57 protein-coding genes and 1 tRNA gene (1 of these 58 only partly in view) are annotated in these 55,095 nt (G+C 68.9%); 22 read left to right on the top strand and 36 right to left on the bottom strand.

Features of this window, described 5'->3' with window-relative positions; translation table 11 throughout:
- The 3 genes in view from BSB02_RS31835 to BSB02_RS31830 are tightly spaced (each overlapping or abutting the next) and all read left to right on the top strand, a layout consistent with a single transcriptional unit that may run on beyond the window.
- Window positions 1–969: the 3' portion of an aldehyde dehydrogenase family protein gene (locus BSB02_RS31835; protein WP_084964640.1), read on the top strand. The gene continues 456 nt to the left of window position 1, outside the view; the window shows 969 of its 1,425 coding nt (coding positions 457–1,425); the start codon falls outside the window, past its left edge; its stop codon occupies window positions 967–969.
- Complete coding sequence (locus tag BSB02_RS40795) at window positions 959–1,132, top strand: hypothetical protein (protein ID WP_158088786.1); 174 nt, start codon at window positions 959–961, stop codon at window positions 1,130–1,132. Before BSB02_RS31835 ends, BSB02_RS40795 begins: the two co-directional genes overlap by 11 nt.
- On the top strand, window positions 1,129–1,974 hold the full coding sequence (locus BSB02_RS31830; RefSeq protein ID WP_084964638.1) for an aldehyde dehydrogenase family protein: 846 nt from the start codon (window positions 1,129–1,131) through the stop codon (window positions 1,972–1,974). Before BSB02_RS40795 ends, BSB02_RS31830 begins: the two co-directional genes overlap by 4 nt.
- Here the strand turns inward: BSB02_RS31830 and BSB02_RS31825 are convergent.
- Both BSB02_RS31825 and BSB02_RS31820 read right to left on the bottom strand, forming a co-directional pair.
- Window positions 1,971–3,419, bottom strand: a complete 1,449-nt coding sequence (locus tag BSB02_RS31825) for an amidase (protein WP_084964636.1) — start codon at window positions 3,417–3,419, stop codon at window positions 1,971–1,973. The two genes, BSB02_RS31830 and BSB02_RS31825, sit on opposite strands and share 4 nt — an antisense overlap.
- A gap of 32 nt (window positions 3,420–3,451) precedes the next feature.
- Window positions 3,452–3,778, bottom strand: coding sequence for an ArsR/SmtB family transcription factor (locus BSB02_RS31820; RefSeq protein WP_084964634.1), 327 nt, complete (start codon window positions 3,776–3,778; stop codon window positions 3,452–3,454).
- 85 nt (window positions 3,779–3,863) lie between these two features.
- On the opposite strand from BSB02_RS31820, the gene BSB02_RS31815 reads away from it, so the two are divergent.
- Window positions 3,864–5,015, top strand: coding sequence for an MFS transporter (locus BSB02_RS31815; protein ID WP_084964632.1), 1,152 nt, complete (start codon window positions 3,864–3,866; stop codon window positions 5,013–5,015).
- Between the two features lie 14 nt (window positions 5,016–5,029).
- Complete coding sequence (locus tag BSB02_RS31810) at window positions 5,030–5,419, top strand: hypothetical protein (protein ID WP_143591396.1); 390 nt, start codon at window positions 5,030–5,032, stop codon at window positions 5,417–5,419.
- Here BSB02_RS31810 and BSB02_RS31805 read toward each other — a convergent pair.
- A complete protein-coding gene (locus tag BSB02_RS31805; protein ID WP_084964628.1) occupies window positions 5,376–6,203 on the bottom strand; it encodes an undecaprenyl-diphosphate phosphatase in 828 nt (275 codons plus the stop codon). The genes BSB02_RS31810 and BSB02_RS31805 overlap by 44 nt on opposite strands.
- Window positions 6,204–6,304: 101 nt before the next feature.
- Between BSB02_RS31805 and BSB02_RS31800 the strand changes: the two genes are divergently transcribed.
- The 3 genes from BSB02_RS31800 (at window position 6,305) to lipB (ending at window position 7,699) form a co-directional block, all read left to right on the top strand.
- A complete protein-coding gene (locus BSB02_RS31800) occupies window positions 6,305–6,814 on the top strand; it encodes an HAD domain-containing protein (protein WP_084964677.1) in 510 nt (169 codons plus the stop codon).
- Window positions 6,815–6,880: 66 nt separating this feature from the next.
- Window positions 6,881–7,051 carry a PspC domain-containing protein gene (locus BSB02_RS31795; protein ID WP_084964626.1) on the top strand — a complete coding sequence of 57 codons (171 nt, stop codon included), beginning with the start codon at window positions 6,881–6,883 and terminating at the stop codon, window positions 7,049–7,051.
- A gap of 9 nt (window positions 7,052–7,060) precedes the next feature.
- Window positions 7,061–7,699, top strand: coding sequence for a lipoyl(octanoyl) transferase LipB (gene lipB, locus BSB02_RS31790; RefSeq protein WP_084964624.1), 639 nt, complete (start codon window positions 7,061–7,063; stop codon window positions 7,697–7,699).
- A 22-nt stretch (window positions 7,700–7,721) separates the two neighbouring features.
- Here the strand turns inward: lipB and BSB02_RS31785 are convergent, their stop codons facing one another.
- The 3 genes from BSB02_RS31785 to BSB02_RS31775 form a co-directional block, all read right to left on the bottom strand.
- Entirely contained in the window at window positions 7,722–9,239 is a 1,518-nt protein-coding gene (locus BSB02_RS31785; protein WP_084964622.1) for an amino acid permease, read from the bottom strand.
- 12 nt (window positions 9,240–9,251) lie between these two features.
- Complete coding sequence (locus tag BSB02_RS31780) at window positions 9,252–10,139, bottom strand: choline/ethanolamine kinase family protein (protein WP_084964620.1); 888 nt, start codon at window positions 10,137–10,139, stop codon at window positions 9,252–9,254.
- A gap of 165 nt (window positions 10,140–10,304) precedes the next feature.
- Window positions 10,305–10,847, bottom strand: coding sequence for a type 1 glutamine amidotransferase domain-containing protein (locus BSB02_RS31775; protein WP_420855899.1), 543 nt, complete (start codon window positions 10,845–10,847; stop codon window positions 10,305–10,307).
- Window positions 10,848–11,076: 229 nt separating this feature from the next.
- Between BSB02_RS31775 and BSB02_RS31770 the strand changes: the two genes are divergently transcribed.
- The 5 genes from BSB02_RS31770 (at window position 11,077) to BSB02_RS31750 (ending at window position 16,883) form a co-directional block, all read left to right on the top strand.
- On the top strand, window positions 11,077–12,897 hold the full coding sequence (locus tag BSB02_RS31770; protein WP_084964617.1) for an ABC transporter substrate-binding protein: 1,821 nt from the start codon (window positions 11,077–11,079) through the stop codon (window positions 12,895–12,897).
- Entirely contained in the window at window positions 12,898–13,947 is a 1,050-nt protein-coding gene (locus tag BSB02_RS31765) for an ABC transporter permease (RefSeq protein WP_084964615.1), read from the top strand.
- Between the two features lie 67 nt (window positions 13,948–14,014).
- Window positions 14,015–14,896 (top strand): ABC transporter permease, encoded by an 882-nt coding sequence (locus BSB02_RS31760; RefSeq protein ID WP_084964613.1) that lies wholly within the window; start codon window positions 14,015–14,017, stop codon window positions 14,894–14,896.
- On the top strand, window positions 14,896–15,909 hold the full coding sequence (locus BSB02_RS31755; RefSeq protein ID WP_084964611.1) for an ABC transporter ATP-binding protein: 1,014 nt from the start codon (window positions 14,896–14,898) through the stop codon (window positions 15,907–15,909). Before BSB02_RS31760 ends, BSB02_RS31755 begins: the two co-directional genes overlap by 1 nt.
- A gap of 5 nt (window positions 15,910–15,914) precedes the next feature.
- On the top strand, window positions 15,915–16,883 hold the full coding sequence (locus BSB02_RS31750; RefSeq protein ID WP_420855900.1) for an ABC transporter ATP-binding protein: 969 nt from the start codon (window positions 15,915–15,917) through the stop codon (window positions 16,881–16,883).
- A gap of 81 nt (window positions 16,884–16,964) precedes the next feature.
- On the opposite strand, the gene BSB02_RS31745 is transcribed toward BSB02_RS31750, so the two are convergent.
- Window positions 16,965–17,858 carry a TauD/TfdA dioxygenase family protein gene (locus tag BSB02_RS31745; RefSeq protein ID WP_206185000.1) on the bottom strand — a complete coding sequence of 298 codons (894 nt, stop codon included), beginning with the start codon at window positions 17,856–17,858 and terminating at the stop codon, window positions 16,965–16,967.
- A 126-nt stretch (window positions 17,859–17,984) separates the two neighbouring features.
- On the opposite strand from BSB02_RS31745, the gene BSB02_RS43185 reads away from it, so the two are divergent.
- Together BSB02_RS43185 and BSB02_RS31735 are read left to right on the top strand one after the other, a co-directional pair.
- Window positions 17,985–20,960: an ATP-binding protein gene (locus tag BSB02_RS43185; protein ID WP_084964675.1), complete on the top strand. Its 2,976-nt coding sequence runs from the start codon at window positions 17,985–17,987 to the stop codon at window positions 20,958–20,960.
- A 38-nt stretch (window positions 20,961–20,998) separates the two neighbouring features.
- Entirely contained in the window at window positions 20,999–22,153 is a 1,155-nt protein-coding gene (locus tag BSB02_RS31735) for an FAD-dependent monooxygenase (RefSeq protein WP_084964606.1), read from the top strand.
- On the opposite strand, the gene BSB02_RS31730 is transcribed toward BSB02_RS31735, so the two are convergent.
- Window positions 22,117–22,914: an SDR family NAD(P)-dependent oxidoreductase gene (locus tag BSB02_RS31730; protein WP_084964604.1), complete on the bottom strand. Its 798-nt coding sequence runs from the start codon at window positions 22,912–22,914 to the stop codon at window positions 22,117–22,119. The genes BSB02_RS31735 and BSB02_RS31730 overlap by 37 nt on opposite strands.
- Before the next feature lie 90 nt (window positions 22,915–23,004).
- Entirely contained in the window at window positions 23,005–23,640 is a 636-nt protein-coding gene (locus tag BSB02_RS31725; RefSeq protein ID WP_084964602.1) for a maleylpyruvate isomerase N-terminal domain-containing protein, read from the bottom strand.
- Window positions 23,641–23,702: 62 nt separating this feature from the next.
- Between BSB02_RS31725 and BSB02_RS31720 the strand changes: the two genes are divergently transcribed.
- The gene (locus BSB02_RS31720) at window positions 23,703–24,506 is read left to right on the top strand and encodes an SDR family NAD(P)-dependent oxidoreductase (protein WP_240506811.1); all 804 of its coding nucleotides are present in this window, start codon (window positions 23,703–23,705) and stop codon (window positions 24,504–24,506) included.
- Between the two features lie 16 nt (window positions 24,507–24,522).
- On the opposite strand, the gene BSB02_RS31715 is transcribed toward BSB02_RS31720, so the two are convergent.
- The 3 genes from BSB02_RS31715 to BSB02_RS31705 form a co-directional block, all read right to left on the bottom strand.
- Window positions 24,523–25,458: a ribose-phosphate diphosphokinase gene (locus BSB02_RS31715; protein WP_084964670.1), complete on the bottom strand. Its 936-nt coding sequence runs from the start codon at window positions 25,456–25,458 to the stop codon at window positions 24,523–24,525.
- 26 nt (window positions 25,459–25,484) lie between these two features.
- Window positions 25,485–26,153, bottom strand: coding sequence for a hypothetical protein (locus tag BSB02_RS31710; RefSeq protein WP_143591394.1), 669 nt, complete (start codon window positions 26,151–26,153; stop codon window positions 25,485–25,487).
- Between the two features lie 145 nt (window positions 26,154–26,298).
- Complete coding sequence (locus tag BSB02_RS31705) at window positions 26,299–28,041, bottom strand: bifunctional metallophosphatase/5'-nucleotidase (RefSeq protein WP_084964598.1); 1,743 nt, start codon at window positions 28,039–28,041, stop codon at window positions 26,299–26,301.
- A 108-nt stretch (window positions 28,042–28,149) separates the two neighbouring features.
- Between BSB02_RS31705 and mshD the strand changes: the two genes are divergently transcribed.
- Entirely contained in the window at window positions 28,150–29,094 is a 945-nt protein-coding gene (gene mshD / locus BSB02_RS31700) for a mycothiol synthase (protein WP_240506810.1), read from the top strand.
- Here mshD and BSB02_RS31695 read toward each other — a convergent pair.
- From BSB02_RS31695 to dcd, 3 genes are all read right to left on the bottom strand, one after another.
- The gene (locus tag BSB02_RS31695; RefSeq protein WP_084964594.1) at window positions 29,076–30,107 is read right to left on the bottom strand and encodes an inorganic phosphate transporter; all 1,032 of its coding nucleotides are present in this window, start codon (window positions 30,105–30,107) and stop codon (window positions 29,076–29,078) included. The genes mshD and BSB02_RS31695 overlap by 19 nt on opposite strands.
- Window positions 30,108–30,725: a DUF47 domain-containing protein gene (locus tag BSB02_RS31690; RefSeq protein WP_084964592.1), complete on the bottom strand. Its 618-nt coding sequence runs from the start codon at window positions 30,723–30,725 to the stop codon at window positions 30,108–30,110.
- A 429-nt stretch (window positions 30,726–31,154) separates the two neighbouring features.
- Entirely contained in the window at window positions 31,155–31,730 is a 576-nt protein-coding gene (gene dcd, locus BSB02_RS31685; RefSeq protein ID WP_084964668.1) for a dCTP deaminase, read from the bottom strand.
- Window positions 31,731–31,815: 85 nt separating this feature from the next.
- On the opposite strand from dcd, the gene BSB02_RS31680 reads away from it, so the two are divergent.
- Window positions 31,816–31,886: transfer RNA gene (locus BSB02_RS31680), tRNA-Gly, on the top strand.
- Between the two features lie 83 nt (window positions 31,887–31,969).
- Here the strand turns inward: BSB02_RS31680 and BSB02_RS31675 are convergent.
- The 8 genes from BSB02_RS31675 to BSB02_RS31645 form a co-directional block, all read right to left on the bottom strand.
- Window positions 31,970–33,097 (bottom strand): tyrosine-type recombinase/integrase, encoded by a 1,128-nt coding sequence (locus BSB02_RS31675; RefSeq protein ID WP_143591392.1) that lies wholly within the window; start codon window positions 33,095–33,097, stop codon window positions 31,970–31,972.
- Window positions 33,094–33,318: a helix-turn-helix domain-containing protein gene (locus tag BSB02_RS31670; RefSeq protein WP_084964590.1), complete on the bottom strand. Its 225-nt coding sequence runs from the start codon at window positions 33,316–33,318 to the stop codon at window positions 33,094–33,096. The genes BSB02_RS31675 and BSB02_RS31670 overlap by 4 nt, the downstream gene beginning before the upstream one ends.
- Entirely contained in the window at window positions 33,315–34,922 is a 1,608-nt protein-coding gene (locus BSB02_RS31665; RefSeq protein WP_084964588.1) for a replication initiator, read from the bottom strand. The genes BSB02_RS31670 and BSB02_RS31665 overlap by 4 nt, the downstream gene beginning before the upstream one ends.
- Entirely contained in the window at window positions 34,919–35,074 is a 156-nt protein-coding gene (locus BSB02_RS40790; protein ID WP_158088785.1) for a hypothetical protein, read from the bottom strand. Before BSB02_RS40790 ends, BSB02_RS31665 begins: the two co-directional genes overlap by 4 nt.
- On the bottom strand, window positions 35,071–36,492 hold the full coding sequence (locus tag BSB02_RS31660; RefSeq protein ID WP_084964586.1) for an FtsK/SpoIIIE domain-containing protein: 1,422 nt from the start codon (window positions 36,490–36,492) through the stop codon (window positions 35,071–35,073). Before BSB02_RS31660 ends, BSB02_RS40790 begins: the two co-directional genes overlap by 4 nt.
- 88 nt (window positions 36,493–36,580) lie before the next feature.
- Window positions 36,581–36,889: a hypothetical protein gene (locus BSB02_RS31655; RefSeq protein WP_084964585.1), complete on the bottom strand. Its 309-nt coding sequence runs from the start codon at window positions 36,887–36,889 to the stop codon at window positions 36,581–36,583.
- The gene (locus BSB02_RS31650) at window positions 36,886–37,149 is read right to left on the bottom strand and encodes a hypothetical protein (RefSeq protein WP_143591390.1); all 264 of its coding nucleotides are present in this window, start codon (window positions 37,147–37,149) and stop codon (window positions 36,886–36,888) included. Before BSB02_RS31650 ends, BSB02_RS31655 begins: the two co-directional genes overlap by 4 nt.
- On the bottom strand, window positions 37,146–37,571 hold the full coding sequence (locus BSB02_RS31645) for a plasmid replication, integration and excision activator (RefSeq protein WP_084964581.1): 426 nt from the start codon (window positions 37,569–37,571) through the stop codon (window positions 37,146–37,148). Before BSB02_RS31645 ends, BSB02_RS31650 begins: the two co-directional genes overlap by 4 nt.
- A gap of 189 nt (window positions 37,572–37,760) precedes the next feature.
- Here BSB02_RS31645 and BSB02_RS40785 point away from each other — a divergent pair, with 189 nt between their 5' ends.
- Complete coding sequence (locus BSB02_RS40785) at window positions 37,761–37,904, top strand: hypothetical protein (RefSeq protein ID WP_158088784.1); 144 nt, start codon at window positions 37,761–37,763, stop codon at window positions 37,902–37,904.
- A gap of 5 nt (window positions 37,905–37,909) precedes the next feature.
- On the opposite strand, the gene BSB02_RS31635 is transcribed toward BSB02_RS40785, so the two are convergent.
- From BSB02_RS31635 to BSB02_RS31605, 7 genes are all read right to left on the bottom strand, one after another.
- Window positions 37,910–38,728 (bottom strand): protein phosphatase 2C domain-containing protein, encoded by an 819-nt coding sequence (locus tag BSB02_RS31635; protein WP_084964577.1) that lies wholly within the window; start codon window positions 38,726–38,728, stop codon window positions 37,910–37,912.
- A gap of 3 nt (window positions 38,729–38,731) precedes the next feature.
- Window positions 38,732–39,571, bottom strand: a complete 840-nt coding sequence (locus BSB02_RS31630; RefSeq protein WP_084964575.1) for a sigma-70 RNA polymerase sigma factor region 4 domain-containing protein — start codon at window positions 39,569–39,571, stop codon at window positions 38,732–38,734.
- A 146-nt stretch (window positions 39,572–39,717) separates the two neighbouring features.
- On the bottom strand, window positions 39,718–39,996 hold the full coding sequence (locus BSB02_RS31625) for a hypothetical protein (RefSeq protein ID WP_084964573.1): 279 nt from the start codon (window positions 39,994–39,996) through the stop codon (window positions 39,718–39,720).
- On the bottom strand, window positions 39,990–40,397 hold the full coding sequence (locus BSB02_RS31620; protein ID WP_084964571.1) for an ATP-binding protein: 408 nt from the start codon (window positions 40,395–40,397) through the stop codon (window positions 39,990–39,992). Before BSB02_RS31620 ends, BSB02_RS31625 begins: the two co-directional genes overlap by 7 nt.
- Window positions 40,398–40,488: 91 nt before the next feature.
- Window positions 40,489–41,331 (bottom strand): helix-turn-helix domain-containing protein, encoded by an 843-nt coding sequence (locus BSB02_RS31615; RefSeq protein ID WP_084964569.1) that lies wholly within the window; start codon window positions 41,329–41,331, stop codon window positions 40,489–40,491.
- Between the two features lie 222 nt (window positions 41,332–41,553).
- A complete protein-coding gene (locus tag BSB02_RS31610) occupies window positions 41,554–42,852 on the bottom strand; it encodes a DNA methyltransferase (RefSeq protein WP_143591388.1) in 1,299 nt (432 codons plus the stop codon).
- Window positions 42,853–43,020: 168 nt separating this feature from the next.
- The gene (locus BSB02_RS31605) at window positions 43,021–45,606 is read right to left on the bottom strand and encodes an ATP-binding protein (protein WP_084964667.1); all 2,586 of its coding nucleotides are present in this window, start codon (window positions 45,604–45,606) and stop codon (window positions 43,021–43,023) included.
- Between the two features lie 1,283 nt (window positions 45,607–46,889).
- On the opposite strand from BSB02_RS31605, the gene BSB02_RS31600 reads away from it, so the two are divergent.
- Both BSB02_RS31600 and BSB02_RS31595 read left to right on the top strand, forming a co-directional pair.
- Window positions 46,890–47,120, top strand: a complete 231-nt coding sequence (locus tag BSB02_RS31600; RefSeq protein ID WP_084964567.1) for a DUF433 domain-containing protein — start codon at window positions 46,890–46,892, stop codon at window positions 47,118–47,120.
- Window positions 47,117–47,485 (top strand): DUF5615 family PIN-like protein, encoded by a 369-nt coding sequence (locus BSB02_RS31595; protein ID WP_084964566.1) that lies wholly within the window; start codon window positions 47,117–47,119, stop codon window positions 47,483–47,485. The genes BSB02_RS31600 and BSB02_RS31595 overlap by 4 nt, the downstream gene beginning before the upstream one ends.
- A gap of 211 nt (window positions 47,486–47,696) precedes the next feature.
- Here the strand turns inward: BSB02_RS31595 and BSB02_RS31590 are convergent, their stop codons facing one another.
- The 5 genes from BSB02_RS31590 to BSB02_RS31570 form a co-directional block, all read right to left on the bottom strand.
- Window positions 47,697–48,146 carry a type II toxin-antitoxin system VapC family toxin gene (locus BSB02_RS31590; RefSeq protein WP_158088783.1) on the bottom strand — a complete coding sequence of 150 codons (450 nt, stop codon included), beginning with the start codon at window positions 48,144–48,146 and terminating at the stop codon, window positions 47,697–47,699.
- Window positions 48,139–48,351, bottom strand: coding sequence for a hypothetical protein (locus BSB02_RS31585; RefSeq protein WP_143591387.1), 213 nt, complete (start codon window positions 48,349–48,351; stop codon window positions 48,139–48,141). The genes BSB02_RS31590 and BSB02_RS31585 overlap by 8 nt, the downstream gene beginning before the upstream one ends.
- Window positions 48,352–48,687: 336 nt before the next feature.
- Window positions 48,688–49,911, bottom strand: coding sequence for a tetratricopeptide repeat protein (locus BSB02_RS31580; protein ID WP_158088782.1), 1,224 nt, complete (start codon window positions 49,909–49,911; stop codon window positions 48,688–48,690).
- Window positions 49,908–51,158, bottom strand: coding sequence for an ATP-binding protein (locus BSB02_RS31575; protein WP_240506808.1), 1,251 nt, complete (start codon window positions 51,156–51,158; stop codon window positions 49,908–49,910). Before BSB02_RS31575 ends, BSB02_RS31580 begins: the two co-directional genes overlap by 4 nt.
- A gap of 739 nt (window positions 51,159–51,897) precedes the next feature.
- Window positions 51,898–52,758, bottom strand: coding sequence for a LysR family transcriptional regulator (locus tag BSB02_RS31570; protein ID WP_084964561.1), 861 nt, complete (start codon window positions 52,756–52,758; stop codon window positions 51,898–51,900).
- Between the two features lie 307 nt (window positions 52,759–53,065).
- On the opposite strand from BSB02_RS31570, the gene BSB02_RS31565 reads away from it, so the two are divergent.
- Window positions 53,066–53,611 (top strand): dihydrofolate reductase family protein, encoded by a 546-nt coding sequence (locus BSB02_RS31565; RefSeq protein ID WP_084964560.1) that lies wholly within the window; start codon window positions 53,066–53,068, stop codon window positions 53,609–53,611.
- 462 nt (window positions 53,612–54,073) lie between these two features.
- Here the strand turns inward: BSB02_RS31565 and BSB02_RS31560 are convergent, their stop codons facing one another.
- Window positions 54,074–54,700 carry a hypothetical protein gene (locus BSB02_RS31560; RefSeq protein ID WP_084964559.1) on the bottom strand — a complete coding sequence of 209 codons (627 nt, stop codon included), beginning with the start codon at window positions 54,698–54,700 and terminating at the stop codon, window positions 54,074–54,076.
- Between the last annotated feature and the right edge of the window lie 395 nt (window positions 54,701–55,095).

Genomic DNA, 55,095 nt, shown 5'->3' with positions numbered 1-55,095 from the left:
GTCATCCCGTGGAACTTCCCGCTGCTCATGCTGGCCTGGAAGATCGCCCCGGCCCTGGCCTGCGGCAACACGGTGGTGCTCAAGCCAGCCGAGACGACGCCGCTGACCGCGCTGGCCTTCGCGGAGATCTGCCAGCAGGCCGACCTGCCGCCGGGCGTGGTCAACATCGTGACCGGCGCGGGCGACACCGGCGCGGCCGTGGTCGCCCACCCCGACGTGGACAAGGTGGCCTTCACCGGCTCCACCGAGGTCGGGCGCGTCATCGCCCGCACGGTGGCGGGGACGAACAAGAAGCTCACGCTGGAGCTCGGCGGCAAGGCCGCGAACATCGTCTTCGAGGACGCGCCGATCGACCAGGCCGTCGAGGGCATCGTCAACGGCATCTTCTTCAACCAGGGCCACGTCTGCTGCGCGGGCTCGCGGCTGCTGGTGCAGGAGTCGATCCAGGAGGAGCTGCTGGACTCGCTCAGGCGCCGCATGGCCACCCTGCGCGTGGGCGACCCGCTGGACAAGAACACCGACATCGGCGCGATCAACTCCGCCGAGCAGCTGGCCAAGATCCGCGACCTGTCCGCGGCCGGGGAGAGCGAGGGCGCCGAGCGCTGGTCGCCCGCGTGCGAGCTGCCGCAGCGCGGCTTCTGGTTCCCGCCGACGCTGTTCACCGGCGTGGCCCAGTCCCACAGGATCGCCCGCGAGGAGATCTTCGGCCCGGTCCTGTCGGTGCTGACCTTCCGCACCCCCGCCGAGGCGGTGGAGAAGGCCAACAACACCCCCTACGGCCTGTCGGCGGGCGTCTGGACCGAGAAGGGCTCGCGCATCCTGTGGATGGCCGACCGGCTGCGCGCCGGCGTGGTCTGGGCCAACACCTTCAACAAGTTCGACCCGGCCTCGCCGTTCGGCGGGTACAAGGAGTCGGGATACGGCCGCGAGGGCGGGAAGATCGGGCTGGAGGCCTACCTTGACGTGTGATTACTCCAAGCGACGCAGGAGGCGGGCGCAGGCCGCCCGTGGCAAGGCGCTGGCGCGGGCGGGCCGCCCGGTCCGCACCGGCTCCTACGCCCACCGGTGCGGGGTCAGCCGCTGCGGGCACATCTTCGAGCCCGTCCTGCCGATCCAGGAGCCGCGGCGATGAGCAGGCTGTCCGTCCGCAAGACCTACAAGTTGTTCATCGGCGGGGCCTTCCCCCGGTCCGAGAGCGGGAGGTCCTACGTCGTGACCTCGCCCAAGGGCGACTTCCTCGCCAACGCCGCCAGGGCCTCGCGCAAGGACGTCCGCGACGCGGTCTCCGCCGCGCGCAAGGCCTTCCCCGGCTGGTCGGGGGCGACGCCGTACAACAGGGGGCAGATCCTCTACCGGATCGCCGAGATGCTGGAGGGGCGGCGCGCGCAGTTCGCCGAGGAGGTGGGCGGCGGGAAGAAGCCCGCGCTGGAGGCCGTGGACGCCGCCGTCGACAGGCTCGTCTGGTACGCCGGGTGGGCCGACAAGATCGCCTCGGTGTACGGCACGCCGAACCCTGTGGCCGGGCCGTACCTCAACCTGTCCACCCCCGAGCCGACCGGCGTCGTCGGCGTCGTCGCACCGGCCGACCCGCTGCTCGGCCTGATCTCGGTGGTCGCGCCCGTGATCGTCACGGGCAACACGTGCGTCGTGGTCGCGGCCGAGCGGGCGCCGCTCCCGGCGATCACGCTGGGGGAGGTGCTGGCCACCTCCGACCTGCCGGGCGGGGTGGTGAACATCCTCACCGGTCACCAGGCCGAGCTGGCCCCCTGGCTGGCCTCCCACATGGACGTCAACGGGCTCGACCTGACCGGCGTGACCGATCCCGAGCTGGCGCTGGCCTGCGAGCAGGCGGCGGCCGAGAACCTCAAGCGCGTGCTGCGGCCCGTCACGCCCGACTGGAGCGCCGAGCCGGGGATCGAGCGGATGACCCGGTTCCTGGAGACCAAGACCGTCTGGCACCCGGCCGGGATCTAGCCGTAGCCCGGCGCGTGCCGTGGCCACGGGCGGGCGGACTCCAGCTGGGCGGCCAGGCCGAGCAGCTGGGGTTCGCCGCCCGGCGGGGCGACGAGCTGCACGCCGATGGGCAGGCCGGTGGAGTGGGTGGCGAACGGCACGGTGATCGCGGGCCAGCCGCACATGTTCCACGGGCCGGTCGCCGGGGCGAAGCGGACGTTCAGCGCGAGGTTGCGGAGCAGGCCGCGGCTGCCCCAGCGGCGTGCCGGGGGCGGGAGCAGGGCGACGGTCGGCGTGGCGACGACGTCGGCGTCGCCGAACCACGTCTCCGCCGCGCCGTCGCGCCAGCGGGCCCGGCCGCGCGAGCCGTCCAGCTTGAGCCGGTTGAGCAGCCATCCGGCGCGGGCCATGGACCGGGTGCGCGGCTCCAGCAGCCTGCGGTCCAGCCCGGCGGCGTCGTCGGCGGCGCAGGCCAGCCAGGCGGCCACCGTCGCCGGGCCGAGCCAGACGGGGAGCCGCCGCCCGTGCTCGACGGCGGTGTGCCCGGCCATGCGCAGCGTGTCGACGGCGGCGCGCACCGCGGCCTGGAACTCGGCGTCGACATGCAGGCCGGGCGGCAGCGGCTGGGGCGCCGCGGCCACCCGCAGGTCGAACGGCTCCGGGCTGGCCGGGCGCTCGCGGGGCGCACGGAAGGCGTAGTCGTCGGACTCGTCCCAGACCGAGCGCAGGGGGCGGGGCGCGGGTTCGGTGCGCCTGCCGTACTGCCAGGACTCGGCCAGATCGGGGTCGGCGGCGATCACCGACAGCGCGAGCGCGAGGTCGGCCACGGTGGTGGCGATCGGGCCGTTCTCCGACAGGCCGCGCCAGGCGTGGGCGGGCGGCGGGACCAGCCTCGGGCCGGGCTTGATGGCGAGCACGCCGCACGCGGCGGCGGGGATGCGCAGCGAGCCCATGCCGTCGTTGCCGACGGCGATCGGCGCCATCCCGGCGGCCACGGCCGCGGCGGAGCCGCTGGAGGACCCGCCCGCGGTGCGCTCGGGCTGCCACGGGTTGCGCACCGTCCCGTAGACGCTGTCGCCGACGCCGACCAGGCACAGCTCGGGAACGTTCGTCAGGCCCAGGACGACGGCGCCCGCGGCGCGCAGCCGGGCGACCACGGGATGGTCCTCGCGGGCGGGTTCCCCGGCGCCGGCGCGCGAGCCGTTGCGCGGCGCCTCACCCGCGACCTCCAGGTTGTCCTTCACCGCCACCGGCACCCCGGCCAGCGGCAGGTCCTCCAGGTCCGCGCGTTTCTGTACGGCACGCGCCTCGTCGAGCGCCTGCTCCCTGACCCGGCGGAACGCGCCGATCCGGCCGTCGCGCTCGGCGACGGCGTCGAGGTGGTCCTGGACGACCGCGACGGCCGACACCTCGCCCCGCCGTACCGCCTCGGCGATCTCGACGGCCGATCTTCCAGCCCATGACATGTCCCGATTTTGGACCTTGATCGGGCGTTCGCCTAGCCTTGCGGGCCCGTCCTCTCCAGCGCGTCCAGAACGGACTCCAGCAGGCCGGGGAACCGCTTCTCCAGGTCCTCGCGGCGCAGGCGGATGAACTTGCGCCGCCCCTCCTGCCGGGTCAGCGTGAGCCCGGACTCCCGCAGGATCCGGTAGTGGTGCGACATCGTCGACTTGTGGAGCCCGACCTCGGACCCGAGGCCGGTGCAGGTGAGCTCGCCCTCCCTGGAGAGCCGGTCGACGATCTCCAGGCGCACGGGGTCGGCCAGGGCGCGGAGCACCTCCGCGAGCTGGATCTCCTCGGTGGCCGGGTGCGGCAACAGGCTCATGCCCTCACTCTACGACGGTTTGAGGGTTTGACAACAATCCAACTTTGAGCCAGTTTGATGAGCGTCCAACTTTTTGGAGGATCGCGTGAACCGGCCGCTGTACCCGCTCGCCCTCGGCAACTTCGCCGTCGGCACCGGAATGTTCGTCACCGCCGGGCTCGTCCAGCCCATCGCCCACGACCTGGACGTCTCCCCGGCCGTCGCCGGGCAGATCATGACCGTCTTCGCCCTGTCGTACGCCGTGCTGTCGCCCGTCCTGGCCGCTCTGACCGCCCGCCTGTCGCGCAAACGTGTCCTGCTGATCGGCCTGGCGGTCTTCGTGGCGGGCAACGTCCTCACCGCCCTGGCCCCGGCCTTGGAGCTCGTGCTGGCCACCCGGGTGATCACCGCGGTCGGCGCGTCGATGTTCACGCCGACCGCCTCGGCCGTGGCCAGCGCTCTTGCCACGCAGGAACGCCGCGGCCGGGCACTGGCGCTGGTGATGGGCGGGCTGACCGTGTCGACCGCGATCGGCGTGCCGCTCGGCACGCTCATCGGCGCCGCCGACTGGCGCGCCACGCTGTGGACGGTCGCCGGGCTCGGCGTGATCGGCTTCCTCGGCGTCGCCCTGGTGGTGCCGGACCTGCGGCTGCCCGCCTCCGGCCGCATCAGGGACCGCTTCGCGCCGCTGGCCGACCCGGGCCTGCTCGCCGTGCTCGTCACCCAGCTGCTGGCCTTCGCGGCCTTCTTCTCCGCCTACACCTACCTCGACTCCCTGCTCGACGTGCCCTTCGTGGCGGTGCTGTGGGCCTTCGGCGTCGGCGGCGTGGCCGGCAACCACTTCGGCGGCCGGCTCACCGACGCCTACGGCCCGCGCCTGATGGTCTTTCTCGCGCTCGGCTCGGCCACGGTGCTCATGGCGCTCATCCCGGTGGCCAACCTCGCCCTGCCCGTCGCGCTGGTCTGGGCGTTCCTGTGGGGCGGCCTGGGCTGGCTGATCGGCCCGTCCCAGCAGCTCAGGACCGTCGCCGCCGCGCCCGGCGACGTGCCCGTGGCGCTGGGCCTGCTGTCGTCGGCGCAGTACGTCGGCATGTTCGTGGCCGGCCTGTCCGGCGGCCTGGCCCTGGAGTGGTACGGCAGAGCGGGCGTGACGACGTTCGCCGTCGTGGCAGGCGCGGCGACCGTGCTGTTCACGCTGGCGACCTACCGCAGGCCGGCAACGCAGACCAAAGTCGCTGCCGCCGGCCGGCGCGCCTGAGCCACAATGCCCACGTGGACGCCTCCGTTGACGCAGACCCCCGAGACGAGCCCGCCCCGTTCTGGACCGTGGTGGGGCTGACCACCCTCTCGGCGGTCGCGGTGATCGCCCTGAGCCGGGTGGCGGGCGCGTCGAACTGGAAGTTCCTGCTGCTCGGCCCGATCGCGCTGGTCGTCTACGAGGTCGTCGTCCACGAGGTGTGGTGGAAGCGCTGGTGGGGCGCGATCCCCGGGGCGGCCGTCGGGGCCGCCGTCTACTTCGAGGGCGCCCAGGCGCTGGCGGACCTGGTCGGCCGGGCCTGGGCGGAGCCGGTCGCCTACGTCGCGGCCTGGGCCGCCTTCGCGGCGGTCTTCTGCCTGGCTAGCCGTTGGCCGGCAGCCAGCCCAGGGTCACGGCCAGGATGATGAACGCGCCCAGCGCCACCCGGTAGATCACGAAGCCGGTGAACCTGTGGGTGCTGATGTACTTCAGGAACCACGACACCGCCAGGTAGCCCACCACGAACGAGATCGCCGTGGCCAGGATCGTGGGCCCCCAGTCGGGCGAGCCCTCCTCGCCGATCTTGCGCAGCTCGAAGACCCCCGCGCCCAGCACGGCCGGGATGGCCAGCAGGAAGGAGTAGCGCGCGGCCTCCTCCCGGCGGTAGTCCAGCAGCAGGCCGGCGGTGATGGTGCCGCCGGAGCGGGACACGCCGGGGATCAGCGCCAGCGACTGGGCCAGGCCGCACACCACCGCGTGGACCGGGCTGAGGTGCTTCTCCAGCGTCAGCTTGTTGCGTGCCGTACGGTCGGCGAACCACAGGATCAGCGCGAAGACGATCAGCGTGGTGCCGACCAGGCGCAGGTCGCGGAAGACGGTCTCGATCTGGTCCTTGAACGCCAGGCCCAGCGTCACGATGGGCAGGGTGCCGAGGATGATGTACCAGCCCATGCGGGCGGCGGGGGCGCCGCGCAGCTCCGGCCGCCACAGCGCCCTCGTCCAGGTCGAGACGATCTCCCAGATCTGCCGGCGGAAGTAGATGAGCACCGCCGCCTCGGTGCCGAGCTGGATGACCGCCGTGAACGCCGCCCCGGGGTCCTCCCAGCCGAAGAAGGCCGACAGCACGCGGATGTGGGCGCTGGAGGAGATCGGCAGGAACTCCGTCAGCCCCTGGATGAGTCCGAGGACCACCGCTTCCAACCAGCTCACGCGCGCGCACCTTTCTGACGGGAGACTGACGGGGAGACCCAGCAAAGGCTAACGGACCACGGGAGTGTACGGCGTGCGGAGAAGCTGGAAGAATGCGCGCCATGCACGGGCGCCCCCTGGTGCTCGTCGACGTCGATGGCGTGCTCAACCCGCTGGCGGCGCGGCCCGGATTCAGGCGCTACCAATGCGCCATCCGCGACGAGACCTACACGGTCCGCCTCAACGAGGCACACGGGACCTGGCTGATGGAGCTCGCCCTGTCGGCGCGGGCGGAGCTGGTGTGGGCGACCACCTGGGAGGAGGCCGCCAACGAGTGGATCGCGCCGCGCATCGGCCTGCCGCCCCTGCCGGTCATCCCGATGGCTCCCGACCTGCCGTGCGAGCTGGGCGAGATGTTCAAGACCCCGCATGTGGCCGAGTACGTGGCCGGGCGGCCGTTCGTGTGGTTCGACGACCAGGTCTTCGAGGAGGACGAGAAGTACCTCGGGGCCCGCCGGGGAATCGGCCCCTTCCTGCTGATCAATGTCGATCCCAGGCTCGGGCTGACCAGGGAGCACATCGAGTGCGCCCGGGAATGGCTGACCCTGTCAGGGTTTTCTCAGGGTCGGTAACTGGAACGCGGATCTCGGGGCAGTCCGTTTTCCAGGTGAAAGCCGAATCCACTGGGAGGCATAGCGATGCACCGCTCCAGCAAACACAAGATCTTCGGCGGCGTCTGCGGCGGGATCGCCGAGTCGCTGGGCTGGTCGCCCACGCTCGTCCGCATCCTGTGGCTGGTCGCCTCCGCCCTGCCGTTCGTCGGCATCCCCCTGTACATCGTGCTCTGGATCATCCTGCCGCTGCGCTAGCCTCGAAGCATGAGGCAACGGCCCCTGTCGGTGATGCGCGACGAGCTGGTCGACTATGAGCCGGCGATGGAGCGCATGAAGGAGCTGGTCGGCGAGCGCCAGCGCGAGGAGCGGCCCGACACGCTGTGGCTGCTCAGCCATCCGCCGGTCTTCACCATCGGCCGGCGCACTCCCATCGAGCACCTGCCCGACCCCTCGCGCGGCGTGCCGGTGGTGGAGACCACCCGTGGCGGGCAGCTCACCTACCACGGCCCCGGCCAGCTGGTCGGATATCTGATCGTCAAGCTCGACGAGGGCGAGGGCATCGTCGACTACGTGCGCGAGGTCGAGCTGCGCCTGGTCGAGGCGCTGGGCAAGCTGGGCCTGCCCTGCGAGCGCCGCGACACCCCGCCCGGCTCGGAGCTGCTCACGGGCGTGTGGACCGTCGAGACCGGCCGCAAGATCGTCTCGATCGGGATGCGGCAGAGCCGGGGGGTCACCAGCCACGGCTTCGCGCTCAACGTCGACGGCGACCTCGAGCCGTGGAAGTGGGCCGTGGCCTGCGGGATGCCCGACGTCGACATGACCTCGATCAAGCGCGAGCTCGGGCGCGCCTCGATGGACGAGACCGTCGCCGCCGTGATCGAGGCTTTCGAGGGGTACGGCTGAGCCGTACCCCTCGCGAGCGGGGTCAGGCGACCGGCACCTCGTCGACCGTGCGGCGCGGGCCGGTGAACCACTTCTTGGCCGACAGGTTCCACCACAGCGCGATGCCGAGGAGCACCACGCCCAGCAGGATCGGCGCGTAGTTGACCGACGTCCAGGTGAAGTCGGGGTTGCCGGGGATGCCGGCGGGTGACAGCGGCATGATGAAGTAGATCGAGATCACGACGATCTCGACGCACGCGATCCAGCACAGCACGCGGTACTTCGACCCCAGCGTCCACGGACCCGGCACGAACCGGTCACCCATCCGCAGGCGCAGCCAGATCGGGATGAGGAACGCCACGTAGAGGCCGATCACGGCGATCGAGACCACCGCGTAGAACGCCACCGGGGTGCCGAGTCCGGGAGGGGCGTAGAGCGCGGGCAGCGTGATCAGGCCGGCCACGGCGCACCCGGCGATGATCGCGTTGACGGGCGTCCGGTTGCGGTCGACCTTCGACCACAGCCGCCAGCCGGGTACGGCGCCGTCGCGCGAGAAGGCGTAGGTCATCCGCGACATCGAGGTCACGCAGCTCATGCCGCAGAAGAACTGGCCGATCGTGGAGATCGCGAAGACCGCGGTGGCCAGGTTCGCCGGGAGCGCGGTGTCGAAGATCGCGCCCACGAAGCCGAACTGCTTGTTGATCTCCTCCACGTTCGTGGCGGCGAACAGGAACGACAGCAGCAGGATCCAGCCGCCGACCGCCGAGTAGAAGATCGACTGCCACAGGCCCTTGGCCGCCGACCGGGCCGCGCCCTGCGTCTCCTCCGACACGTGGGCGCAGGCGTCGAAGCCGGTGATCGTGTACTGCGTGAGCAGGAAGCCCAGCGGCAGCACGTAGAACCAGAACACGCCGTCGTCGAAGCCGGAGTTGTTGATCGTCTCGGTGAACACGAAGCCGAGCGTCTGGTGCTCGCTGGGAGCGAAGACCAGGATCGCGACGACGATCGCCGCGCCGGCCACGTGCCACCAGACCGAGACGTTCTGCAGCAGTGAGATCAGCCGGTGGCTGAAGATGTTGATCAGCGCGTGGAGGATGAGGATTACCACGAACAGCAGGAACGCCTGGGTGAGCGTGCCCTCCCAGGCCCCGCCGGTGAGCCTGTTGAGCGTGATGTTGAGGAAGGTCGCGCAGCCGTAGTCGACCGAGGCGGTGACCGCCACGAGGCCGATGAGGTTGAGCCAGCCGGTGAACCAGCCGTGGACGGGCCTGCCCAGCTTGGCGGCCCACCAGTAGATGCCGCCCGCGGTCGGGTACGCCGAGACCAGCTCCGACATGCAGAAACCGATGATCAGAATGAAGATCGAGATGATCGGCCAGCCCCACGAGATCGCGATCGGCCCGCCGTTGTTCCACGCCTGGCCGAAGGTGGTGAAGCAGCCGGCCAGGATGGAGATGATGGAGAAGGAGATGGCGAAGTTGGAGAAGCCGCTCCACGTTCTGGCCAGCTCCTGCTTGTAGCCGAGCTCGGCGAGCCGCTTGGCGTCCTCGTCGACGGTCATGGGTGGTGCTCCTTACCTGGGGGGTTTCCGGACGGCGTCGATCAGCCGCCCGAAGGCTGGGTCGTCGAGGGCGCGTACGGCTTGCGCGAGCTTGTCGGCCGCCTCGGCCTCGTAGTCGAAGTCCGCCCTGGTGGTCAGCAGCCCGGAGTGGACCGAGAACCACAGCGTCCACGTCACGTTCGACATGATCGCGAAGAGCCGGACCCGCGCGACGTCGATGCCGTACGCCCTGGCCAGCCTCGCCGTCTGGTCAGGGTCGAAGTCGGCCTCGGCGGCGATGTCGCCGAGCTCGAAGGCCGGGTCGTTGTTGCCGGACAGCTGGTAGTCGACGATGCGGACGCCGGAGGGGGTGGTGATGAAGTTCTCCGGCAGCAGGTCGTTGTGGCAGGGGACGGCAGGCACGGCGGGCATGGCCCGCTCGATGTCGGCCACCGCGGGCAGGACGTCCTTGAAGCCGGGCGGCATGGGGAGGTCGTGCTCCCGGCAGATGGCGATGAACTGCCGCAGCTTGTCGAAGATCGAGAAGTCGTTGACGAACCGCGGCCCGGCGTGCAGCGTCCGGCACGCCTTCGCGACGCCCTCGATGTCGTCCGCCACGCCCTTGGCGTCGAGCGTGACGCCGTCGATGTACTCCAGCAGGAGCGCGCCGGCCTCCGGCCACAGGTGCACGATCCGCGCGCCCACCCCGGCCCGCGCCGCCCGGACCGTGTTGGCGATCTCCTGGTCGATCGGGATCCCGAGCCCGGCGGCCGAGACCGCCGGGTCCAGCACCCGTAACAGCCACCTCCGGCCGTCCTCGGCCTCCACGCGGGCGATCCGGTGGCTCAGTCCACCCTTGATCGGCACAGCGGTGACGGGTTGTCCGGCCCAGGAGGCCACCAGGTCGATCGCGTCAGGCATGCGGGACTCCTTTTGGCCTATATTTAGACCATTCCCGGCGTGCCCGCTAGAGGGTCACTCCACCGTTTCGATCACGCGACGTCGTCGACCTCTGCCGAAGCCCGGCCTCGCCGGCCCCGTCCACCCGCTGTCTACCCGCTGTCTACCCGCTGCGCCGCTGACCGCTCAGGCGCCGAAGGCGTCGAGGGCGGCCTGGCAGAACGCCTTGAGGTCGTCCGGCTTGCGCGAGGTCACCAGCGTGTTCGGCCCCGAGGTGTCCACCACGACCTCCTGATCCACCCACGTCGCCCCGGCGTTGCGCAGGTCCGTCCGCAGGCTCGGCCAGGACGTGAGCGTACGGCCGCGCACGACGTCGGCCTCGATCAGCGTCCACGGCGCGTGGCAGATGGCGGCCACGGGCTTGCCGGAGTCGAAGAACTCCCGCACGAAGCGCACCGCCTGCGGGACCGTGCGCAGGAAGTCGGGGTTGGCGACGCCGCCGGGCAGCACCAGCCCGTCGAACTCGGCCGGGGAGGTGCTGTCCACCGTCGCGTCGACGGCGAAGTGGTCGCCCTTGTCGAGGTGGTTGAACGCCTGGATCCGGCCCTGCTCGGTCGAGACCAGCAGGGGGGTGCCGCCGGCCTGCTTGACGGCCTTCCACGGCTCGATGAGCTCGACCTGCTCGACGCCCTCGGGGGCGACGAGGAACGCGATTGTCTTGCCGTCCATAGTCATGCCGCTCCCCTGCCCGGGGATCGCCGCCCCATGCCGCGCCACACCGGCCGCCTCGCCGTACCGGAACGGGTCATGCGCGGCACGCGGTCGCCCTATCGGGGTGAAAAATAACACCGCGCCATGCAACGGGAATGAAACAATTTTCCGCCACTCGTTGACACGTGGTCTCCCTAGGGTGTGCCTTCTTCTACAACAGGTAACCCCGCCTGAAGGTGAGGCACACATGACGAAATGGCTCGCGCGCCTGTCGGCGCTCGGGGTGGCGTTTTTACTGGTGGGACAGGGACAGACCGCCCTGGCCCAGAATCCCCAGCAGGCGGGGAAGAAGATCGTCCGGATCGGCTCCATCCAGTCCGTGGACTCGCTGAACCCCTTCAAGGCGGTGCGGCTGATCTCCGGGCAGATCCAGCGGTGGACCTACATGTTCCTCACCACGCCGGATCCCAAGACCCTGGAGCCGAGCCCGGACCTGGCCGAGTCCTGGAGCACCTCGGAGGACGGCCTCACGTGGACCTTCAAGATCCGTGAAGCCAAGTGGTCGGACGGCAAGCCGGTCACCGCGCACGACGCCGCCTGGACCTTCAACAAGATCATGACGGACGACGCGGCCAAGGCGGGCAACGGCCCGGCCGTGGAGAACTTCGAGTCCGTCACCGCCACCGACGACCGGACGCTGGTCATCAAGACCAAGGCGCCGCAGGCGTCGATGCTGGACAACCCCATCCCGATCGTGCCCAAGCACGTGTGGGAGACCAAGGACGTCGGGACCTACGAGGCGGAGGACAACCCGCCCACCAACGGCCCCTACATCCCGTTCGAGCAGAAGAAGGACCAGTACGTCAAGCTCAAGGCCAACCCCAACTACTGGCGCGGCGAGCCCAACGTCCACGAGCTGCAGGTCATCTTCTACGAGAACCCCGAGGCCGCCGTCGCCGGCCTGAAGAAGGGCGACATCGACCTCATCGGCCGCCTGGCCGCGCCCCAGTGGGAGGCCGGCGCGGGCGACCCGAACATCGTGCAGTGGAACACCCCCGGCCGCCGCGCCGCCTACCTGCAGATCAACCACGGCGCCACGACCAGCGACGACAAGCCCGTCGGCGACGGACACCCCGCGCTGAAGGACGTCAAGGTGCGCCAGGCGCTCCACTACGCCATCGACAAGCAGAAGCTCGTCGAGGAGGTGCAGAACGGCCTGGCGGTGGCCGCCAACGGCTCGATCGTCCCGCCCATGTACAAGGACTTCTTCTGGGAGGCGACCGGCGAGGAGAAGGTCACCTTCGACCTGGCCAAGGCCAACCAGATCCTGGACGAGGCGGGCTACAAGAAGGGCCCCGACGGCGTCCGCACGATGCCCGACGGCAAGCGCAAGCTGGAGTTCCGCTTCAGCATCCACACCGACACCCCGACCGAGGACAAGCTCGCCCAGTTCCTCACCGGGTGGTTCAAGGAGATCGGCATCACGCTGACCACGAGGAAGCTCGACTCCAACAAGTTCACCGAGGAGACCGGCAGCACGGCCCTGTTCGACATCGCGATCAGCGGCTGGTCGGTCAACCCCGACCCCGAGGAGGTGCTGGCCACCCACCTGTGCAGCAGGCGGCCCACCCCGACCGGCGAGGGCGGCGGCACCGAGTCGTTCTGGTGCAACAAGGAGTACGAGGACCTCTACCAGCAGCAGCTGAAGGAGCTCGACCGCGCCAAGCGCGCCGAGCTCATCAAGCAGATGCAGCGCAACCTCTACGTCAACGCGCCGGTCATCGCGATCTACTACCCGAACAACCTGGAGCTGTACCGCAAGGACCGGATCACCAGCATCACCCCGGTGCCCGAGGGCAGGCCGGGCGAGGGCATCCTGTACGGCGGCGTCAGCGGCTGGCCGATGTACTCCATGGACGCCAAGCCCGTCGAGGCCGCCTCCTCGGCCGCCGGCGGCGGCGCCAACACGGGGGTCATCATCGGCGTGATCGCCGCCGTGGTCGTGCTGGCCGGCGGCGGCCTCCTGCTGGCCAGGCGGCGCAAGACCGCCGCGGAAGACCGCGAGTAGATGACCGCCCCGATCGACACCCCGATCGAGACCGGGCCCGCCGCCGTCGAGGAGACGGCGGCGGGCCCGCGGGGGCTGCTGCGGTACGCGGTCACCAAGCTGGGCGGGGCGCTGCTCAGCATCGGCATGGTGATCGTCGCGACGTTCTTCGTCTTCCGCCTCATCCCCGGCGACCCGGTCATCGCCTACACCAGGGACGTGCCGCTCAGCCCCGACCAGATCGCGCTGCTGCGCAAGCAGATGGGGCTGGACCAGCCGCTGCCGCAGCAGTTCCTCGACTTCGTGGTCAAGACCCTGCAGTTCGACCTGGGCACCTCCTATGAGTACCGCAGGCCGGTCGCCGAGCTCATCGGCGAGCGCTTCGGCCCGACGCTGCTGCTGACCGGGGTGGGCCTGGTCATCGCCGTCAGCCTCGGCCTGTGGCAGGGCACCCGGGCCGCCTGGAACCACGGCGGCCGGTTCGACCGCCTGTCCACCGGCGTGTCGCTGGTGCTGTGGTCGGTGCCGACGTTCTGGCTCGGCCTGCTGCTGCTCATGGTGTTCGGCGCCGGGATCGGCCCGATCCCCGGCATGTTCCCCACGCGCGGCATGGAGAGCGTGGACGCGCCCGACGGCTTCGCCTACGTGCTGGACGTCGCCCACCACATGGTGCTGCCCTGCCTGACCCTGGTCGCCGTGGTCTACGCGCAGTACCTGCTGGTCATGCGCTCCTCCCTGCTGGACGAGATCGGTCAGGACTACGTGACCACCGCGCGGGCCAAGGGCCTGCGCGACGATCTGGTACGGCGGCGCCACGCCGTGCCCAACGCGCTCCTGCCCACCGTCACGCTCGTCTTCATCCACATCGGCTTCGTGGTGGGCGGCGCGGTGTCGGTGGAGACGGTCTACTCCTGGCCCGGCCTGGGGCTGCTGTTCTACGAGGCCATCAAGGGGCCCGACTTCGCGGTCATGCAGGGGACGTTCCTGGTGGTGTGCGTCGCGGTGATCGTCATGAACACGCTGGCCGACGTGGCCTATCACATCCTCGACCCCCGGGTGAGGTCGACGTGAGCGAGCTTGTCGAGCTCACCAGTGAGCACAGCACCGCTGCGGTCATGAGGCCGACGAAGGAGGCCGCATGACCGCGATCGCGTGGACCCGGCGGCGCCGGGCGCTCGGACGCTTCTGGGAGCAGTACAGCCGGCAGCGGGCCGGGGTCGTGGGCGCGGTCATCCTGGTCGTGGCCGTCGTCGTGGCGCTGGCCACGCCGCTGGTCAGCGACCCGGACATCATGGACGTCACCAAGGCCACCGGCGAGAAGATGGCCCCGCCGAGCCTGGAGTTCCCGCTCGGCACCGACGAGTCCGGCCGGTCCATCCTCGGGATGATCATGTGGGGCTCCCGGGTCTCGCTGCTCATCGGCTTCATGTCGGCGCTGCTCAGCATGGTCATCGGCACGGTCGTGGGCATCGCGGCCGGTCACTTCCGCGGCTGGGTCTCCGCCGTGCTCATGCGGATCACCGACTGGTTCCTGGTGCTGCCCTCGCTCGTGCTGGCCCTGGTCCTGTCGGCCATCCTGGGCGGCGGCACCTCCACGATCATCCTGGCCATCGGGATCACCTCCTGGGCCGGCACGGCCCGGCTCATCCGGGCGCAGACGCTGGCCGTGGAGGCCAGGCCGTACATCGAGAGGTCCAAGGCGCTGGGCGCCGGGCACTGGCACATCATGAGCCGCCACGTGCTGCCCAACGTGGCGCCGCTCGTGCTCGCGAACACCACGCTCCAGGTCGCCAGCGCCATCGTGGCCGAGTCGACGCTGGCCTTCCTCGGCGCGGACTCCGGCCAGGCGTCCTGGGGCGGGCTGCTGCGCGGCTCGTACGACTGGGGCGCGGCCACGAAGGGCGCCTGGTGGTACATCCTGCCGCCGGGCGTCTGCATCGTCGCGGTCGTGCTGGCCTTCACGCTGGTGGGCCGGGCGCTGGAGGCCGTGCTCAACCCACGACTGCGGGGGAACGCCTGATGACGCTGCTCGAACTGCACGACGTCTCGGTCACCTACCGGATCGCGGCCGGCGAGGTGCCCGCCGTACGGAACGTGGACCTGGCCCTGGCCGCGGGCGAAGCCCTCGGGATCGCGGGGGAGTCGGGATCCGGCAAGTCGACGCTGGCCATGGCGCTGCTGCGGCTGCTTCCCCGCGGCGCGCGCGTCGACGGCCGGATCCTCCTCGACGGCGAGGACGTGCTGACCATGAAGTGGGGACGGCTGCGCGCGGTCCGCTGGGCCTCGGCGTCGATCGTCTTCCAGGGGGCGCAGCACGCGCTCAACCCGGTGCGGCGCATCGGCGACCAGATCGCCGAGCCGCTGCTGGTGCACGGGCTGGCCAAGAACCCCGGCAAGCGGGTGGCCGAGCTGCTGGGGCAGGTGGGCCTGCCCGCGTGGCGGGCGCGGTCGTACCCGCACGAGCTGTCGGGCGGCCAGCGGCAGCGGGTCATGATCGCGATGGCGCTGGCGTGCGAGCCGCGGCTCATCATCGCCGACGAGCCGACGACCGCGCTGGACGTCATGGTGCAGGCCCAGGTGCTGTCGTTGATCAAGAAGCTGATGGCCGAGCACGGCATCTCGATGATCATGATTTCTCATGATTTGTCGGTCCTGGCGGACATGTGCGACCGGCTGGCCGTCATGTACGCCGGGCGCCTCGTCGAGGTCGGCCCCTCGCGGGAGGTCTTCCACGACGCCAAGCACCCCTACAGCCGGGCGCTCGCCGCCGCGTTCCCCACGGTCGGCGACCCCGCCTCGCGCATGGCCCCCCGCGGCCTCGGCGGCGATCCGCCCGACCCCATGGCCCTGCCGACGGGCTGCCCCTTCCACCCCCGCTGCCCGGTGGCGCTGCCGGAGTGCTCGTCGGCGGCGGTCGAGCTGTGGCCGGCGGGGCCGGGCCGTACGGCGGCCTGCGTCCACGTGCTGGAGGACCCTCCGGCCGCCGCGGTACCCGATGAGGCGAGGGTCGCCGTCGACAAGGAGGCATCGTGACCGAGGTGGCGACAGCGCGCAAAACCCTCCTGGAGGCCACCGACCTGCGCGTGGAGTTCCCCAGCCGGGGCCGGAGGGCCAAAGCCGTCGACGGGGTGAACATCGCGGTCGGCGAGGGCGAGATCGTGGCGCTCGTGGGCGAGTCCGGCTGCGGCAAGACCACGCTCGCCCGCACCCTCCTCGGCCTGGAGCGTCCCACCGCCGGCCGGGTCATGTACGGCGGAGCCCCCCTGAGCTACACCTCCAGGGCGCTCAAGGCCTACCGGAGGGAGGTCCAGCTCGTCCTGCAGGACCCCACGGGTTCGCTGAACCCCCGGCACACCGTCTACGAGGCCGTCGCCGAGGGGCCGCGCATCCACGGCCTGCCCGACGAGGAGCGGATCGTCGCCGAGGCGCTGAGCCACGCCGGCCTGCGCCCCGCCGAGCGGTACTTCCTGCGCTACCCCCACGAGCTGTCGGGCGGCCAGCGCCAGCGGGTGGTCATCGCCGGCGCGCTGGCGCTCCAGCCCCGCATCCTCGTCGCCGACGAGCCGGTCGCCTCCCTCGACGCCTCGGTGCGCGGGGAGATCCTCGCCCTGCTGCTGCGCCTGCGCGAGGAGCTGGGCCTGGCCGCCCTGGTCGTCACCCACGACCTGGGACTGGCCTGGAACATCGCCGACCGCGTCGCGGTGATGTACCTCGGCCGCATCGTCGAGTCCGGCCCCGTCGAGCAGGTCCTCAAGGAGCCGCGCCACCCCTACACGCAGGCGCTCCTGTCGGTCCTGCCCGAGTCGCCGGAGCGCGTGGTGCTGGCCGGCGAGCCGCCCGACCCGACCCGCGTCCCCGGCGGGTGCCGCTTCCACCCGCGCTGCCAGGTGCTGGCCTCGGGGCTGGCGGACGAGGCGGACGTGGGGCACCGGTGCCGGGATGAGGCGCTCGCGGTGCTGCCGGCCGTACCGGACGCCCAGGCGGCCTGCCACTACGCGAACAGGTGAAAGGGGGCGCGGTCCGCACCCCATCGGACCGCGCCCCCGCGGGCCGGCCCCGGCCGCCGCCAGGACGGGGCAGGCCGGAACTCAGGCGGCCAGGGGCGAGTACTCCGCCGCCTCGCCGCCCGCCAGGATCACGCTGCGCCCGCCGTCGACGCCGACCGGGACGTCGCCCGCCACGGTGACGCGGTGCAGCCTGCGCGGCCCGGCGAAGTCGTGCACCACCCGGTGCTGGGTGGCGCGGTTGTCCCAGACCGCGACGTCGCCCGGGGCCCAGCGCCACCGCACGGTGTTCTCCACCTGGGTGACGTGGTCCTGGACGAGCCGGATCAGCGAGTCGGACAGCGCACGCGGATAGCCCGCGATCCGCCGGGCGAAGTCGCCGAGCAGGATGGAACGCTCCCCGGTCTCCGGGTGGACGCGCACGACCGGGTGCTCGGTCTCGTAGACGGTGGAGGCGAAGACCTCGGCGTGCCTGCGGGCCTGCTCCGGGTCGTCCGAGGTCGCGATCCTGGCGTAGTCGAACTGGTTGGTGTGGACCGCGCGCAGCCCGTCGAGCAGCGTGCGCAGCGCTTCGGGGAGCGTCTCGTAGGCGGTCACGGTGTTGGCCCACAGGGTGTCGCCCCCGGCGGGCGGCAGCTCGATCGCCCGCAGGACCGAGGCGAGCGGGGGCCGTTCGACGAAGGTGACGTCGGTGTGCCAGCGGTCGACCTTCTGGCCCGACCGGTAGTCGAGGTCGAGGATGTGCCCGTCGAGCGAGGGCAGCGTCGGGTGGCCGGTGGTGAGCTCGCCGAGCAGCCCGGCGAAGGCGATCTGGCTCTGCTCGTCGAGGTGGTCCTGGCCGCGGAAGAAGACGACCTTGTGGGCGAGGAGGGCCTGGCGGATCCGCGCGACGACGTCGGCGGGCAGGTCGCCGCCCAGCCGTACGCCGGAGATCTCGGCGCCTATGCGCCCGGCGACCGGAGTGATGGTGAGGGACATGGATTTCGCCTTTCCGTTGAGGTGGGGACGGGGACAACGGAAGGGCGACATCGGACGGTGAGAAGCGCCATGGCCCTATTCTCCTTAAAACAAGTAGGAAATGCAAGGAATGCGAGAATGGAGGGCATGCGATTCGGCGTCCTCGGTCCCCTCGAGGTCTGGGCGGACACGGGCGAGGAGATCGCCGTCGCCGGTCCGCGGCCCCGGGCGCTGCTCGTGCTGCTCCTGCTGGAGGCGGGCCGCGTGGTCGGCGTCGACCGGCTCGTCGACGGCCAGTACGGCCAGGCCCCGCCCGCCAACGCGGCCAACGCGATCCAGGCGCAGGTCTCGCGGCTGCGCCGTACCCTCCCCGGGCTGATCGAGCACCACCCCACCGGCTACCGCCTCGCGGTCGACCCCGGCGACGTCGACGCGCACCGGTTCGAGCGCCTGGCCGCGGAGGGGCGGCGGCTGCTGTCGGACGGAGACCTCGAAAAGGCGGCAGCCACGCTGAAGGAGGCCCTGGCGCTGTGGCGCGGCCCCGCGCTGGCCGACCTGCCCGCGGCCGGGGCACAGGCCACGCGGCTGGAGGAGTTGCGGCTGACGGCGCTGGAGGACCTGGTCGAGGCCGAACTCGCCCTTCCGCGGGGCACCTCGGTGGCCGAACTGCGCCGCCTGGCCGAGGCCCACCCGCTGCGCGAGCGGCTGGCCGGGCAGCTGATGCGCGCGCTCCACGCGGCCGGCTGCCAGGCCGAGGCGCTGGCCGTCTACGAGCGGGTCAGGAAGACCCTGGCCGAGGAGCTGGGCGCCGACCCCTCGCCGGAGCTGGCCGAGATCCACCTGGCGGTCCTGCGCGCCGAGCAGCCACGCAGGCGCGGCGTGGCCGCCCCGCTGACCAGCTTCGTCGGACGCGAACGCGAGCTGGCCGGGCTCGGCGGCGACCGGCCGGCCACGCGGCTGGTCACGGTCGTGGGCCCGGGCGGCGTCGGCAAGACCCGCCTGGCCGTCGAGGCCGCCCGGCGGCACCCCGACGCCTGCTTCGTCGACCTGGCGCCGGTCACCGACCACGTCGCGCACGCCGTCCTCGCCGCGCTGGGCGTCCGCCAGACCGGCCTGGGGGCCGCCGACCCGGTCGGCCGCCTGGTCACCGCCATCGGCGACCGCGACCTGCTGCTCGTGCTGGACAACTGCGAGCACGTCGTCGCCTCCGCCGCCGCCCTGGCCCGCGAGCTGCTCGCCGAGTGCCCGCGGCTGCGCGTGCTCGCCACCAGCCGCGAACCCCTGGACGTCACCGGCGAGACGCTGGTGCCGCTGCCGCCGCTGGCCGTGCCCCCGCCCGACGTCTCCCCGGCCGCCGCCCTGGACTATCCCGCCGTCCGCCTCTTCGCCGACCGGGCCCGTGCCGTACGGCAGGGCTTCCGGCTCGACGAGTCCACGGCCGGGCCGGTGGCGCGCATCTGCGCCGCGCTGGAGGGCCTGCCGCTGGCGATCGAGCTGGCCGCGGCCCGGCTGCGCACGTTCGGCGTCGAGGAGATCGCCGCCCGGCTGGCCGAGCACGGCCGCTTCGCGCTGCTCTCGCGCGGCGACCGCACGGCCGCCGCCCGGCACCAGACGCTGCGCGCGGTCGTGGAGTGGAGCTGGGACCTGCTCACCCCGCAGGAACGGGAGCTGGCCAGGCGGTTCTCGGTGTTCGCCGGCGGCGCGTCGCTGGAGGCGGTCGAGGCGATCTGCGGCGGGCCGCCGGACGGGCTGGTCGACAAGTCGCTGGTCATGTTCGACGGCGAGCGCTACCGCATGCTGGAGACCGTCCGGCTGTTCTGCGCCGAGCGCCTGACCGGCGACGTGCGGGCCGCCCACGCCCGCTACTACCTGCGGCTCGCCCAGCGGGCCGAGCCGCACCTGCGCCGCGCCGAGCAGCTGGCGTGGCTGGCTCGGCTGTCGGCCGAGCACGCCAACCTCATGGCCGCCCTCCGGCACGACCCCGAGACCGGGCAGCGGATGGTCGCGGCGCTGGCGGCGTACTGGTGGCTGAGCGGGCGGCGCAGCGAAGCCGGGGAGGCGGCGGCCGGGCTGCTGGAGCCGCTGCCGGGGCTGGAGGAGGAGTACGTGGCCTGCGTGCTCCACGCCGTGCCACGCGCGGCGCCCGAGCACTGGGAGCGGGCGACCGAGATCATGCGGGCGATGGACCGGCCGCTGCGCCACCCCTTCCTCGTCGCGCTGTGGGGGATGGTCGCCGGCCCCACGGGGTTCGACGGCGACACGATGGTCGGCGGCGACCCGTGGAGCAGGGCGCTGGCCGGACTGGGCGAGAGCCTGCTCATGGCCGTGGGCGGGCGGCCGGGCGAGGCGGAACCCGAGCTGGAGGAGGTTCTGGGCCGCTTCCGCGAGCTGGGCGAGCGGTGGGGGATCTCCCAGGCGCTCGACGCGCTCGCGCTGATCGCGAGCTGGCGCGGGGACTGGCGGCGGGCCCGCGAGCTGCATGATGAGGCGTTGCGGCTGCTGGAGGAGCTCGGCGCGGCGGAGGAGTGCGTCGACGTGCTCACGCGCCGGGCCGAGGCGCTGATCCGCGAGGGTGACCTGGACGCGGCACGGGCCGACCTGGCGCGGGCCGAGGGGTACGCCAGGAAGGCGGGCCGGACCGGCGTCGCGCATCCGGGATCCGGCGAGCTGGCCCGGCTGTCGGGCGACCTGGACGGGGCACGCGCTCGCCTGGAGCTCGCGCTGCGCTCCTGGCAGGGCGGCGGCTTCGGCGCCGAGGGCGTCCGGGCGCGGATTCTCACGGCTCTGGGACGGCTGGCCCAGGCGTCCGGGGACCTGGACAGGGCGCGGGCGCGGCACCGGGAGGCGGCGGCCGCCGTCCGCGGGTCGCCGCTGCTGGCCGACGTTGCCGACGCCGTGGAGGGGCTGGCGGGAGCCGTACCGCCGCAGGAGGCGGCAGTGCTGCTCGGCGCGGCCGTCGCGCTGCGCGGGACCACGGTGGCGGGAGACCGGGACGTGGCGCGGACCGTGGAGGAGGCCAGAGCCGCCCTCGGTGTGGAGGCGTTCGCGGCGCTGTATGCACGGGGAGCCGCGATGGGCCGGGAGGAGGCGCTGACAGCGGTGGACGCGGCTGTCAGCCGATAGTCGACGGGCTGTCAGCGTGCTCCCCGATCGTCGAGGGCATGGACATCCTCATCTCCGGCGCCGGCATCGCCGGTCCCGCCCTCGCGCTCTGGCTCGCCCGCTCCGGCCACCGCGTCACGGTCGTGGAGAAGGCCCCCGCGCTGCGCCCCGGCGGCCAGGCGGTCGACTTCAAGGGCGCCACCCACCTGACCGTCCTGGAGCGCATGGGCATCCTGGAGGAGGTACGGCGGCGCCAGACCGGAGGCACCGACCACCGCATCATCGACGCCGACGGCAGGACGCTCGCGGTCGTCCCGCGCGAATTCACCGGCGGCGACGTCGAGATCCTCCGCGGCGACCTCTCGGCCCTGCTGTACGAGCGCACGAAGGACGGCTGCGAGTACGTCTTCGGCGACTCCATCGCCTCGCTGACCGAGACGCCCTCCGGCGTGCACGTCACGTTCGAGTACGGCACGCCCAGGACCTTCGACCTCGTCGTGGGCGCCGACGGCATCCACTCCCAGGTCAGGCGGCTCGCCTTCGGCCCGGAACGCGACTACGTGCGGCACCTGGGGTACTACTATGCCCTCGCCGACATCGGTGGCGTGGGGTCCGGCTCGGTCATGTACACCGAGCCGGGCAGGACGGTCGCCGTCGAGGGGTCCCATGGGCCTGCCCTGCTCATCTTCGCCTCACCCGAGCTCGACTACGACCGCGACGACGCCGAGCAGCACAAGCGGATCATCGCCGACGCCTACCGCGGCGCCGGCTGGCGGGTGCCGGAGCTGATCGCCCGGCTGCCGCGGGCGCGGAACGTCTACCTCGACTCCATCAGCCAGGTCCGCATGGACCGCTACGCCAGGGGGCGTGTGGTGCTGATCGGCGACGCCGCCTACGGCAACACGCTCGCCGGGTTCGGCACCGGGCTGGCCGTCGTCGCCGCCTACGTGCTGGCCGGAGAGCTGTGCCGGGCCGATTATCGCACCGCCTTCGAACGCTACGAGAGGCTCTTCCACCCCTACGCGAGGTCCGCCAGGAGCGGCAACGCCGGATCCTTCCTCGCGCCGCCGACGCGGGGAAGGATCCGGATGCGCAACTGGATGTTCAAGCGGCGGCTGCTGTTCGGGGCACTGATGAAGCTGACCGACAAGCTCGCCACCGACATCGACCTGCCCGACTACACCTCCTTCAGCTGGCCCGCGTCGACCACGTAGTCCGCCCCGACGATGCCGGCCGATCGCGGCGAGACCAGCAGCGCCACCACGTCGGCCACCTCCTGGGGGTCGATCAGGCGGCCGGTGAGGAGCCTCATCATCTCCGGCGCCACGCGGTCCATCACGGCGTCGCGGTCCGCGCCCGTCGCGGCGGCCAGGACGTCGGCCGCGCCGCCTTCCTCGGTCCACCAGGCCGTCCGCACCGGCCCGGGGGTGACCGTGTTGACCCGGACGCCCTGCGGGCCGTACTCCTCCGCCAGCGACTTGGTCAGGGCGGTGAGTCCCGCCTTGGCGGCGGTGTAGTCGACGTTCATCGGCGCGGGCATCCTGGCCATGGTGGTGGACACGTTGACGATCGCCCCGCCGCCCCGCTCCAGCATGAGCGGGATGGCCGCCCGGATGGCCCGCACCGGCGCCAGCAGGTTGAACTCGACCATCCGGCGCCAGTCCTCGTCGGTGGGCGTCAGGAAGCCGAAGCGCGGCAGCGTGACGCCCGGCGGCCGGCCGCCCGCGTTGTTCACCAGGATGTCCAGGCCGCCGAACCGCTCGGCCGCGTGCCGTACCGCCCGGGCCGGGGCCTCGGGGTCCATCAGGTCGGCGGGCACGTGCACCGCGCCCGCCTCCTCCACGCCGGCGCCGGCCGAGCGGGAGACCGCCACGACCTTCGCGCCCTCGGCCGCCAGTGTGCGCACCACGGCCAGGCCGATGCCCTTGGAGCCGCCGGTCACCACGGCCACCTTGCCGTCAAGTCCCATATCCATGACCACGAACGTATTCGCAGCTCACCAGGCCTGACCGGCGGCGATCGGACGGGTAATTCCGGCGGATTCCGGACCCGGAATCCCGGTCCGTCAGAAGGCGCTGATCGTGGCGGGCGCCCGTTCGGTACGGCTCAGCGCGCGGATCACCGCGGTCGGGCCGTGCTTGTGCACCGCGAGCCGCGCCAGCAGGTCGACCACGGGGTCGATGATGTCGCCCGGCAGCTCGGGGGTCGGGATGCCGACGCTGGCCGCCAGGTCGTCGGAGTGCACGACGATCTCCATCATGCGGGTGAGGAGGAAGTCGTCGAGCGTGAGCGCCCACTCCGTCCACGGCAGGTAGACGACGTGGTCCTCCGGCTGGGCCGGGAGTGCCTGCTTGAGGCCGTCGAGCACCTCCTGCGCCCGGGCCACCAGCGCCGCCGGGCCGTCCGCCGCCGCGGCCTCGCCGCCCTTGCGGATGCTGACGTTCGACTCGTGGCTGAGGCCCGCGTTGACCCACGCCGAGCGGGCGTAGTGCTCGCTGAGGGGGATCGGGGCGCCGTCGTGGCCGTCCTCCAGCGCCTGGGGCACGCGGAACACCTGCTGGGCCAGGTGACCGGCCAGGCCGCCGACGGTGAACTCCGTCAGCGCGCTGGGCTTGCCCCACGCGGCGGCCACCGCCGGATCGCGCAGCAACGACACCGCCGAGGACGCGGCGAGCAGATACGACTCCCTGACGTTGCCCATGCGTACCCTTTCTTCGGATTCATGCCCGTGCAAAGACTAACCCGCCGCCCTTGGAGGAACCGTTGACGAAGGCACGTGTGGCCCTGGTGACCGGCGCGAACCACGGCATCGGCGCCGCCACGGCCGTGACCCTCGCCGCCCGCGGAGCGAAGGTTTTTCTCACTTACAAGCGCCTGGAGCCGCTGGCTCATCCCGCTTTCCCCGAGGAGTACGACAGGGCACGCGCGTCGGGGGCCGAGGAGGTGGCGGAGGAGATCGTCAAGGCGGGCGGCACGGCCGTGGCCGCCGAGGCGGACCTGGCCGACCCCGCCGGCGCCCGCGAGCTGTTCGACCGGGCCGAGGAGGCGCTCGGACCGGTGGAGATCCTGGTCAACAACGCCAGCGGATGGGTGCAGGACACCTTCCTGCCGGACGCGGCCGACGACCTCGGGCGTCCGATGCGCCGTGTGTCGGCCGACACGTTCGACCGGCAGTTCGCGGTCGACGCCCGCGCGCCCGCGCTGCTGATCGCCGAGTTCGCGCGGCGCCACGTGGAGCGGGGCGCCACGTGGGGCCGCATCATCGGGCTCACCTCGGGCGGCCCGCAGGGCTTCCCGACCGAGGTCTCCTACGGCGCCGCGAAGGCGGCCCAGGAGAACTACACCATGGCGGCGGCACACGAGCTCGGCCGCTACGGCATCACGGCCAACATGGTGTATCCCCCGGTGACGGACACGGGCTGGCTCACCGACGAGGCGCGGGAGACGCTGACCGGGATCAGCCCGCTGCGGCACATCGGCCGCCCGGAGGACGTCGCCGAGGTCATCGCCTTCCTCGCCTCCGACGCCGCCGGATGCGTCACCGGCAACGTGATCCGCCTCCATTAGGTGGTGAACAGGGCGCTTAGGTGGTGAACAGGGCGCTGACCGACTCGCCGTCGTGGATGCGGCGCATGGCCTCCGCGAGCGCGGGCGCGACGGACAGCACGGTGAGCTTGTCGCCGGCCACCGGCACGGGCACCGTGTTGGTGCAGACGATCTCCTGGACGTCCGGCTCGCCGGCCAGGCGCTCCACCGCGCCGTGCGCGAACAGGCCGTGCGTGCAGGCGATCCGGTAGGACCGGGCGCCGCGTTCCCGCAGCCGTGCGAGCAGCTCGATCACCGTTGAGCCCTTGGCGATCTCGTCGTCGAGGACGATCACGTCCTTGCCCGCCACGTCGCCGATCACCGTGCCGATGACCACCCGGTCGTCGCTGAAGCGCTGCTTGGCCCCGACGGCGACCTCGACGCCGAGCAGCCGGGCGAAGGCGGCCGCCTCCTTGGCGTTGCCCAGGTCGGGGGAGACCACGACGGTGTTGCCCAGGTCGTGGCGGCGGAAGTGCGCGGCCAGCTCGCGCAGGGCATGGAGGTTGTCGACGGGCACGCTGAAGAAGCCGTGCACCTGCGGCGAGTGCAGGGTCATGGTGAGCACCCGGCTCGCCCCCGCCGTCACCAGCAGGTCGGCCACCAACCGGCCGCCGATCGAGATGCGCGGCGCGTCCTTCTTGTCCGAGCGCGCGTAGGCGTAGTGGGGCATGACGACCGTCGTGCGGGCCGCCGAGGCGCCCCGGGCCGCGTCGAGCATCAGCAGCAGCTCGACCAGGTGCTCCTGCACCGGCGGCACGAGCGGCTGGATGACGAATACGTCGCGCTCGCGGCAGTTGGCCTGCAACTGCACTTCCAGGCAGTCGTTGGCGAAGCGGCTGACCCGCACGGGGCTCAGCGGCACGCCGAGGTGGGCGCAGATCTCCTGGGCCAGGGCGGGGTGGGCGCTGCCGCTGAAGACCGTGATGTCACGCACGCCCACATTAGATCACCGGCGCGGTATCACCCGGCCGCCGGGCCGTGCCGTACGGTCAGCCACTCGGTCTCGGCGGGGCGGTAGCCGAGCCGGCCGGTGAGGAAGCCGGCGACGGCGGCCATGTGGTAGGCGCCGTAGACGACGGCGACGACCAGCGGCTGCTGCTGCCGCGCCCGGAAGACGCGGCCCAGCTCCAGCAGCAGCTCCTTGTCGCGGTCGTGGAGGGTGAAGCGGTCCCACGCCCTGCCGAGCGGCCAGGCGGGCTCCTGCGGCCTGGTCGTGTCGTCCACGTCCGGCAGGTTGCGCGGGAAGGCGATGCGGCTCAGCCACGTCACGGCGGCCCCGGCGGACTCCAGGACGGGATCCCACGGGCCGGGCGGCTCGTCGGCGGGCTGCCGCTCCGGCCACAGCACCGGCACGCCCAGCGCCTCCAGGTCCAGGGCCACCACCTGGTCGACCAGGCCGTCGAAGCGCACCCGGGCCAGCCGCCTGAGCTGCCTCAGCTCCGCGTGCGGCAGCCCCTCGGCCACGATGAGGCCGCAGCCGCGCAGCCGGGCCGCGACCTGCTCGTAGAAGGCGGGCTCGGCCACGTGGACCATCGGGAAGAGCGCGAACTGCAGCGGCGTGCCAGGCCGGCGGAGGATGGTGACCGCCGACCTGACAATGTCGTCCCGCGACTCGATGAACCGCATCACGCGGGCAACGAGCGGCGGCTCCCGTGACGTTCCCGCGAGCCGTACCTCGTCGAGCGCAAGTGGCCCGCCTGGACAAGGCGATGGCCCGCGCGGGCGGCGCGGGCCATCGGAATCGCGGAGCGGTTGCCTGACGGCTACTTGACGGCTACTTCACGAAGGTGATGCGGCCGGTGGCCGGCGGGGCGACCGGGGAGTGGGCGGTCAGGTAGGCGCCGAAGGCGTCCAGGTCGATCGGCCCGCTCCACAGGTCGGTGCCCTGCGTGAACACCGTGAAGCCGTCGCCGCCGCCCATCAGGAAGTTGTTGGCCGCGATCCTGACGGACTGGCCGTCGGTCACCGGCGTGCCGTTGATCTTGATGTCGGACACCCGGGAGCCGACCGGCTTGGTCGTGTCGAACGTGTAGGTCAGCGACGAGGAGACCTGCAGGATGCGGTGCGTCACCGTGCCGTTGGCCGCCACGCTCCAGACCTGCTGCTCCAGCAGGGCCTTCAGCTGGGCGCCGGTGTAGGTGCGCACCTGGACGATGTTGCCGAACGGCTGGACGGTGAAGGCTTCGCCGTACGTCACGACCCCGTCGCCCTCGCTGCCGCTCTGGGCGTAGGTGAGCGGGGCGCGGATGCCGCCGGGGTTCATCAGCGCGACCTGCGCGCCGGCCGGCTGCGCCGCGGCGAGCTGGGAGTCGGCGATGAGGTTGCCCAGCGGGGTCTCGGGGTTGGCCAGCTGCGGCGAGGTGTTGTTCACCGCGTTGGAGATGTCGGCGGTGATCCTGCCGAGGGGCCGGTTGGCGACGGCCGCGCTGCGCTCCTTCCAGGTGGCCACGGCGGCGGCGATCTCCGCGTCCGGGGTGATCGTCGGCCGGATGACGTGGTTGTCGGCGGTGACCGTCGAGCGGACCACGTCACGGGTGCGCCTGTCCACCTGCAGGTCGATCTGCGTGAGCACGCGCCCGAACGATGAGCCCTGCGTGTAGTAACGCGGCTGGCCGGCCGGGTCGGTCGTCCGGCAGATGTAGGCCTGGTGCGAGTGCCCGCTGATCACCAGGTCGATCTGCGGGTCGAGGTTCTTGGCGATGCGCGAGCCCGCGCCCTCGACCACCGGGCAGGCGTCGGGGCTCTGGCCCTGCGTCACCTGGTCGCCCTCGTGGACGAGCACGACCTGCGCCTTCACGCCGCGCCTGGCCAGGAACCGCGACACCTTGTTGGCCGCCTCCACCTCCTCGGTGAACCGCAGGCCCTTGATGCCCTCGGCGGTGACGATCGTGGGGGTGGTCTGGGTGACCAGGCCGATGAAGCCCACCTTCACCCCGTTGACCGACTTGACGTAGAAGGGCGGCAGCGCGTACCGGCCGCTGCCTTCCTTCAGCACGTTGGCGGCCAGGAAGTCGAAGCTCGTGCCCTCCCACTCGCCGGCCGGGGAGCAGCCGTCGGTCGGGTGGCAGCCGCCCTTCATCAGGCGCTGGAGCTCGGCGTAGCCCTCGTCGAACTCGTGGTTACCGGCCGAGGAGGCGCGCAGGCCGAGCCGGTCGAGGATCTCCAGGGTGGGCTCGTCGTGGTAGGCGGCCGAGACGAGGGGCGAGGCGCCGATCAGGTCGCCCGCGGCCACCAGCATGGTGTTCCGGGTCCGCAATTCCTTGATCTTGGTGGCCAGGCGGGCCACGCCGCCCGCGCCTTCGACCACCACGCCGTTCTCGTCGGTGATGCGGCCGCTGGAGCCGCTGGGGGTCTCCAGGTTGCCGTGCAGGTCGTTGATGGTCAGCAGACGGACGGGGATCGTGGAGTGCGGCACGGCCGCGCTTTGCGGGCTCGCGGTGACCGGCGGGGCGAGGGCTAACCCGCCCGCGGCGACGGCTCCGGCCAGAGCGAGCCGGAGGAGGGTACGGGACGTCATGGGCCCTCACGTTACGGTGTCCGCCCATGCATCGAATGTCGCAAAGGTAACGATTCACCGGTCGGCCCTATGGCGTTGTTTGCCAGCCGTACGCCTAGAGTTCGGTCTGTGACTCCACGCGCCGAGATCAGACAGCGCCTCGACGACCGGGAGATCGCCGAGGTGCTCGGCGTGGTCGAGGCGGCGACGGAAGCCGACGGGGTGCGGCCCCTCAACGAGCACGTCATGCTGCACATGCGGTACGGCGGCGACGTCCGGGCGCGGTCGGTGCTGCTGCGCGAGGGGCCGCGCCTGGCCGGGTACGCGCACGTCGACCCGACCGACGAGGTCGAGGGGCCCAGCGGCGAGCTGGTCATCCACCCCGACTTCCGCCGCCGCGGGTACGGCAAGGCCCTGCTGCGCGCCGTCCTCGACCTCACCGGGGGACGGCTGCGGCTGTGGGCGCACGGCGGGTCGCCCGGCGCGGAGGCCCTGGCGCGCTCGATGGGGTTCGAGCGGGTGCGGTCGCTGTGGCAGATGCGGCGGTCCCTCTTCGCGCCGCTGGCGGCGCCGTCGTGGCCCGACGGGGTACGGCTGCGCACCTTCGTGCCGGGGCAGGACGAGGAGGCGTGGCTGAAGGTCAACGCGGCGGCGTTCGCCAATCACCCCGAGCAGGGGGCGTGGACGCTGGAGGACCTGCGGCGGCGCGAGGCGGAGCCGTGGTTCGACCCCGCCGGATTTTTCCTGGCTTTTCGGGATTCAAGGCTCGTCGGGTTCCATTGGACGAAGATCCACGGCTCGTCCGAGCATGGGCATGAGCCCATCGGCGAGGTCTACGTCGTCGGCATCGACCCCTCCCAGCAGGGCACCGGCCTGGGGAAGGCCCTCACGCTGGCCGGGCTGCGCCACCTGCGTTCGCGGGGCCTCGCCCAGGCCATGCTGTACGTGGACGAGGCCAACCAGGCCGCGATCAGGCTGTATGAGTCCCTCGGGTTCAGCCGGTGGGACGTGGACGTGATGTACGCGACCCCGGGCGTGCGCCGCGTGTCACCCGGTCACTCCACCAGCCAGTAGAGCGGGAAGAACGTCACCGCGGCCACCAGGGCGGCCATCGGGATGGTCAGCACCCAGGCCGTGACGATGTTGCCCGCGACGCCCCACCGCACCGCCGACAGGCGCTTGGTCGACCCGACGCCCATGATGGCGCTGGTGATCGTGTGCGTCGTGGAGATCGGCGCGCCGAACCCGATGGCCGCGCCGTACAGGACGGTCGAGGCGGCGGTCTCGGCGGCGAACCCCTGCGGCGGCTCCAGGGCGATGATCCGGCGGCCCAGCGTGCGCATGATCCGCCAGCCTCCGGCGTACGTGCCCAGGCCGATCGCGGCGGCGGCGGCCAGGATGACCCACTGCGGGATCGGGTCCTCCTTGGCCACGAAACCGCCCGTGAACAGCGCCAGGAAGATCACACCCATGGTCTTCTGCGCGTCCTGCAGGCCGTGGCCGAGCGCCATCGCGGCGGCCGAGACGGTCTGCGCGTGCCGGAACCCGCGGTTGGCTCTTCCCGGATGCGCGTTGCGGAAGATCCAATAAATCGCGATCATGACTAGCGCGGCGAGCGAGAAGCCGACCAGCGGTGAGACGATCATCGGGATGACGACCTTCTCCACCACGCCGGCCCACTGCACTGTGCTCTCCTGACCGGGCGGGACAGGCACGAGCGAGGAAGCCAGTGCGGAACCGACGAGACCGCCGATCAGCGCGTGACTGGAGGAGGACGGCAGGCCGAAGTACCAGGTGATGAGGTTCCAGGTGATCGCGCCCACCAGCCCGGCGCCCACGATCACCAGCCCGTGGTTGCCCTCGGGCGCGGTGATGATCCCCTTGCCCACGGTCGAGGCGACCTGGGTGCCGAGGTGGGCGCCGATGAAGTTCATGCCGGCCGCCATCAGCAGCGCCGCCCTGGGGGTCAGCGCCCTGGTGGAGACCGAGGTCGCGATGGCGTTCGCCGCGTCGTGGAAGCCGTTGGTGTAGTCGAAGACCAGCGCAACGACGACCACGCCGATGACAAGGCCGAGCGTGAGGTCCACTTAGCTTTCCTTGACCGCGATCGACTCGATCGTGTTGGCGACGTGCTCGAAGGCGTCGGCGGCCTCCTCGAGCGCGTCGATGACCTCCTTCATCTTCATGACGGTGAGCGCGTCGTACTCACCGCTGAAGAGCTTGGCCAGCAACCGCCGGTAGACCTGGTCGGCCTGGTTCTCCAGACGGTTGACCTCGATCCAGTACTCGTTGAGGTTCTTCATCGACCGCAGCCGCGGCATCGCCTCGGCCGTCAGCTCCGCCGCGCGCTCCAGCACCTCCACCTGCCGGACGACGTCCTTGGGCAGGTGTTCGAGCTGGTACAGGACGATGAGGTCGGACGCCGCCTCCATGGCGTCCATCACATCGTCCAGGTTCGAGGCCAGGCGGTAGATGTCCTCGCGGTCGAAGGGCGTGATGAAGCTCTCATTCAACCGGTTCATGATCGCATGAGTGCGTTCGTCACCGGTGTGCTCGCAGGCACGCATCTTCTCGGCCAGGCTTTCCCTGTCCGATCCGTCGCTGATGATCTCCACGAGCAGTCGTGATGCGGTGACCAGGTTGTTCGCGGAGTCCGCGAACAGGTCGTAGTAGCTGTCCTCACGTGGCGTGAGACGCAGTCGCACGTCGTACTCCAGATGTGCGGGGATGGTCCGTGAAGAGGGTACGGCTTACCAGCGGAAATGCGAACTTCATCTCCTGGCTACCCTCCGTGTGTGGTGCCACACCAGCGCTGGGCGGTACGGTGAGCACTTTTTGCGCCTTCCCCCGCAAGGCCTCTCGGCTCACGTGTTCCGCCTGTGGGTCTCGCCTTCCGCGATTGGATCTCGGTGGTGGGATCTCCCTTCGGGCGGCATGGGTCGAGGGGTGGGGTTCAGGGGGTGTGTGTCCGGGGGTTGCGCCCTGGGCTTGTGTCTCGGGCTTGTTTCGTGCGGCGGCATGGCGGTTTCCCGGCCGTGTGCACTCAAACCTTCTCGCGCCTCGTAGAGGGACGTCCAGGCGGGGGCCCCGTCCCGAGGAAAGAGTGTATGGGGACGGCGTTGTGCTGCTTCGTCTCAGACCTTCGTCCGGTGGAAGTTGAGGAACGATCTCGATGGCGTGGGGCCGCGCTGACCTTGGTACCGCGAGCCGTACCGCTCGGAGCCATAGGGGTGATCGGCGGGAGAGCTGAGCTTGAACACGCACAGCTGCCCGATCTTCATGCCCGGCCACAGCTTGATCGGCAACGTCGCGACATTGGACAGCTCCAGCGTCACGTGCCCGCTGAACCCGGGGTCGATGAAGCCGGCGGTCGAGTGCGTGAGCAACCCGAGCCGGCCCAGGCTCGACTTGCCCTCCAGCCTGGACGCCAGGTCGTCCGCGAGCGTGACCACCTCGTAGGTGCTCGCGAGCACGAACTCGCCCGGATGGAGGATGAACGGCTCGTCACCCTCCGGCTCGACCATCCTGGTCAGGTCCGGCTGCTCCACCGCGGGGTCGATGTGGGGGTACCGATGGTTTTCGAAGACCCTGAAGTAGCGGTCCAGGCGTACGTCTATGCTTGACGGCTGGATCATCTCCTCGTCGAAGGGATCGAGCTTGAGCCGCCCGGCTTCGATCTCGGCGAGGATGTCTCGGTCGGAAAGCAACACGCTGAGCAACTTACCGTGTGCGGGGTTCTGGCTTGCCGAAGTGCTCCGGGTTTCCGCTACAGTGGGATCGCGGCCTCTGGCCGACGCGGGTGTAGTTCAATGGCAGAACATCAGCTTCCCAAGCTGACAGCGCGGGTTCGATTCCCGTCACCCGCTCTCACTATGAAAAGCCAGGTCAGGGATGGATTCCCGACCTGGCGTTCGATCTTTCCGGATGCGTTTTCGATCTTCCGTGCCCGTTACGTGCCCGATCCTTCCTGATCTTGCTTCGTGATGGCCTCCTCGGCGAGCTTGCCGAGGGCGTCGGCGATGGCTCGGTCACGCTCCATCGCGGTGTGCTGGTAGATCAGCGCGGCCCGCGTGGTCGAGTGGCCCATGCGGGTCATCAGGTCGCGAAGGCTTGCGCCGGAGCGGGCCGCGAGGTCGTTGCCGGTGTGGCGAAGGTCGTGGAAGTGGATGCCGGAAAGGCCGGCCTTCCTGAGCGCCGCCGCCCAGACACGGGTGAAGTTGGCCCGCCGCAGCTTGGCGCCCTTGGGGCCGACGAACACATGCCCCTCGTCACCCCGCTCGGCATAGGTCTCCATGTGGGCCTTCAAGCCGGGCAGGAGCATCGCGGGAATGCTGACGACGCGCTTGCCCGCATCGGACTTGGGCGGGCCGAGAGTGATCGAGCCGTCCTTGAGTTCCGTCGTGGTGGCAACGACGCGGATCGTTCCCGCTTCCAGGTCGATGTTCCGCCGCTGGAGTGCGGCCAACTCGCCCCAGCGCAGGCTTGCGAAGGTGGCCAGCAGGACGAGCATGCGGAAGCGAGGCTCGATCGAGTCGGCCAGCGTGAAGACTTGCTTGACGGTGAGCACGGGCCGCTCTGGTGAGTCCTCCCTGCCAGCGCCCTTGATCTTGCAGGGATTGGACTTGATCAGCCCGTCGCTCACGGCGGTGTTGAAGATGGCCTTGAGCAGCCGGTACGCCTTGGCGACGGTCACCGGTCCCACCCCGTTGTCGAGCAGCGTCTTGCGCCACTTCCTGACGTGCGGCTCCTTGACCTCCGCGATCGTCCGGTTGCCGAAAGTCGGGATGAGGTGGATGCGGAGCAGCCCTTCATAGAGCTGGACCGTCTTGGGGCGAAGGCCGGGGCGTTCCTCGACCCAGGCGGTGCCGTACTCTTTGAAGCTGACCTTGCCGAGGTCGGGGTTGATCCAGTCGCCCTCGTGGATCTCGGTTTCTTTCTTGCTCAGCCAGATCTCCGCCTCCTTCTTCGTGGCGAAGGTTTGCGGTGCTGGACGGTCCACACCATCGGGACCGGGATATCTGGCCTGGTACCGGCCCGAGGGGAGCTTCCGAACGCGGCCGAACCGACGCTTGCTCATGCCGCTCTCCCGGGACGAGTGTTGATCGGGTGAACGAGCCCCGCCGCGATGAAGTCGTTGAGTGCGGATTCGGGAATGCGGACCTTGCGCCCCAGACGGACGAAGGTGATCCGGCGTTCCTCTATGAGGCGCCGAGGGAATCGCTCGGTTGTGCCGAGCCGTTCGGCGACTTCGGCCACCGTCAGGAGGCGGTCGGCCGGTCGCTTAGCCGTATTGCTCATGCCGCTCTCCCTTCAGTTGCCGAAAGATCTTGGCCGGTGGCTTGGGCTTCCAGCTGGCGGAGGTGGGCGCGCCAGCGTTGGCGTTGGTGGATGGATCTCAGCAGCCGTACGGCCAGCGGGGGCAGGTTGGCGTCACCGGCCGGGACGGGCTTCCAGACGTAGCGGTGTGGGTTGGTGGCCTCCGCGGGCAGGCCGAGGGCTTCCAGCACCCAGGTACGGCGGTCTTGCCGGTGTTCGGCCAGGGTCTTGTTGGACCACTTGCGGGAGACCAGGACGCGACGGCCGGCGTAGCCGAGGTGGTCGGGCTTGTGCGCCTTGGAGCGGCAGCGGCCGGGAGTCATCCCCCGCTTGGCGTGCTTGGGTTGCACGCCGTAGCGCAGCCAGTTCGGGCAGGTCGGCGAGCAGGGCTCGAAGCGCAGGGCCTCGACCAGGCGGGCCGCGTGCTCGCGCCGGGCCGGGCCGCCGTCATCCAGGCTCTCGCCGAGACTCTTGGTCAGGTACTTGGCCAGGTACCGGATGCACTGGTCGGCATCACGGGTTCCGGCCAGCACGCCCTTGACGTCGACCTGGTCGCCGAACCGGATCACATGCAACGGTTCGGCATCCTCGTCGGCGTCGAGCCGGTCAAGGGCCTCATCCCAGGTGGGGAGGACTTCCCCGGTGTCGGGGTCGAGGTAACCAGTCCCGTCCTCCCAAACCGGCAGGTGCTCACCGTCGTAGATGACCGTGTCGGCTTGGGGCCACCACACCTGGTGGTAGGTGGCGGCGGCGATCTGCTTGACCTCCGCGCGCGGGAGGGTGCCGCGGATGGCCATGTGCAGGTGCGGCGCCAGCCGCTTTTGTGGCTCGACGGCGGCGAAGTACTGCACGTCATACCCGGCGACCCGGCGCAGGTTCTGCACGAACCGGTCGACGAGCTTGGCGAAGTGCAGCGCGTCGCGAGCGGCCCGGGCGTAGTCGTAGGCGTCCGGGTCGACCGGCACGCCGTCACGCACCTTGCCGTAGGACGGCAGGGTGAGGGTGACGAACAGCGAGGGCCGGTAGACCTTGCCGTCCGGAGCCTGGAAGGTGCGGCCCAGCGTGGTGCTGGCCACCTTGCGCCGGGGCAGATCCGGTGCGTCCTGACGGCGCTTGGTGGAGCGGACCCGCTTGGGGGCGGTGCGGCCCAGGACGCTCCCCCGCATGCCCGCGGCGTTGATCTCCTCATCGATCGCGGTGAGGACGGCGTCCAGGTCGGTGGTGTCCCCGCCGGCCGCTGCGGCGTGGTCGCGTTGGGCCTGCATGTCGGCACGGAACTCGATCAGCCAGCGCTGCTCGTCGGTGGCCTCCTCCGGGGTGATGACCGGCTCGTGGTCGAGGTGCCAGCCCTCGCGGCATTGGGCCATGCGTAGGTGCCGGTTGCGCTTGGCGCAGGGCGGGCACTTGCTCTCCAGCGTCGAGCCGCACGGGACGTCGATGAGGTCCCACCGACCGGTGTGGGTGTCCAGGCGCTTGAGCGGGATGGGCCGGATGCACACGCCGTGCAGCTTGGCGACCTCTTCGACGACGTCGCGGGCGTGCGGCATGGCCAGCCGTACCGCGCGAGGCAGAGAACGATCTGTCATGCGGTCCTCCCGTCGTCGGTGTCGGGGACGGTGAGTGCGGAGGCCCCGCACTCGCGGCACTCGACCAGCGCGCGGACCGGGTCGAGCCACAAGACGTTGAGCGCGCCGCAGTCGGCGCAGCGCAGGTTGTCCAGGAAGTGAGCCAGTGTCATCGGGTCTCACCGCCGAACTCTGCGACCATGGCGCGGATGTCCTCGTCGGAGACGTAGGCCGCGCGGACCCGCACCGGGTCAGGACTCGTCTCCAGCCGGACGTAACCGACGCCGGCGCCCAGCTCGGGAACCGGTGAGATGTGGTCGGCCAGCGCCCCGCGATCCCGTGCGCCGTCGCCGAGGACCATGTCGACCTGTTCGGACTCATCCAGCCGGAGGGCGATCTTGTCGGGGAACAGGTTGCGGATGTTCATGACCTCCTTGCGCGGGTCCTGCAAGGCGGCCATGACGCCGATCCCGACCGCCCGGCCCTGGGTGGTGAGCGTCGCCAGGGCGGCGGAGATGCGGTGCCGGAGCTGCTTGTCGGGTTGGTAGGCGGTCAGGAACGCCACCTCATCGACGATGATCAGGACGAACGGATCTTCGATCGTGGGGGTGTGGTTGCGCTGGTGGCCGGCGAACCGGGCGGCACGCGCCTGCATGACCTTCACCGCGTCGTCGAGCAGATCGGCGCAGTCGCCGGGGTCGGCCGCATACCGGGAGCCGAACAGGGCGCGGCCGTAGGACAGCTCCATCAGCTTGGGATCGAGCGCCCACAGCTCGACCAGGCCCGCCCGCATCGCGGGGAGCAGGCCGCGGATGGTCGACCACAGGATCGAGCCCTTGCCCGCCCCGGTCGCCCCGGCCACCAGGACATGCGTGCCGTGGACCTTCAGCCGCCACGGCGAGCCGTCTTCCTGCTTGCCGATCTCGACCGGCCCCACCGAGGCCGCCTCGGGGAGGGGCAGAGCCGGGAGGGGCGTGGCCAGCGGGTCACGCCGGGGGAAGGTGAGCCGCAGCCGTCCGCCCTTGATCACGGCGACACGGCAGGATTCCGCGCTGAAGCCGCGGGCGAGGTTGTCGGTCCGGTCGGCCCAGTCCTTGACCGCCTGGCCGTTGAGCATGCGGACGGTGACGATGTCCGCCCATGAGGTGCAGGTGACCGTGCCGAGCTTGGGCAGGTAGTCGCGGCCCCGGATGTGCTTGCCGAGCCCGGAGACGATCATGACGGGTTGCCAGTGCCGCCGGTACACCCAGACCAGCCGCCACCAGGCCAGCAACCGCCGGCCCACCAGCGCGGCGAAGGATGGCCGGTCGAGGAGGCCCCAGCCGGTCAGGCCGACAAGGACGATCGTGGCCACGATGAGCGTGACGCGCCAGCCGTACAGGACGGTCAGGACGCAGGGCGTGACCGCGACCAGGGCGGCCACGGGATGCCGCCACACGGTACGGACGAGGCTCACCATGGCGCGCCAGGCGAAGACGATGAGCGTGATGATCGCGGGTGTCTGCACGACGGCCGGTTTGAACACGACCGCCGTATCGGGGGTGGTCGAGACGATGCGGTGCGGCTCGTCGCCGGGCATCTTCTTGAACATTAGGCTTGGTGTCCTTCCAGACATTCGCGTGTTGAGGAAGATCAAGGGGCCGCCGGAAGTTGCCGCTTCTGGCGGCCCCGCTTGCACCTCAGGCCGCATCCGTGGCGTCCTGGGCCGACTGGTGGATGTGCAGCCGCTCGCAGTCGGCCAGGTAGCGAGCGGCGGCGTCGAAGATCAGGCGTGCGGTACGCAGGTCGGCGCCGGTGACCTGTCCACCTCCGGTGGTGGAGATCCACACGTCCGCCTCGTCGGAGCTGACCGTGAAGTACGGCCGTCGCCCGTCGATCACTCCGGCGCGAATATGCAGATCCGCCGTGTAGAAGGAGACGACGAGACAAGGAGCCTCGTCGGGCTGCATGGTCACCGTGACGTAGGTGTATGGGCCGCGATCGCTCATGCCGCGATCACCCCACGCCGGTGGATGCGCTCCACGCACCGGGCGAAGTCCTGCGCTTGCTGGGCCAGCTGGCGGGCGAACTCCACCTCGGCCGCCGTGACGTGATCCGACGCCGAGGTGGCGATCTGCACCTGGACCAGCCCGAAGGCCAGCGCCAGGATCGGCGTGCGCAGCGGGTAGGCGTGGTTCTCCACCGTCGCGCCGGAGGCGGTGTTGAGGGTGATGATGCTCGTCGGCCGAGCCTGCCGCCGCCCCATCACGCCGCGTCCTTCGCGCTCGCCGGAGCGGGCTTGCCGGCGTTGGCCGTCGCCCGGGGCGCCCGCATCTCGCGGACCTTGATGGAGTAGGCCAGCCGACCACTGCCGTTGACGTACGGCGTGACCGTGATGTGGCCGAACTCCACCGGCGTGAACGGCAGCCCCGGCATGGGCGGCGGAGGAACCGGCTGGGTCGGGCTGAGGATCTTCACCGCGACGGTCTTCTGCGCGGCCTTGAGCGTCGGGTCGCCGTCCATGACTGAGACCTGCCAGACGAGTTCACCGGTCTGCTTGTCGCGGGCCTGGACGAACCGGCCGCCGGTCGAGGCGTCGAAGTCCTTGACCGGCTCGACCTCCCCGACGATGTAGCAGCCGTGCGGGAAGACCATCTCGAACGTCACAGGGATGGGTCCCTGGAGAGCCATGGTGTACCACTCCTTCGTCTATCCCCCTAGACAGTTGCGGCCGTTCCGCTGTGGGTTCTGTCTAGGGGGCTATGCAGAGGACGATAACCTGAGTATCCCCGAACTGTCTAGGGGGGTAAACATGGCGGGTCTATCTTGTTGGAGCGCCTTGTGACTAGGGTCGGGGTGATTACCTACGGGGGATGCTTCGTGCTGCATGCCGCTGGGCGGGACATGCTCGCGTCCGACTGGGATTTGATCTTCGTTGCGCTCGTCTTGCTGGTGCTGCCGGTGCTGGGTGCCATCGTGGGCATCCTCCTGACCAAGCTGGAGCGCCGCTCCGGCAAGTGGTGAGCAGGTCAGAGCCGGACGTACGCCGCCGTCGCATCGTCGAACGCCTTGCCACGCGGCCAGCGTGAGCCGTGCGGGTCGGAGTTCTCGGCCTGCCGTACCTGATGGATCAGCTCCTCGGGACCCTGACCGGCCAGCACGTCGAGAAGGTCGCGCCAGGACATCAGCGCGAAGCGATCGACCGGACGAGACGCGCCGTCGCTCAGCAGTGCTGCCGCCTTCACCTGGTCGAGGGGCAGGTTGCCGGTGAGCGCCTGCTCGGCGGCCAGGGGATCGGTGGCGGCGACCCAGAAGCCGCCGTCGCGGTTGCGGTAGGCGCGCAGGATTTCGACGTAGTCGCGGTGCGCGGCGACGTGTTCGGGGCTGCCGGAGGCGAGGGCGTCCATGGCGGCCCGGTATTGCCGCCCGACCAGGGCTTCCCGGTCATCGACGATCACGGTCGGCTCTGCCGTACCGGCCATGTCCAGGATCAGGACCGAGTCGGCCAAGACCAGCCAGTCCAGGGCGTCAGCGGTACGGCGGAGCATGATCACGGTGGCCGAGGGGGAGCCGGGATGGGTCAGGTCGCAGGTGCCGTCATGTAGGGAGGCGACGGTCTTAATGCCCTCGGCCAGCAGCTCGGGCAGGGGGCCGGCGCTTTGCGTCATGGCGGCGAGCAGGGTGGAGCCGAGCGTGCGGGCGTACCAGGCGACGCCGTGCGAGCAGCCCGACTCGGAGCCCGGGGGAGTGCCGGAGCCGTCCAGCAGCACGACGGCGTCCGGGGTGGCGGCGACGAAGTCCTCGTTCGGGCGGCCGGGGGCCGCTTGGGTGGCGAAGGTGACCCGCACGCTTTAGTCCTCCTCGTGGCGGTACAGCGGACTGGCCAGCTCAGACCTCACCGGTTCCCCGGTTTGCGGGTCGTACTCCACGCCGACGACGGTGGAGAAGCGCTTGTCGCCGACTTGCCCCCACAGGGTGGCGATCTCGGTCTGGAGCAGCTGCACCACGCCGAGGGTGCCTTGAGGGTGGATGCCGGTGAACACCAGCAGGGTGCCCTTGTCGTCCGGGCGGGGGAGACGGCCGAGATAGGCGTAGTCGACCGGGCGCGGCGGTTGGCTGTCGGAGCCGGAGCGGTAGATCTGGCCGGTACGGCGGTCGCGCAGCGTCCAGGCGTCGTCCTTGACCCACTCCAGGACGGGGTCGGATTCATACAGCTGGGCCATGACCGGGGAGAGCTTGGGGCCGCAGATGACGATGAGGTTGGGGCGGTTGACGTCGATCTGGCCGCCGAGGGGGACGTGTTCCAGTTCCATGGCCAGGTCGAAGCCGCGGGCGAGGTCTTCCAGGCGCTTGGCGGCGGTGACGTCTTCCATGGCGACCACGGGGCGGGCGTTGACGGCTTCCTGCTTGAGGGGAGTGGCCAGGGTGATGGTGCCGGTGCCGAGGAAGGCGCCCTCGGGGGCCGGGCCGGTGTGCCGGATCTGGTGGATGCGGCCCCGGGTGAGGCCGGCTTCCTTGGCGATCTGGGCATAGGAGAGACCCTGGGCGTGAAGTTCCTGGATCACGCGGCGGCGGAGCCGGGCCAGTTCGGTGACCTCTTGCTGGGCGGCGTTGAGGCGTTCGGTGGCGACCCGCAGCAGTTGGAACGGGTCTTTGATGGCGGCGATGCGCTCAACGTCACTCGGCGGCATGGGTCCCCCTCGCAAGGCTCCTAGAGAGTCTAGGGCTCTAGACAGTATGTCGTCTCTTCCCCAGGAAGGGCCAATTTTGATCGGTTCGCCGGTTAGGAAACTGACCGCCCGAATCGCCGAACGCCGTCGAGGGACCCCTCGTGGGCTCATCTGGCTTGCCCGCTGAGAATGGCCTTCCAGATCGCATGCGCTTCGGCGATCCGTACGCGATGAGTCTCGGCGACGATGCGGTCATCGCCTTGGACGACGCGCCGTACGAAGGCGAGGCCGCCGGATTCGCACAGCTCGTAGTAGACGGCGCGGCAGTCGCAGGTCCAGTCCCGGACACGGCACCGTCCGTCGAGCCGGGGATCCAGCCACTCCAGCCGCATGCAGTCGGCCTGCGACGCCGGCGGATGTGGCGCCAGGCAGCCGGGCCTCAGCATGCCGCTTCCTTGCGGACCGGCCGGCGGAGCACCGCCCAGACGGTCCGCCCACGGTGGTCGCCCCAGACGCCCCAGTCATCGGCGAGGGAGGAGACGAGGAGCAGGCCGCGCCCGTTCTCGCCTTCGGGGCAGGGGCGGAGTGCCTTGGGGGAGCAGGGGCTTCCCTCGTCGAGGACGCCGAGCCAGAGCTGATCGGGATGGGACTGCACGGTGACGACGAACCGGCCGTCGAAGCGTCCGCTGGCAGAGTGCCGGATCGCGTTGGTGGCCAGCTCGCTCACGATCAGCTCGGCGTCGTGGGCGAGGGGCGAGCCGGGGAGGAGGGCGGCGACGAAGCGGCGGGCTTCCCGGACGGAGGGGGCGGAGCCGAGGAAGTAGCGGGAGAAGCGCCAGGACGGCATGGGCAGCTCCGATGTCTAGGGGACTATACAGCCTGCCGTCAGCGTATGAGCGAGCCGCGCTATCGCTCAAGCTATTCGACGCATAAATGCGTCACTCTTCCAGTCGCCTGCTCAGCTCCCGGAAATCGGTAGCGATCCGGCCAAGAAGATCACGCAACTCATCGCCATACACCGCCACCCCGGCGAACGCCTCGAAGATCTCCAGATGGGTGGCAAGCTCATCCGGCCCGGTCAGCGTGAGATCACCTGTCAGGCTCTCGACCACACTGACCGAGCCGTCGTAGATCGTGAAGCCGTGCAGCGGAAAGGCCGGCGCTTGCACCGACCACGGCACGACGCCAAGCCTCACATGCGGCAGCGTTGCCACCTGAGCCAGGCGATCGAGTTGCGCCACCATGAGCTTGGGAGAGCCTGGCCACGTCCGCACTGCCCCCTCGGTCAGCACGAACGCGAACCGGCGCGAGTCCTCAAACAGTACGGCTTGCGCCTCCACTCGGACGGCTGCAGCCTTAGCCGCATCCCCCTCGTCGACATCGCGTCCAACAGCCAGCGCCAGACGGGCATACTCCCCGGTCTGTAGCAGTGCCGGGATCATCGCGGACTGGAACACGGTGAACTCTCGCGCCGCTCGGACCCTTGCGGCATTAGCCTCCTCGCGACCAGCAAGCCCACCCTTCAGTCGAGAGACCTCTTCCCGAAGCCGCACGAGAAGACCGTCCAGCTCCGTACGGGCCGCTTCGTCGAGACAAAGCGCTGCGACCAGCCGCTCGACGGTCTCGGGTGTCGGGAGCAACTGGCCCGTCTCTATGCGGGAGATCGTGGGTTGCGCGACGTGAGCGCGCTGTGCCAGGTCCTTGCCGGTCAGTCCTGCGTGCTTGCGTAGCCGCCGCAGCAGTTCGCCCAGCGTCCGCAGGCGATCTCGTCGCTCGTCCACACCGAGCGTTCTACCACCCTCCTGAGACTCTCCTCAGCAGCTACCTCAAAAGTAAGATCCTTACATCCTCTAGGTCGCATCACCTGCACGGTGTCGTGGCACGGTAAGGCCGGTCGCCTGGCCGTGCTGTGGCTCTCTGAGCTGTAGTGCCAGCGCCCCTCACGAACGAGTGAGAACCACCCACGAGTGAGAACTACCCATATGTGTCCGACAGACCACGCGCTACATACGCCTAAATACGAGGACATACTCCTCATCGATGCTGGCCAGATTGCGCCTAGCGTATGACATGTATCTATTTTTGACAGGATAGAAGAAGATATCCTCAAGCGCGAAATCGTGTGCTATCTCGGCAAATAGATCGGCAGTAGGAATCTTGTCGCCATTCCAGGAAGAGTGACCCACTACCATTAGGACAGGTGAGTCGGCTTTGCATAGCTTTGCTATTCCTTCGAACGCCAATGTCATACTCTGAACATAGTGGCGGAAATCATTAGCACGCTGAGCCGACTCCTTCCGTATGCGCGTCTCCCACATAGTTGCCAAAGGCCCTGACTGCCAGGGCGCCCTTAGTAGCGGATCCTTCATCGGGATGCGAGGCCTCCCAATATAGTGAGGCAGCAGAGAGAGACGCTCAGATGCTGTCGTGGTATACCCTAGCCAGAACATTTCCAACTGATGCCGACGATAATAGTCGACAGCATTATGGTAAGGCGGCGATGTCAGCACGGCATCAACTTCCCCTATTGCTTCAGCTGGCAGCTGCTTTGCGTCACCACGGATGACCACAGGCTCCTCTACATCAAGAGGAAGAAGAGAAGCATATTCCGCTATGGCCGACTGAGCCTTCTTGAGGGCGGCTCTGAAAAGAGCAAAAGGGTTTACAAGGCGTCCTGCTGCATCCCTTCTCCGCATATGAGCAGTGTATTCGAGTCCAGATACCGGCACGGGGTCGGCATTTGATGAGTTTCGTATGATAGAAGCGAAGACTATCTCCAAAAAAAGTCGAGTTCTCTCGCTCGCGTTGACTTCGCGGACTATCTGAAGAAGTCGAGCAAGATCGACAATTACGTAGCGGCGAAACCAGTGGAAAAGGCGCGGTATCTCGGGAACCCACAGCCCTTCGTTTGCGATTACTTTCTCATACTCAGCCTCATCGAGATCGACAAATTGGCGATGCTCATATTCCTCCGCTGGTCGCTCAATACTCTCCAAGGTGTGAATAAGTTGAGCAACCACACTATTGACCTCATTGAGGTCATATTTCCGCGTCTTGGCGCGAGCCACCGCCACGGCAACAGGGTCGATATCCAGACCGACTCCACCACGTCCGGAAATAGACGTCTCCACGAGCGTTGTCCCAGAGCCCACAAAAGGGTCCAGAACGATGTCACCGCGCTGGGTGTACAGCTGAAGCAGAGTGTCGACTACAGGCGGATGAAACTTTGCTGGATACCTGAAAAGGTAGTGCGTAACGTTGGAGACTCTCTTCCTCTGTAGTCCTAGCAGCTTCGGCTTCATCTGAGCCTCGTACACCACGGAGACTTCCCATCCTAGTTGCGTGCTTGACGTCGATAGAGGGCGGCTCTACGTTTCACCCTTAAGCCAACTACTCTACCCGATACCGGTCGTACGGGCATTACAAATCTCTACGGAGTTCAAGGCTCTTCGGAGACAAAGGCCAGCAGCTCAGGATACATCTGGTGTGCGAGGTTCTTTCCGGAAGGTGCTTGCCCGTCGAGCGCTGGATGGTGACTGAAGCCAGAGTGCTACCCTGCGTTCCACCTCTTCTAGTGAGGTGTTCAAAGTAATCCGATCGGGCGTGATAAAGCTAATTGCTCCATGGCTTGCAGCCACAAGTGCCGATAGCGCAGTACGTATATCAGCGATAGGCGCATCGACGCCGGCACGTCGGAGTTCAACGGAGATCATATCTACGCTGCGAGGCAAATCCATTGGGCCATAGGTTTCAAGCTCTCTTAAAGCAGCGACGATTGCAATCGCTAGCTCACGCGGAGGGTACTTTGGATCGTTAAGTAGCTGATCGACCTTTTCGCTTACCTCTTCCGGAGTAAAAGCTGATAGCACGATGTCTAGGATATGGCGTGCCGTTATGTCGCGCTTATCCATGGCCTCTACGACGCGGGCCAGCTGCTCGACAGTCCAGCAGCTAATCCTCAGATCCTTTGCGCGCTTCGCCGCCGCGGCATTGTCGCCTCTACTACCACCTGGGTAATCAGGTGCTATGAGGAGGCAACCCGACGCCTTGTTGTCCTTTACGTGCTGTGCTAGACCCGCAAAATCTAGAGATCCTAGAGAGGACTTGCCTCTAGCAGACGACTTTGCTTCCAGCGTGATCTTACGTTCTCCTTGGGGGTAGTCGCGCAACCGGGCGAGGCCATCCGGATGTTCCGAGCCACCCAGGTGCTTTGCTACGAAGCCAAGAGCACGCACCGCAACGATGAGGGCAACCTCAAGATCGCGTTCGGAAGCGATCGACTGTCTTAGGTTGTCGGCGATGGCTTGAGGGGAGGTTATCTGCTCCTGCGCCAGGCTCCGCCACAGCCCATCACGACGTTCAAGGATATCGCCAATAAGGTGGGGCGAAACGCCAGCCTCACGTAGGTATATCTCTAGCAAGGCTTCCGCCGTAGCGACGTCGTGTAGAAGGTCGAGAGCTCGGGGCGAATCTTTGAAGGCAAGCACGAGTTGATGATTCGCGTTTAGTACAAAAGTGCGTCGAGCGGGCTCGAAACGAACCATCCTTTCGTCCCGGCCCAGCTCTTCCATCCGGTACGCGTACGGTTCTCTGGTTTCGAGATCGTATAGGCTAGCGGCGAGCTCCTTGACGTTATCCTTGCTTGGCTGCTCTAGATAGAACCAATCATCATCAGCGTCCGTTCCGGGTGCGTGCTCATCAGTCTCTGAAGATAGGAGGACATCAGCTAGCGGTCGCTCCACCAGCCGTGGCGCGACATAATTTCTCTCCTGCTCCCGCTTATACTCCTGAGGTTTCGTCTGCGTCTTTTCCCATTCCAGATAGCGCTGTCTCGCTTCATTGAAAACCTCAACAAGAACTTCGATGAAGACTTGCCGTCGATCACTGTCGCCTACGTTTTCTCGCGGTGCCGTAATGTCTTCATCTAGATCATCTGCATCGATGTCTGCTTTGAAGCGGTTGAAGGTCTCATAAGAGCGCGGCGAAACGCCAAATAGTGGGTCATCCTCATCTACTAGGCGACCACGAACTCTAACGAAGAAACCGTGCGATCGCGTAAGGTCTGCACTCTTGCCTTGATACAAAGTTTGGCGAGTGACGATTACGTGCCCGGAGATGCCTTCTTCGAACTGTTCTGACACTAGCGCGCGGCGTTCCTCGGCATTAGGCCCATAGTGCTGCGGTGCGGGCCGAGTCTCTACCCGCCAGTCCATTGACGTTCGGCTCGTTAGACTGGCTATCCGCTCGGGTGGGAGGTCGCCTAGAGTAAATTCCACAACCTTTTCGTAATCGGCCTTAGACGAAATAACGCGATCGCCATTCAGAAATAGCTTGAAGTCGTCCGTAAGTGGCATGGCCGTACGAAGTACCCAGAGAAGCTTCTTGGGTGAAAGCGAAATCGCTCGGTCTTTGAGCTCCTCCAAGAGGGCAAGCGTCCAGCTTTCTGCAGGATCCAGGGCGGCGGCTGGGTCGAGCTCGGCTGCTTGTAGAGCTCTGACCACTGTGGGGGCTTGCAGAACTGATTCTCGTGTGTGTGCCCTAACATCGAGAAGCACGGGGGATTCAGGTCCCTCCGGATCTGATTTGAAGTCCGTAAAGCTCAAGGTTACTGCAAGAATTTCTCCTGCTCCTGCCGAGGTCAGATATGTTATTCGGTTGGCCAATGCATAGGTTGCCAGCTTTCCGATGCCGAACTTACCTATTTGACGCCTTTTGCGCAATGCCTTTATGACTTCATTTCTCTTTGTTGAGGATCCCACTCGCCATAGATCGGTTAGGCCATTCTGATCCATGCCGACGCCGTTGTCGTAAACTGCTATGACATCAAGCCCGCCAATTTCCGTCCCTGGGCTAATAGTTGGCACGACAACATGGCATTCTGTTGCGTCGGCATCAAAAGAATTAACTACCAGCTCTTCGATTGCCTTTAGGGGGGATTGATAGAGCTGCTCCGAGAGAAGAGTGATGAGCTCCTTTGAAAGGCGAACCTTGACTTCGGCTCGCTCTTGTCCTGTGCTAGCGAGGAACTCGCCTACCGTTTTTGGAGCAGTCGTCATCTGGTGCCCTTGGCTATGGTCGGGTGTGACAGGTATCAGCGTACTCCTGCCACTTGATGTGGCGTACACGGAGAGATCGGAGCGACAAAGTGTCCTGTTACATTCGAAAGTACCTTCTAATGTGAGCCTATTATGGTTGGTCGGTTGTGTTGTTCTATACGTGGTTGGTCCATGGGCATCGTCAGCAGATAGGGGCTCATGCGGCTATCGGTGTCTTCGAGTGGCTTGCGGAGAACGTTGTACCCGTCCCGCACGTTTTTCAGTCGTGAGCACAGCTCCGTGTGTGCCGCCCCTGCTAATGGGGCTGTCTCTAATGATGTATTCACGCTGACCTGAACACGTTGAGTTACTTTAGGAGTGCGCAGTGTCAGCATCCCTTGGCTGCGTGGCAGTGTGCCGGAAATGTCTTGAGCTTGCCCGCAGAGAGCTCATCTAGTGGTTGTGCTATGTGTCCAGCGAGTGAGGGTGATCGTTGCTGGATCACTGCCGAATTGCTCTTGTAGGGATCAAGGGCGGCGCTCCGCGCCGCCACCGCGCGGCCCTGCGCTCGGCCGCACGCTGCGCGTGCGGCCTGGGGGCCGTTCTCGCGTGCGCCGTGCTCGGGCCGCGCGGCAGGCACGAGACGAACCAGATCCCACAACACCACGGCGACCGCGACGCCCAGCACGGAAACCAGCCACAGCGCAGACCGGACTCACTTCGCTCGCCCTTCGGACGCCCACGGCACTTCGCCAGCCGCGCCGCTCCGTCCTCACGGGCTGATGTCCTTCATGCCTCCGGCGGGGGCCTCCGGCTCCAGGATGATCACGAAGCGCGCGAAGGGCCGTAGATGGCGGAGGCGGAAGCCTGATCGTCCCGCCGCCGTCGCCCAGGACAAGCCGAGCAGACCAGGGGCCGGGGGCGAAGGTCGTTCCTCCAGTAGGGGGCTCCACCTTCACCCCCGGCCCCTGGCCCGCTCCACTGACGTGTGGGACGACGGCGACGGGACGATCAGGCAGGGAGCGGTGTGCGTGAAGACGCGAAAGGTCGTGCCCGTTGCGTGCCCGTTTACAGAGCGATCTACGGGAACTCAGGGGAACTCATGGTAATTCGACCGGCATACGCCCAGGTCAGCGTCTTCCCAGCTCAGGGCGCGTGATCTTGAAAGACTTCCCAAGCTGACAGCGCGGGTTCGATTCCCGTCACCCGCTCCACTTGCGGGGTTCCCCTCATCATGGGCTGGCCTGTATCTCGATCGCTTCCTCGTTGCCAGCCTGGCAGTATCAGGAGGGGAGGGAGACGCCATGAACTTCGATCGGATCGCCATCGAGCCTGACAAGCTTGAAGGCAAGCCCACCATCCGTGGGTTGCGTATCACGGTGGAGACGGTGGTGCGGCTGGTCGCCGGCGGGTGGTCCTTCGATGAGATCCTCGCGGACTACCCGGACCTGGAGCGTGAGGACATCAAGCAGGCGCTCGAGTACGCAGCGGCGTCGACGAATGTCCACTTCTACCGCCTTCGAGAGCCGGCGTGAACTTCCTGGTCGACGAGAACCTCTCACCCCGCGTCGCCGAGCTGCTGACCAAAGCTGGTCACAATGCGGTGCACGTGCGCGATCTCCAGGCGACGAGCGCGCCCGACACCACGATCATGGAGCTCGCCGTTGCGGACGGTCGGGTCATCATCTCCGCTGACACCGACTTCGGCGCGCTCCTGGCCTATGCCCGCGCGACTGAGCCCTCCGTCATCCTCGTGCGAGAGCTGGTGGAGCTTCGTCCACCCGACTTGGTCAACATCATCTTGGCTAATCTCGAGGTTCTCGAACGGCACCTTCAGACAGGCGCGATCGCGGCTTTCACCAAGGGGGGTATCCGCGTCCGGGTGCTCCCACTGCGCTGAAACGGTCATGATCCATGTGCCAGATCCGTGCCAGAACGGACGGACAGCAGAGGTCAGTCAGGGGTACTCACGGTCACTCGACCCGGCGTGACCTGGTCCCCTGGTTTTGCAGGTCAAGACGTCAAGATCAGTAGCCGGTTCCCAAGCTGACAGCGCGGGTTCGATTCCCGTCACCCGCTCTCGTAGGCATCGGTAGCGGTGGACGCTCGGCTCAGAGTTGATCGGTGGGGCTCACGCCACGGAGAAGTTCAGTCTTGACGACGCCGTGCAGTGCCCGGTGGAGTTTTGCGTCGGTTGTCAGCAGCGGAATCTCTCGATCGAGCGCAAGTTGCGCGAAGATCGCGTCATACATACGCAAGGTCAACCGTACGGCTAGGCTGGCGGCTCGCTCCAACCGGTCGACATCGACGGGATGGACCCGGACCGCGAACTCGTCGATGATCCGGACGGCCGCGATGAACTCCTCTGCGGTGAGCCGGCCCGCGAGCAAGCCCTTCTTTCGCAGTACTCCGGCTACCTCGATCCGTGCGAAGTCCGCCGTCTCCAGTCTGATCCGGTCATGCAAGAAGTCGTCTTGGAGTTGGCGGGCGTGCTCGAAGCCGGGCTGATCGACGAACCAGCGCAGGAACACGCCGGTGTCCACGACATACGCGTCAGTCACGCGCACCTTCCCGGAGGCGGTTAAGTTCCTCGTCCACCCCGCTCACGCCGCGCATGCGCTCCTGAATCCGCTCCATGGTGGCCAGGGCCCGCTCACGTCGGCTCGCCGTCTCCAGGCTCTCGCGGACAAGTGCGAGAACTGGCAGCACACGGTCCTCGGGAAGTCGATCGACCAGGGCATGCAGTTCTTCACGCATCGCGCTCATATTCGAAGTCTATGCCTCACCCATAGTCGGCTCTGGTGTACCGAGAAGGAGGTTCGTGCCGCGCGTAACAGGCACGTGGGTGCTGATGGCCGTGCCCGTTGCGTGCCCGTTTGCAGAGCGATCTACGGGAACTCAGGGGAACTCACGGTAATTCGACCGGCATACGCGCAGGTCAGCGTCTTCCCCGCTCAGAGCGTGTGATCTTGAAAGACTCCCCAGGCTGACAGCGCGGGTTCGATTCCCGTCACCCGCTCTCACTGTGAAGGCCCACGTCAGGACGTGAATCCGGACCCGGGCCTTTGATCTTGTATGGAGTTGTTGATCTCTATTGCGGGCTCATCCGGCCCGCTCGGCGTCGCCGGATCCGCGCGCGGACGGCCGTATGCGGGCGAGGCGCCGCACGCCCGCCGCCACCCAGATCGTGGCCAGACCGGCGTAGGCGCTCAGCACCGCGACGGTCACCGAGGGCAGGACCGCCGCCAGGACGACGGCCAGCCCCAGCAGGCCCGCCCAGCCGTACAGCACCGCCCGAGCACGGGCTGAGCCGGTGTGCGCCGCCTCCTGCACCGGGGTGATCAGCGCCAGGGCAGCCATGCCCGCCGTGCCGATCGCCTCCTGCTCGAACACCACACTCGGCACGAGCAGCGCCGTGCCCGCGGACAGCAGGCCGCAGCACAGGCCGGCCACTCGCGCCTCCACGCCGTCGAGGAGCAGTCTGGTGGACCTGGCGCGCGCCAGGCGCAGCGTGGCGAACGCCTCGGCGACCCAGGCCGCCCAGTGCAGCAGCGCGATGAGGACGAGGACGGCGACGAGTGGGGGTACGGCGGGCAGCAGCAGCGCCATCCACCACCCGCCGAAGAACCTGCCGCGCAGCCGTCTCAGCCCCCGGTAGAGGGGGTTGCGCTGCTTCAGCGCCGCTACCAGGAGGTCTCTGGCCTGGTCGATGCCGGGATCGAGGCGGAGCACCTCGCGGAAGGCGCGGGCGGCTTCGCCGGGGTCGCCGAAGGCCAGCGCCGCCCGGCCGTACGCCAGGTGGGCCAGCGCGCTTTCCGGGTCCAGCCGTACGGCTCGCGCCGCGGCGGCCCTGGCCTGGGCGGCGTCGCCGAGCGCGGTGAGGGCCAGCGCCAGCAGGCCGGCCAGGGTGGCCCTCTCCGGATCGACGGCCAGCCCGCGGCGGGCCGCGTCGGCCGCTTGGGGCCACTGCCCCGCCTGGATGTGCACCCGGGCCAGCAGTTCCCAGCTGGGCGCGTGCTCGGGGACGAGGGCCAGGGCGGCGCGGGCGGCGGCGAGCGCGTCGCCGGGCCGGTGCGCCCGGTGGTACACCCGCCCGGCGGCGTAGTGGGAGAACCAGTGGTCGGGCGCGAGCCGTACTGCCTCTCGGGCCTCGTCGACCGCCTCGGGCAGCATCCGCTGCTCCGCCAGGGCGATGGCGAGCAGGGCGTGCGCCCTCGCGTGCTGGGGATCCAGGGCGAGCGCCCCGCGCAGCTCCCGTTCGGCGTCGGCGTGGCGGCGCAGCTCCAGCAGTACGCGGGCCCGCTCGACCAGGGCCGCGGCGGTCACCGTCTGCCGTCGATCCAGGGAATCAGCTCGTCCCAGGCGCCGGAGTCGTTGGCGTGCAGCACGTAGTTGCGTGCGGTGGCCAGCCACTCCCGCACGGCGGTCGGCTTGGCGGCCCGGGCCGCGTCCAGCAGATCCTGCGTCGTCAGCGGGACCGGGCGGCCCACGCTGATCGACTGGCGCAGCTTGGCCTCCACCGCGCGGTCGACCACGCCTTTCAGGTCCGCGCCGGTGAACTGGTCGGTGGCCCGTGCCACCGCGTCGAAGTCCATCTCGGCCAGCGGCTTGTCCCGGCACAGGATGCGCAGGATCGCCGCGCGGGCGGCGGTGTCGGGCGGGGGCACGAACACCATCTGGTCGAACCGGCCGGGACGGCGGAAGGCCACGTCGATGTACCACGGGGCGTTCGTGGCCGCCAGCACCAGGACCCCCTCGTTGGCGTGCTCGTCCACGCCGTCGAGCTCGGCCAGGAACTGGTTGACCACCTTGCGGTTGTACGCATGGCGCATGTCGGAGCGGCGGGCGGCCAGCGCGTCGACCTCGTCGAAGAACAGCACGCACGGCCGGTTGCGGCGGGCCAGCTCGAACGTGGCGCGCAGGTTGCGCTCGCTGGAGCCGATGTACATGTCCAGGACGTCGGCCAGGCCGACGTTGACGAACGACGCGCCGAGCTCACCGGCGGCGGCCCTGGCCAGGTGAGTCTTGCCCGCGCCCGGCGGGCCGTACAGCAGCACCCCGCCGCCGGCCCGCTTGCCGAACGCGGCGAACAGCTCCGGCTGCTGGACGGGGAGCAGGAGTTTGATCCGCAGCGCCTCCTTGACCGCCTCCATGCCCGCCACGTCGTCGAAGGTGACGCGGGAGCGCTCCACCTCCGTGCCGTCCCACGCCGGTGCGGGGTGCGTCGGGGCGGGTTGCGGTACGGCCAGCCGCGCGGCCAGATCGGGGTCGGCCACCGACGGGTCGCGGGAGACCGCGTCACGGTACCGCTCGGCCGCGCCGATCGCGTCGCCCTCGCCCAGCAGCGCCCTGGCCGCGAGCACTCCCAGCCGCGGGGGGTGGCCGGGCGCGGCCAGGAACGGTTCCAGCACCGACAGCGCGGCCCCGTAGGCGCTCTGCCGGACGAAGGCCTCCGCCAGCCCGGCCGCGACGTCGGGGTCCTTGGGCGCCAGCAGCAGCGCGGCACGGAACTCGGCTTCGGCCTCGGCGAGATATCCCTTGGCCAGCAGCTGTTCGGCGAGGTGCCGTCGCAAGGGGAGGTTATCCGGGGAAAGACGCACCGCCTCGCGGAGCGCCCGAAGCCCGGCATCGTCGAGCACGTGCCCGGTCCCTTCTGTCGCACGGGGTCGGTCGCGGGATGCGATCGATCCCAAATTACGCCGAGACGCCGAAACCCGTCCGGTCGAACTGATCAATCGCGTGGAAAACGGATGCGGCGGTCAAGGCGTCTGGCCGGCTAGGAGCCGGACGCCTTCGCCCGCCGCAGATCGCGGATGGCCGAGACCGGCGGCGGCAGGACGCACACGAGTGGCGGCATCACCGGGGAGAAGAAAAGGTACGGCCGACGCCGACCTGCTCGCCGACCGGTCCGGGCCACGGCCCGTCGCGCGGGCCGCATGACGAGCGAGCCGATCTCATGGCGCCGGCCCTGTGCTCACCGGTTCGCCCCTCGATCTGGTCCGCCGCCCCCTCCTGCATTTCGTACGTGCTCCTCCGGAGCGAGGCGAGGCATGGGAGAAGGCCGGACAGCGATAAAGCGCTGATTTTCGGCGCAGGCCCGAGATCGGCTCATGTGGGCCGGATGTGACCAGGCGACGCGCGTATCCGAGAGCGTGGCGGTCACATTGACCGATTGAACCGCTCCGCCGGTTCCGGATCTGTCCTCACCGAGCGCAACAGACGACGCGCCTGGTCGGGCGGCGGCCGATCCGCGAGGTGGTGGAGCTCCTCGTATGCGTGTCCTGTGCTCACGCCGGGGCGGCACCTGGGACATTACGCCATGGCCCGCAGGATCTCGATCAGCGCGGTGGTGGCCGGGGGGTCTGGTGGGTCGCCGTATGTGACGGCATAGATCTGACGGGCGTTGTCGGCGATTTCTGTGGCGTGGATCCCTGGCGCCCGGTGCGCCGTGAGCGCGAGTCCGGGAAGCGTGGCGACCCCCATTCCGGACGCCACCAGTGACTGGATGACGACCATGTCGTCACTGGAGTAGGCGATTCGAGGCGAGAAGCCGGCACGCCCGCATGCCGCGATCAAGGCTTCTCGGCAGCGTTCGCATCCGCCGACCCAGGCCGAGTCGCGATGATCCTCAAGGCGTTGGCCGGGGTGGAGGCTGATGAGATAGAGCGGATCGTCCAGTAGGTGCGTGAGCCGGAACCCCTCCTCTTCGAGTGGGGTGTCGGTGTGCCGGAAGATCAAGGCGATGTCGACGTGTCCGGAGCGCAGCATCTTCAGGCCCTCCACCGGGTGGGCGTCGATGAGGTTCAATTCGATTCCCGGGTGCGATCGGGACAGCTCGACAGCGGCTTTCGTGACGAGCGTGGCGAGGACCGTCTGGAAACCGGCGAGTCGCACACGTCCAGCACGAAGTCCCAGGTGTGCGGCCAGTTCGGCGGATGCCGCGTCCACCCGCCCCACGATCTCTGCTGCTCGTTGAGCGAGTAGCTCCCCTTCAGGAGTGAGTCGGATGCCGCGGCCCACTTTCTGAACGAGCCTGGCTCCGGTAGCGGCCTCCAGGCGGCCAAGGTGGTGGCTGACTGATGACTGGGAGTAATGCAGCTCCTTCGCGGCGTCGGTCACCGATCCACGGCGGGCGACCGCCTCCAGCACCCGGAGGTGGGTAAGTGTCAGCATCCATCGACTTTATCGATGGAACCCTGCTGCTTTTGGCATTGGACGTCATGCTTCCAGCAGGCCAGCATTGATCGCATGACCGGGGGATCAATGCCCTCATCGACGCACCGCCCAGACCGCGGCTGGCCGAACTGGTGCAGCGGATTGCGCCGCGAGCACGACAGCGGGCCGCCCCACCCGACGACATTCACCGTCTCTGCAATACCGGTGACGCAGTGGCGAGGTGCAGACCTCAGTCACGGCACCAGCGATGTCGCCAATGACGCAGCCTCGTGACACCCCATGCCGATCTGAGTGAGGACAGAAGATGAAACCACTGATCGTCTTCAGCGACGTGACCGTCGACGGATTCATGGCAGGGCCGGACAACGACCTCGACTTCGTGGTCGATGACCCCCGGCTCGAAGACGAACTGACGAGCGAGCTCATGTCCGTTGCGGACACCATTGTCTTCGGTCGCAGATCGTTCCCCGACTCGGCTGCCTATTGGACTGCCGCGGAGGGCGAGCTGGCCGCCTGGATGAACGCGACGCCGAAGGTCGTGCTGTCAACAGACAGCAGTTTCGACGTCAGCGCTTGGGAGAACTCGACGCTGGCCGCCGGGGACGGAGCGGACCAGATTCGCCGCCTGAAGTCGTCCTCTGGTGGAGCCCTCGTGGTGTTCGGGGGCGTGCAAACCGTTCGCTCGCTCGTCGCCGCGAATCTCGTCGACGAGTACTGGCTCAAGTTCAACCCCGCGATCGTCGGCCGAGGCGGGTCGATGTTCTCCGACGTGGCCGAACGCCGACCGCTGACGTTGCGTAGCGCCAGATCCTTCCCGTCCGGCACCGTCGCTGTGATCTACTCGACGTGATACCGGCAAGGGAAGGCGGCGGACCGCGATCAGTTCGTCCAGGGCGAGCTCGCGAGGTGCCAGTCAAGGGCGGGGTCGAGGAAAGTGACAGAGGCCATGGCTGAGGTTGCGGCGGGTGGAAGTCCAGGCCGGCCTTGGCGTCGAACAGCGCCGCGTAGTCGGCCGCGGAGAATCCCTTCCGTTCACCCTTGCGCCCACGGTGGTGCCGAATCCGGTAGATGAGTCGTAGCCGGCTCCCTGGCCGGGGGGCGATATGCTGCGCGTGCGGCCTTGGGGGCTGTTCTCGCGCCCATCGCTCGGCCGCGCGGTGGCGTCACGAGACGATCCCCCGCAAGGCTAACCCGCCAACCCAGAGGCGGTTCCCCGCCCCGGCGGCCCGACTCTTCGGCGGCGTCCGGAACCGGTCCAGGGCGTAAGCGCTCCCCGCAGAATCGCGGGCCGCGATTCGCCGATCCCTGGCAGCTACTGGGAGCGGGGCCAGGAGTGGGCGAGGCGGTCATGAACCCAGCGCTGTCGTTCCAGCGGCAGACCGCGAGCAGTCATCGCTCTGCCCAGAAGATCAGCATCGAACCCCTGCGCCGCCATGTGGTCGAGGAGAGGTTCGTATCGGTCGGGCCGATCACGCAAGAGCTCTGTGGCCAGCCGCAGTTCCAGGCGAACCACGGGAACCCGATGCGCGCCACAAGTGATCAGGATGTAGTGCTGCCACGGGCCACGGCCTGCGCACTCCAGCCCATCGGAGTCGGTGTCCTGCTCCACCGTGCTGACCTCGACAACGACGCCGTTCACGTCGTACCGAGCGAAATACTGCGAACTCTCGGGAAGCCACGAGGCCGCATACAGGCAGGGGAAGGACGACAGAGCGGCGGCGACCGTGTCAACGTCCTGCCGTCGAGCCGCCAAGAGGTCGACGTCTCCGGCAGGAAGGTGCACGCCGTGCAGCAGAGCGGCACTTGTGCCCCCCACGCGGTACATCGGGTCGGCCCCCATGGCCTGCAGGGCGGTCAGGGTCGTCTCCAACGCCGACGTTACGTCCTCACGTCGCAGAGACGCCTCACCGGTTCCCATGACGATCAGCGTACCGATCAAGAGTCTCCACGGTCAGGACTCTGGTTGCCGGGCCATTAGCCGGGTGACGAGGGGTCAATCATGGTGGCCGTTTCGGTGAGCTTGCCGAGGGCGTCGACGATGGCTTGGTCGCGCCCCATCGCGGCGTGCTGGTAGATCAACGCGCTCCCGCGTGGTCAGCGGCGGCGCGCTGCGTTGCCGTACGCCCCGCGCCGCGCTGCGGATAGGGGCAGTCACGGCGCGGGCGCCACGCGGGGCATCGCCGTAATGCGCCCCGCCGTACCAGCACACCCCACCGACCGCCGACGCGGCGTCTCATCAGACCAGCAGGTCCATAACACCCTGAGCTGCCACCAAGGCCATGCTCGTCCAAAGTGAACCGCGCCGAGTTTCGTGGAGGCCGGGTTAGCTGGCTG

It is taken from the genome of Thermoactinospora rubra, from assembly GCF_002093975.1.
GTDB lineage: Bacteria > Actinomycetota > Actinomycetes > Streptosporangiales > Streptosporangiaceae > Nonomuraea > Nonomuraea rubra_A.
This window is presented reverse-complemented; position numbering and strand designations above follow the sequence as displayed.

What these genes read in the sequence shown, in the direction of transcription:
- BSB02_RS31830 (WP_084964638.1), top strand. Translation starts at nt 1,129, where the DNA reads ATGAGCAGGCTGTCCGTCCGCAAGACCTACAAGTTGTTCATCGGCGGG.
- BSB02_RS31825 (WP_084964636.1), bottom strand. Translation starts at nt 3,419, where the DNA reads ATGTCATGGGCTGGAAGATCGGCCGTCGAGATCGCCGAGGCGGTACGG.
- BSB02_RS31820 (WP_084964634.1), bottom strand. Translation starts at nt 3,778, where the DNA reads ATGAGCCTGTTGCCGCACCCGGCCACCGAGGAGATCCAGCTCGCGGAG.
- BSB02_RS31800 (WP_084964677.1), top strand. Translation starts at nt 6,305, where the DNA reads ATGCACGGGCGCCCCCTGGTGCTCGTCGACGTCGATGGCGTGCTCAAC.
- BSB02_RS31795 (WP_084964626.1), top strand. Translation starts at nt 6,881, where the DNA reads ATGCACCGCTCCAGCAAACACAAGATCTTCGGCGGCGTCTGCGGCGGG.
- lipB (WP_084964624.1), top strand. Translation starts at nt 7,061, where the DNA reads ATGAGGCAACGGCCCCTGTCGGTGATGCGCGACGAGCTGGTCGACTAT.
- BSB02_RS31785 (WP_084964622.1), bottom strand. Translation starts at nt 9,239, where the DNA reads ATGACCGTCGACGAGGACGCCAAGCGGCTCGCCGAGCTCGGCTACAAG.
- BSB02_RS31780 (WP_084964620.1), bottom strand. Translation starts at nt 10,139, where the DNA reads ATGCCTGACGCGATCGACCTGGTGGCCTCCTGGGCCGGACAACCCGTC.
- BSB02_RS31775 (WP_420855899.1), bottom strand. Translation starts at nt 10,847, where the DNA reads ATGGACGGCAAGACAATCGCGTTCCTCGTCGCCCCCGAGGGCGTCGAG.
- BSB02_RS31770 (WP_084964617.1), top strand. Translation starts at nt 11,077, where the DNA reads ATGACGAAATGGCTCGCGCGCCTGTCGGCGCTCGGGGTGGCGTTTTTA.
- BSB02_RS31765 (WP_084964615.1), top strand. Translation starts at nt 12,898, where the DNA reads ATGACCGCCCCGATCGACACCCCGATCGAGACCGGGCCCGCCGCCGTC.
- BSB02_RS31760 (WP_084964613.1), top strand. Translation starts at nt 14,015, where the DNA reads ATGACCGCGATCGCGTGGACCCGGCGGCGCCGGGCGCTCGGACGCTTC.
- BSB02_RS31755 (WP_084964611.1), top strand. Translation starts at nt 14,896, where the DNA reads ATGACGCTGCTCGAACTGCACGACGTCTCGGTCACCTACCGGATCGCG.
- BSB02_RS31745 (WP_206185000.1), bottom strand. Translation starts at nt 17,858, where the DNA reads ATGTCCCTCACCATCACTCCGGTCGCCGGGCGCATAGGCGCCGAGATC.
- BSB02_RS43185 (WP_084964675.1), top strand. Translation starts at nt 17,985, where the DNA reads ATGCGATTCGGCGTCCTCGGTCCCCTCGAGGTCTGGGCGGACACGGGC.
- BSB02_RS31735 (WP_084964606.1), top strand. Translation starts at nt 20,999, where the DNA reads ATGGACATCCTCATCTCCGGCGCCGGCATCGCCGGTCCCGCCCTCGCG.
- BSB02_RS31730 (WP_084964604.1), bottom strand. Translation starts at nt 22,914, where the DNA reads ATGGATATGGGACTTGACGGCAAGGTGGCCGTGGTGACCGGCGGCTCC.
- BSB02_RS31725 (WP_084964602.1), bottom strand. Translation starts at nt 23,640, where the DNA reads ATGGGCAACGTCAGGGAGTCGTATCTGCTCGCCGCGTCCTCGGCGGTG.
- BSB02_RS31705 (WP_084964598.1), bottom strand. Translation starts at nt 28,041, where the DNA reads ATGACGTCCCGTACCCTCCTCCGGCTCGCTCTGGCCGGAGCCGTCGCC.
- BSB02_RS31675 (WP_143591392.1), bottom strand. Translation starts at nt 33,097, where the DNA reads ATGAGCAAGCGTCGGTTCGGCCGCGTTCGGAAGCTCCCCTCGGGCCGG.
- BSB02_RS31670 (WP_084964590.1), bottom strand. Translation starts at nt 33,318, where the DNA reads ATGAGCAATACGGCTAAGCGACCGGCCGACCGCCTCCTGACGGTGGCC.
- BSB02_RS31665 (WP_084964588.1), bottom strand. Translation starts at nt 34,922, where the DNA reads ATGACAGATCGTTCTCTGCCTCGCGCGGTACGGCTGGCCATGCCGCAC.
- BSB02_RS40790 (WP_158088785.1), bottom strand. Translation starts at nt 35,074, where the DNA reads ATGACACTGGCTCACTTCCTGGACAACCTGCGCTGCGCCGACTGCGGC.
- BSB02_RS31660 (WP_084964586.1), bottom strand. Translation starts at nt 36,492, where the DNA reads ATGTTCAAGAAGATGCCCGGCGACGAGCCGCACCGCATCGTCTCGACC.
- BSB02_RS31655 (WP_084964585.1), bottom strand. Translation starts at nt 36,889, where the DNA reads ATGAGCGATCGCGGCCCATACACCTACGTCACGGTGACCATGCAGCCC.
- BSB02_RS31645 (WP_084964581.1), bottom strand. Translation starts at nt 37,571, where the DNA reads ATGGCTCTCCAGGGACCCATCCCTGTGACGTTCGAGATGGTCTTCCCG.
- BSB02_RS31630 (WP_084964575.1), bottom strand. Translation starts at nt 39,571, where the DNA reads ATGCCGCCGAGTGACGTTGAGCGCATCGCCGCCATCAAAGACCCGTTC.
- BSB02_RS31625 (WP_084964573.1), bottom strand. Translation starts at nt 39,996, where the DNA reads ATGCTGAGGCCCGGCTGCCTGGCGCCACATCCGCCGGCGTCGCAGGCC.
- BSB02_RS31620 (WP_084964571.1), bottom strand. Translation starts at nt 40,397, where the DNA reads ATGCCGTCCTGGCGCTTCTCCCGCTACTTCCTCGGCTCCGCCCCCTCC.
- BSB02_RS31610 (WP_143591388.1), bottom strand. Translation starts at nt 42,852, where the DNA reads ATGAAGCCGAAGCTGCTAGGACTACAGAGGAAGAGAGTCTCCAACGTT.
- BSB02_RS31605 (WP_084964667.1), bottom strand. Translation starts at nt 45,606, where the DNA reads ATGACGACTGCTCCAAAAACGGTAGGCGAGTTCCTCGCTAGCACAGGA.
- BSB02_RS31600 (WP_084964567.1), top strand. Translation starts at nt 46,890, where the DNA reads ATGAACTTCGATCGGATCGCCATCGAGCCTGACAAGCTTGAAGGCAAG.
- BSB02_RS31585 (WP_143591387.1), bottom strand. Translation starts at nt 48,351, where the DNA reads ATGAGCGCGATGCGTGAAGAACTGCATGCCCTGGTCGATCGACTTCCC.
- BSB02_RS31570 (WP_084964561.1), bottom strand. Translation starts at nt 52,758, where the DNA reads ATGCTGACACTTACCCACCTCCGGGTGCTGGAGGCGGTCGCCCGCCGT.
- BSB02_RS31565 (WP_084964560.1), top strand. Translation starts at nt 53,066, where the DNA reads ATGAAACCACTGATCGTCTTCAGCGACGTGACCGTCGACGGATTCATG.